Origin of the sequence: Streptomyces sp. NPDC059371 (genome assembly GCF_042751995.1) — a bacterium.
In the GTDB taxonomy this organism is placed as follows: domain Bacteria; phylum Actinomycetota; class Actinomycetes; order Streptomycetales; family Streptomycetaceae; genus Streptomyces.
Genome location: NZ_JBHYXD010000062.1, coordinates 1 through 53,045 on the forward strand (window position 1 = coordinate 1; position 53,045 = coordinate 53,045).

The 53,045-nt window shown below is 69.8% G+C and carries 44 protein-coding genes and 5 pseudogenes; 25 read left to right on the forward strand and 24 right to left on the reverse strand.

The window, feature by feature from the left end; genetic code table 11:
• Nucleotides 1-258: thioredoxin family protein (locus ACFXGX_RS28400; protein WP_384796315.1), on the forward strand; the 258-nt coding region annotated here is incomplete at its 5' end.
• A gap of 36 nt (nt 259-294) precedes the next feature.
• Complete coding sequence (locus ACFXGX_RS28405) at nt 295-750, forward strand: contact-dependent growth inhibition system immunity protein (RefSeq protein ID WP_384796317.1); 456 nt, start codon at nt 295-297, stop codon at nt 748-750.
• Between the two features lie 309 nt (nt 751-1,059).
• On the opposite strand, the gene ACFXGX_RS28410 is transcribed toward ACFXGX_RS28405, so the two are convergent.
• Nucleotides 1,060-1,671, reverse strand: coding sequence for a hypothetical protein (locus ACFXGX_RS28410; protein ID WP_384796319.1), 612 nt, complete (start codon nt 1,669-1,671; stop codon nt 1,060-1,062).
• Nucleotides 1,672-1,902: 231 nt separating this feature from the next.
• Between ACFXGX_RS28410 and ACFXGX_RS28415 the strand changes: the two genes are divergently transcribed.
• The gene (locus ACFXGX_RS28415) at nt 1,903-3,156 is read left to right on the forward strand and encodes a lactonase family protein (RefSeq protein WP_384796321.1); all 1,254 of its coding nucleotides are present in this window, start codon (nt 1,903-1,905) and stop codon (nt 3,154-3,156) included.
• A 203-nt stretch (nt 3,157-3,359) separates the two neighbouring features.
• On the opposite strand, the gene ACFXGX_RS28420 is transcribed toward ACFXGX_RS28415, so the two are convergent.
• Nucleotides 3,360-3,629, reverse strand: a complete 270-nt coding sequence (locus ACFXGX_RS28420) for a hypothetical protein (protein ID WP_384796323.1) — start codon at nt 3,627-3,629, stop codon at nt 3,360-3,362.
• Nucleotides 3,630-4,439: 810 nt separating this feature from the next.
• On the opposite strand from ACFXGX_RS28420, the pseudogene ACFXGX_RS28425 reads away from it, so the two are divergent.
• A pseudogene (locus tag ACFXGX_RS28425) lies at nt 4,440-4,775 on the forward strand (DUF742 domain-containing protein); the annotation flags it as partial.
• Between the two features lie 113 nt (nt 4,776-4,888).
• On the opposite strand, the gene ACFXGX_RS28430 reads toward ACFXGX_RS28425, so the two are convergent.
• Together ACFXGX_RS28430 and ACFXGX_RS28435 are read right to left on the reverse strand one after the other, a co-directional pair.
• A complete protein-coding gene (locus ACFXGX_RS28430; protein WP_384796325.1) occupies nt 4,889-5,575 on the reverse strand; it encodes a YqjF family protein in 687 nt (228 codons plus the stop codon).
• Between the two features lie 111 nt (nt 5,576-5,686).
• Nucleotides 5,687-6,388 (reverse strand): SDR family NAD(P)-dependent oxidoreductase, encoded by a 702-nt coding sequence (locus ACFXGX_RS28435; RefSeq protein ID WP_384796327.1) that lies wholly within the window; start codon nt 6,386-6,388, stop codon nt 5,687-5,689.
• 228 nt (nt 6,389-6,616) lie between these two features.
• Between ACFXGX_RS28435 and ACFXGX_RS28440 the strand changes: the two genes are divergently transcribed.
• A complete protein-coding gene (locus ACFXGX_RS28440) occupies nt 6,617-6,850 on the forward strand; it encodes a hypothetical protein (protein ID WP_384796329.1) in 234 nt (77 codons plus the stop codon).
• A 21-nt stretch (nt 6,851-6,871) separates the two neighbouring features.
• Entirely contained in the window at nt 6,872-7,780 is a 909-nt protein-coding gene (locus tag ACFXGX_RS28445) for a hypothetical protein (protein ID WP_384796331.1), read from the forward strand.
• An 87-nt stretch (nt 7,781-7,867) separates the two neighbouring features.
• Here ACFXGX_RS28445 and ACFXGX_RS28450 read toward each other — a convergent pair whose 3' ends face one another.
• Nucleotides 7,868-8,353 (reverse strand): DUF427 domain-containing protein, encoded by a 486-nt coding sequence (locus tag ACFXGX_RS28450; RefSeq protein WP_384796333.1) that lies wholly within the window; start codon nt 8,351-8,353, stop codon nt 7,868-7,870.
• A 572-nt stretch (nt 8,354-8,925) separates the two neighbouring features.
• On the opposite strand from ACFXGX_RS28450, the gene ACFXGX_RS28455 reads away from it, so the two are divergent.
• The 3 genes from ACFXGX_RS28455 to ACFXGX_RS28465 all read left to right on the forward strand — a co-directional run bounded on the left by ACFXGX_RS28455 (nt 8,926) and on the right by ACFXGX_RS28465 (nt 11,783).
• A complete protein-coding gene (locus ACFXGX_RS28455) occupies nt 8,926-9,249 on the forward strand; it encodes a UBP-type zinc finger domain-containing protein (RefSeq protein WP_384796387.1) in 324 nt (107 codons plus the stop codon).
• Nucleotides 9,250-9,423: 174 nt separating this feature from the next.
• The gene (locus tag ACFXGX_RS28460; RefSeq protein WP_384796389.1) at nt 9,424-10,416 is read left to right on the forward strand and encodes a phosphotransferase family protein; all 993 of its coding nucleotides are present in this window, start codon (nt 9,424-9,426) and stop codon (nt 10,414-10,416) included.
• Nucleotides 10,413-11,783, forward strand: coding sequence for an MATE family efflux transporter (locus tag ACFXGX_RS28465; RefSeq protein ID WP_384796335.1), 1,371 nt, complete (start codon nt 10,413-10,415; stop codon nt 11,781-11,783). The genes ACFXGX_RS28460 and ACFXGX_RS28465 overlap by 4 nt, the downstream gene beginning before the upstream one ends.
• A gap of 54 nt (nt 11,784-11,837) precedes the next feature.
• On the opposite strand, the gene ACFXGX_RS28470 is transcribed toward ACFXGX_RS28465, so the two are convergent.
• A complete protein-coding gene (locus tag ACFXGX_RS28470) occupies nt 11,838-12,083 on the reverse strand; it encodes a hypothetical protein (RefSeq protein WP_384796337.1) in 246 nt (81 codons plus the stop codon).
• A gap of 404 nt (nt 12,084-12,487) precedes the next feature.
• Here ACFXGX_RS28470 and ACFXGX_RS28475 point away from each other — a divergent pair, with 404 nt between their 5' ends.
• A complete protein-coding gene (locus ACFXGX_RS28475; protein WP_384796339.1) occupies nt 12,488-13,114 on the forward strand; it encodes an O-methyltransferase in 627 nt (208 codons plus the stop codon).
• A gap of 45 nt (nt 13,115-13,159) precedes the next feature.
• Here the strand turns inward: ACFXGX_RS28475 and ACFXGX_RS28480 are convergent, their stop codons facing one another.
• Complete coding sequence (locus tag ACFXGX_RS28480) at nt 13,160-13,894, reverse strand: DUF4142 domain-containing protein (protein WP_384796391.1); 735 nt, start codon at nt 13,892-13,894, stop codon at nt 13,160-13,162.
• A 583-nt stretch (nt 13,895-14,477) separates the two neighbouring features.
• Here ACFXGX_RS28480 and ACFXGX_RS28485 point away from each other — a divergent pair.
• Complete coding sequence (locus tag ACFXGX_RS28485; RefSeq protein ID WP_384796341.1) at nt 14,478-15,761, forward strand: serine hydrolase domain-containing protein; 1,284 nt, start codon at nt 14,478-14,480, stop codon at nt 15,759-15,761.
• A gap of 169 nt (nt 15,762-15,930) precedes the next feature.
• Here ACFXGX_RS28485 and ACFXGX_RS28490 read toward each other — a convergent pair whose 3' ends face one another.
• Together ACFXGX_RS28490 and ACFXGX_RS28495 are read right to left on the reverse strand one after the other, a co-directional pair.
• Nucleotides 15,931-16,347, reverse strand: a complete 417-nt coding sequence (locus tag ACFXGX_RS28490) for a hypothetical protein (RefSeq protein WP_384796342.1) — start codon at nt 16,345-16,347, stop codon at nt 15,931-15,933.
• Between the two features lie 243 nt (nt 16,348-16,590).
• Nucleotides 16,591-17,028: a hypothetical protein gene (locus tag ACFXGX_RS28495; protein ID WP_384796344.1), complete on the reverse strand. Its 438-nt coding sequence runs from the start codon at nt 17,026-17,028 to the stop codon at nt 16,591-16,593.
• A gap of 256 nt (nt 17,029-17,284) precedes the next feature.
• Here ACFXGX_RS28495 and ACFXGX_RS28500 point away from each other — a divergent pair, with 256 nt between their 5' ends.
• On the forward strand, nt 17,285-17,590 hold the full coding sequence (locus ACFXGX_RS28500; RefSeq protein WP_384796346.1) for a hypothetical protein: 306 nt from the start codon (nt 17,285-17,287) through the stop codon (nt 17,588-17,590).
• Here ACFXGX_RS28500 and ACFXGX_RS28505 read toward each other — a convergent pair.
• Nucleotides 17,591-18,402 (reverse strand): IS5 family transposase gene (locus ACFXGX_RS28505; RefSeq protein WP_384796348.1). Its coding sequence is split into 2 segments (ribosomal slippage): nt 17,591-18,052 and nt 18,055-18,402, totalling 810 coding nucleotides; the frame shifts between segments, so codons are not numbered across the junction.
• Nucleotides 18,403-18,660: 258 nt separating this feature from the next.
• Between ACFXGX_RS28505 and ACFXGX_RS28510 the strand changes: the two genes are divergently transcribed.
• Nucleotides 18,661-19,500, forward strand: coding sequence for an IS5 family transposase (locus ACFXGX_RS28510; RefSeq protein ID WP_384796350.1), 840 nt, complete (start codon nt 18,661-18,663; stop codon nt 19,498-19,500).
• A gap of 176 nt (nt 19,501-19,676) precedes the next feature.
• Complete coding sequence (locus ACFXGX_RS28515) at nt 19,677-19,865, forward strand: hypothetical protein (protein WP_384796351.1); 189 nt, start codon at nt 19,677-19,679, stop codon at nt 19,863-19,865.
• A gap of 160 nt (nt 19,866-20,025) precedes the next feature.
• Here the strand turns inward: ACFXGX_RS28515 and ACFXGX_RS28520 are convergent, their stop codons facing one another.
• The gene (locus tag ACFXGX_RS28520) at nt 20,026-20,433 is read right to left on the reverse strand and encodes a hypothetical protein (protein WP_384796353.1); all 408 of its coding nucleotides are present in this window, start codon (nt 20,431-20,433) and stop codon (nt 20,026-20,028) included.
• A 207-nt stretch (nt 20,434-20,640) separates the two neighbouring features.
• On the opposite strand from ACFXGX_RS28520, the gene ACFXGX_RS28525 reads away from it, so the two are divergent.
• From ACFXGX_RS28525 to ACFXGX_RS28535, 3 genes and pseudogenes are all read left to right on the forward strand, one after another.
• Nucleotides 20,641-21,054, forward strand: a complete 414-nt coding sequence (locus ACFXGX_RS28525) for a transposase (protein ID WP_384796355.1) — start codon at nt 20,641-20,643, stop codon at nt 21,052-21,054.
• A gap of 44 nt (nt 21,055-21,098) precedes the next feature.
• The gene (locus ACFXGX_RS28530) at nt 21,099-21,347 is read left to right on the forward strand and encodes a hypothetical protein (protein ID WP_384796357.1); all 249 of its coding nucleotides are present in this window, start codon (nt 21,099-21,101) and stop codon (nt 21,345-21,347) included.
• A 485-nt stretch (nt 21,348-21,832) separates the two neighbouring features.
• Nucleotides 21,833-22,693, forward strand: a pseudogene (locus tag ACFXGX_RS28535) (IS5 family transposase).
• Between the two features lie 15 nt (nt 22,694-22,708).
• Here ACFXGX_RS28535 and ACFXGX_RS28540 read toward each other — a convergent pair.
• Both ACFXGX_RS28540 and ACFXGX_RS28545 read right to left on the reverse strand, forming a co-directional pair.
• Nucleotides 22,709-23,254, reverse strand: a complete 546-nt coding sequence (locus tag ACFXGX_RS28540) for an MOSC domain-containing protein (RefSeq protein ID WP_384796393.1) — start codon at nt 23,252-23,254, stop codon at nt 22,709-22,711.
• A gap of 219 nt (nt 23,255-23,473) precedes the next feature.
• Nucleotides 23,474-24,244, reverse strand: a complete 771-nt coding sequence (locus ACFXGX_RS28545; protein WP_384796359.1) for a transposase family protein — start codon at nt 24,242-24,244, stop codon at nt 23,474-23,476.
• A gap of 91 nt (nt 24,245-24,335) precedes the next feature.
• Between ACFXGX_RS28545 and ACFXGX_RS28550 the strand changes: the two are divergent.
• Nucleotides 24,336-24,638, forward strand: a pseudogene (locus ACFXGX_RS28550) (DUF3322 domain-containing protein); the annotation flags it as partial.
• Between the two features lie 228 nt (nt 24,639-24,866).
• On the opposite strand, the gene ACFXGX_RS28555 reads toward ACFXGX_RS28550, so the two are convergent.
• From ACFXGX_RS28555 to ACFXGX_RS28580, 6 genes are all read right to left on the reverse strand, one after another.
• The gene (locus ACFXGX_RS28555) at nt 24,867-25,253 is read right to left on the reverse strand and encodes a DUF5132 domain-containing protein (protein WP_384796361.1); all 387 of its coding nucleotides are present in this window, start codon (nt 25,251-25,253) and stop codon (nt 24,867-24,869) included.
• Between the two features lie 48 nt (nt 25,254-25,301).
• The gene (locus ACFXGX_RS28560) at nt 25,302-26,444 is read right to left on the reverse strand and encodes an alpha/beta fold hydrolase (protein ID WP_384796363.1); all 1,143 of its coding nucleotides are present in this window, start codon (nt 26,442-26,444) and stop codon (nt 25,302-25,304) included.
• 260 nt (nt 26,445-26,704) lie between these two features.
• Nucleotides 26,705-27,454, reverse strand: a complete 750-nt coding sequence (locus tag ACFXGX_RS28565; RefSeq protein WP_384796365.1) for a thioesterase II family protein — start codon at nt 27,452-27,454, stop codon at nt 26,705-26,707.
• Complete coding sequence (locus ACFXGX_RS28570; RefSeq protein ID WP_384796367.1) at nt 27,451-27,642, reverse strand: hypothetical protein; 192 nt, start codon at nt 27,640-27,642, stop codon at nt 27,451-27,453. Before ACFXGX_RS28570 ends, ACFXGX_RS28565 begins: the two co-directional genes overlap by 4 nt.
• Before the next feature lie 278 nt (nt 27,643-27,920).
• Nucleotides 27,921-28,298: a DUF5132 domain-containing protein gene (locus tag ACFXGX_RS28575; RefSeq protein WP_384796369.1), complete on the reverse strand. Its 378-nt coding sequence runs from the start codon at nt 28,296-28,298 to the stop codon at nt 27,921-27,923.
• 129 nt (nt 28,299-28,427) lie between these two features.
• Nucleotides 28,428-30,188 (reverse strand): DUF885 domain-containing protein, encoded by a 1,761-nt coding sequence (locus ACFXGX_RS28580; RefSeq protein ID WP_384796371.1) that lies wholly within the window; start codon nt 30,186-30,188, stop codon nt 28,428-28,430.
• 158 nt (nt 30,189-30,346) lie between these two features.
• On the opposite strand from ACFXGX_RS28580, the gene ACFXGX_RS28585 reads away from it, so the two are divergent.
• From ACFXGX_RS28585 to ACFXGX_RS28615, 7 genes and pseudogenes are all read left to right on the forward strand, one after another.
• Nucleotides 30,347-31,942 (forward strand): ABC transporter substrate-binding protein, encoded by a 1,596-nt coding sequence (locus ACFXGX_RS28585; RefSeq protein ID WP_384796373.1) that lies wholly within the window; start codon nt 30,347-30,349, stop codon nt 31,940-31,942.
• 48 nt (nt 31,943-31,990) lie between these two features.
• Entirely contained in the window at nt 31,991-32,977 is a 987-nt protein-coding gene (locus ACFXGX_RS28590; RefSeq protein ID WP_384796375.1) for an ABC transporter permease, read from the forward strand.
• 85 nt (nt 32,978-33,062) lie between these two features.
• Complete coding sequence (locus ACFXGX_RS28595) at nt 33,063-34,922, forward strand: dipeptide/oligopeptide/nickel ABC transporter permease/ATP-binding protein (protein ID WP_384796377.1); 1,860 nt, start codon at nt 33,063-33,065, stop codon at nt 34,920-34,922.
• Entirely contained in the window at nt 34,919-35,980 is a 1,062-nt protein-coding gene (locus ACFXGX_RS28600) for an oligopeptide/dipeptide ABC transporter ATP-binding protein (RefSeq protein ID WP_384796379.1), read from the forward strand. The genes ACFXGX_RS28595 and ACFXGX_RS28600 overlap by 4 nt, the downstream gene beginning before the upstream one ends.
• A complete protein-coding gene (locus tag ACFXGX_RS28605; RefSeq protein ID WP_384796381.1) occupies nt 35,977-36,465 on the forward strand; it encodes an FAD-dependent oxidoreductase in 489 nt (162 codons plus the stop codon). Before ACFXGX_RS28600 ends, ACFXGX_RS28605 begins: the two co-directional genes overlap by 4 nt.
• Nucleotides 36,440-36,649 (forward strand): annotated as a pseudogene (locus ACFXGX_RS28610) (FAD-dependent oxidoreductase); the annotation flags it as partial. The gene ACFXGX_RS28605 and the pseudogene ACFXGX_RS28610, both read left to right, overlap by 26 nt.
• Before the next feature lie 244 nt (nt 36,650-36,893).
• The gene (locus tag ACFXGX_RS28615) at nt 36,894-37,136 is read left to right on the forward strand and encodes a hypothetical protein (protein WP_384796394.1); all 243 of its coding nucleotides are present in this window, start codon (nt 36,894-36,896) and stop codon (nt 37,134-37,136) included.
• A gap of 88 nt (nt 37,137-37,224) precedes the next feature.
• Here the strand turns inward: ACFXGX_RS28615 and ACFXGX_RS28620 are convergent, their stop codons facing one another.
• The 5 genes and pseudogenes from ACFXGX_RS28620 to ACFXGX_RS28640 form a co-directional block, all read right to left on the reverse strand.
• Nucleotides 37,225-37,413, reverse strand: coding sequence for a hypothetical protein (locus ACFXGX_RS28620; RefSeq protein ID WP_261708680.1), 189 nt, complete (start codon nt 37,411-37,413; stop codon nt 37,225-37,227).
• Between the two features lie 32 nt (nt 37,414-37,445).
• Nucleotides 37,446-38,189 (reverse strand): SRPBCC family protein, encoded by a 744-nt coding sequence (locus ACFXGX_RS28625; protein WP_384796383.1) that lies wholly within the window; start codon nt 38,187-38,189, stop codon nt 37,446-37,448.
• A gap of 30 nt (nt 38,190-38,219) precedes the next feature.
• Nucleotides 38,220-39,467, reverse strand: a complete 1,248-nt coding sequence (locus tag ACFXGX_RS28630) for a cytochrome P450 (protein WP_384796385.1) — start codon at nt 39,465-39,467, stop codon at nt 38,220-38,222.
• Between the two features lie 11 nt (nt 39,468-39,478).
• Complete coding sequence (locus tag ACFXGX_RS28635; RefSeq protein ID WP_351765786.1) at nt 39,479-39,694, reverse strand: MbtH family protein; 216 nt, start codon at nt 39,692-39,694, stop codon at nt 39,479-39,481.
• 3 nt (nt 39,695-39,697) lie between these two features.
• Nucleotides 39,698-52,942, reverse strand: a pseudogene (locus ACFXGX_RS28640) (amino acid adenylation domain-containing protein); the annotation flags it as partial.
• Nucleotides 52,943-53,045 lie beyond the last annotated feature (103 nt).

The following is a 53,045-nucleotide window of genomic DNA, read 5'->3' on the forward strand; positions in this document are numbered from 1 at the left end:
TACTTCACCGGGACATGGCCCAAGGCAATCGAGCCCTGCCGAGTTATGGACCTCGTCGTAGGCGGCATCGCCGACGAGTACACGGGCCGCCTGACGGCCGTCCGCATCGACATCACGCGCTGCCCGGCCGCGACCAAGCGATACGAGATCACCGGAGCCCCGTCCTACGTCCTGCTGAAGGAGGGAGAAGCGGTCGCACACGGCACGGGACCCATCACGATCGCCGAGGCACGAAAGATCCTGGTCAACCACCTCTGAGTCCGCGTCCGAGATCCGCCACGGGACGATCTTTCGGTGACTCGACCCTTGATCCGTGACCGCTCCCTAGAGGAGCTGGAGCACGACTATTGGCCGGCCCCGTCGGGCGACGCGACTCGCCTCATAAGGACCGCGCACGCGCTTCGGCACAAGCCGATCGGCGAGCTGACGGTTGAGGACCTAAGGCTGCTGATCGGGCAGAACGAGGGCCTGCCCTTCCTGCTGCCGCTGGCGTTGGAGGTCCTGCGGCGGGATCCGATGGCGGAAGGCCACATGTACGAGGGTGATCTGCCGGCCACGGTCCTGACCAGGAGTCCAGAGACCTGGAGCAAGTCACCTGAGCTCGGACACGAGCTTCGCCAGATCGTCTCGGATCTGAGCGATCTCCCTCCTGACCTCAAACACGAGGTGGAGCGCTTCCTGACTCTGCAGCGCACCCGGCGACACCGCCCACCTGAAGCCGGACGGTCGCCTCCCTCACCTTGCGGCTGAGCCCTGCCGATACGTGCGATGCGCCGGCCTTCGCTGTTGCACCCCAGTGGGATTCCGTCATCGATGTCGTGGATGTCGTGCGGTCTTCGTGCGCTGCACAGACACGCCCCGGACGGCCGTGCCGTAAGGACAGAGCAAGCCACGGACATCGACCCCTCCAAACCGTGGTCGTTCCGGAGCCTTGACTGCATTGGTCCGGTCCAATAGCGTCCCCCGCACAGAACTCCACATGGTTCAACACCCAGTTCAACACCCACCAGCCGTCACCCGCACTCTGACGCGCCCTGGGTCCAGGTGGCGCGTTGTACGTCAGGCCGTGCGTGACGGCGACACCCGCTTCACCGCGGTCCCCCAGGTGAGCAGTGTGAAGCCGAGTGCGAAGCCGGCCATCGTCCAGACACCGCGTGGCCAGAATATGTGGCTGTCGACGAAGGACCAGCCGGCGCCGAGGAGTATCACCGTGCCGGGCAGGACCCGGACGCCGTGCTCAGGGAACAGCGCGACCGCCGTGGCGGCGATGGCGCCGATGAGGGCGTACACGCCGACGTGTCCGAGGAGCTCACCGGTGTCGTACAGCGGGCCCTTGACCGGTCCGAGGTTCGCTGTCGGGCCGGCGTGCCCCACCGCGGTCCCCGCCGCTATGCCGGCGACCGCGTCGAGACCGGTGTAGAAGACCGCGTAGCCGAAGGCACCCGCCCAAGCCACCACCGTGGCGAAGCCCGTGAGGCCCGGGCGGGGCCGGTGCCACAGGGATATCAGCAGGCCGACTGTGAGCAGGGGGAAGACAGGCAGGAGCGCGATGTGTAACCGGGTCCACTCCGAAGCCGTCGAGCGGAACAGCCCATGTGGATGTGCGAGACCGGCAACGGCCAGCACCAGTGGGGCGGCGGTGGCGAGGGCGATGTTTCGTATGGTCAACACGCCCGTGAGCGTATGCGTGTTGACGCCGCTGGAGACGGGTGCGTAAGGGTTCCGTAAGACATCGGCCATGGCGTGCGTCGCCACGTCACTCCGAGCCGGGAACGGTCTTACGAGAGTCTGACGCGGCCACAGTTCCCATGCCGTCACACCACTCCCACCGTCCACTCTGGTGCGGCCCCCACAACCGTGGGCCGCACCGCAAAGGTCACTTCCAACGGACGGGACGCGCACATGCACAGCACCCCCGAGCACCACCGTCGTACGAGCCGGCCCACCGCCGTCCGGGGCGGTCACCGGGCGAGGTCACGACCGCGGCGCATCATGATCGGTGGCGGGGTCCTGGCCGCCGCAGCGGCGGCCACGGTGGCCGTGACCGTCGCATCGGCCAGCCAGTACTCCGGGAGCACACCCGGCGCTGACCACGCTGTCTTCGTTCAGGGCAACGAGCTGGGCGGCAACACCATCCATGTGTTCGCCCGCGGCGACGACGGCACACTGAGCGCCTCAGGGACCTACGCCACCGGCGGCAGGGGCGGTGACCAGGTCGACGCCCCGACCGACTCGCTCGCATCCCAGGGCTCACTCGTCTACGACGAGACTTCGGGAACGCTGCTGGCGGTCAACGCGGGCAGCGGTACGGTGACCTCCTTCCGAGTCGAGGGGAGCCGGCTCAAGGATCGGCATGTCGTGAGTTCCGGCGGCAAGTTTCCTGCCTCCATCGCGGTACACGGACGGGTCGCGTACGTCATGAACGCGGGCGGACGGGGCAGTGTCCAGGGCTTCGAGATATCTGGTGAGGGGTTGCGGCCGCTGGCCGGGTCCCACCGATCCCTGGGCCTGGAGAACAAGGACATCCCCGTGTTCTCCAGTTCTCCGGGCGAGGTCGCGTTCACTCCGGACGGGCGCGACCTGGTCGTCACCACCAAGTCCGCCAACACTGTCGAAGTCCTGCCCATGCGGCGGAACGGCCTGCCGGCCGTCGCCGCACCCGTCGTCAACAAGTCGGCCGGCGCTGTCCCGTTCGCGATCACCTTCGACGCGACCGGCAAGCGGATGCTCGTCGCCGAAGCCGCGAAGTCCACGGTCACCACCTACAAGGTGCGACACGACGGCACTCTGAAGGTCCTCCAGAGGCCCCTGCCCAACGGCCAGGAGACCCTGTGCTGGCTCGAACGCGCGGGCAACCACTCCTACGGCGGCAACACCGGCAACTCCACCGTCACCGGATACCGCATGGACAGGCACGGCAAGCTCTCCCTGACCAACGACGTGGGCATCGCCACGCCACCCTCGGCCAAGTCGCAGGGCGTGATCGACCTCGCCGTCACCAAGGACGAACCGTTCGTCTACGTCCAGAACGCCGTCTCCGGGACGATCGACGGCTTCCGCGTCAAGGCCGACGGCTCACTCGCCAAGATCACGACAGCCAGTACGGGCCTGTCCCCCTTCGGCGCGTCCGGCATGGAGGGCATCGTCGCCATCTGACAGACGCTCCCGTTGGGCGTTCCGCCTGGTCATGGCTGCCCTGATCCTGCTGTCGGCCATGCACGTCCACACGAGGAGACAGGCGTCGCTCACGCACGGTCGAGGGAGCGCTGAACACGGCCGGGGCCACCATCACCGAGCCGACGTCCCACCGGCGAGCGGGAGGGACTGCGGAGGCGAGGACGGCGGCAGCGGTGACTGGATCAGCCGCCCGCGTCCCAGCCGGAGCCGAAGCGACGGTCCAGTGCTCGCGGCATCCGGTGGACCACCCCGTCCCCCAGTCGCTCGAATTCTCCGCGCAGGAGCGGAGAGGCGAGCCGGTAGCGGAGTTCGGTGCGCCGTCCGCGGAACGTCGAGACGTTGACCCATTCGGCACCTTTGGTGATGGGAGCGGCGGCTCTGGCCGGGCGGCAGCTCACCGTGCCCGGGTCCCATCCCCGCGCGTGCGAGAAGTCCGCCAGGTAGGCCACCACGTCGGGCAGGGGGTGATGCAGGTTGAGCGTGCGTTCTCCTTCGGCAAGGGAACGTGCCCTTCGCGCTGACCGCGGCGGCCGCCTTCAGGAGTGCGGGAGGTCCACTCCTCCTTTCCGTCGGAAACGCTGAGCGGATGCACCGGATCCGTATCTCGGGATTCGGACTTCACGATGCGACCCCGCCGCACGCGCGTCGGTCAGCGCCTCCGGCCGCCCAAAACCAGTGGATCAACTTGTGTTTCTCCTGCCCGTCGGCTCGTCGCCGACTTGTCGTCACCCCGTCTGGGCGGCTGAACAGGAGTACGCGGGAAGCCGGTCGGACTCGGCGGGCCGCGTGAGGATTTCACAGACGATGCACGGGACGATCTCGGGTCATGGCGGGAAAGTCGGCGAAGATGCGTCGCTCTGTGGTTTCTCCGTCTACAGTCCGTTCTGTGGCGATCGACGTAATCGATTACGCATGGGCGGAAGCCATGTGCGCTGCCGCAAGCACCCCACGGTTGGGTACGCGCGCGACCTCATCCATGGGCGAACCCGCCGTACCGTCTCGTCCGCTGAAGGGGAGTTTGCTCCCATCCCGTGGGGCGAATCCCGGGAGGAGCTGTAGCGAGATCGCCAGACCGAGGCCGCACGTGCGTGCGGCGTGCGGTGACGCAGGGGTCCAGGGTTTGTTCCTCGGACGCCACTTCAGTGAGAGCAGAACTCGTGACGTCGTCGCCTGACGGAGACAAGTACGGCATGAACCGCCATCCAGCGGGACTGAACGGTTTACGGAGCCACGCCCTGAGGGACGGTAGCGCGAGGCCGTCCGCCCTGGTGCGGCCGTACGCGATGACGGGGGGTCGCACGCGGCCGAGCCACCAGCTCGCCATCGAAGCGCTGGTTGGCACGACCGCCGACCTGCGGCATGCGCCGGGACTTTCCCCCGAGGCCTATCGCATTTGCCTTCTCTGTCAAGAGATCAAATCTGTTGCTGAGATCTCAGCGCTTCTCACCATTCCCCTGGGGGTCACTCGCATCTTGGTCGCGGACTTGGCGGAGTCAGGGCTTGTAGCTGTTCAGCAGTCCCACGGAGACGAAGCGGAGGGGGGAAGGCCGCAAGTGACCCTGCTCGAGAGAGTGCTGAGCGGGCTGCGAAGAATGTAGGGCGACGAAATGGTGCGTCTTCGCAGTGGACGATGGGGAACCGTGCGCCTGCTCGCGGCGGTACAGGAGCGGGCACCGCTGCGGCACGCGTAACGGTCGCGGGTGCAGACGTATCAGGTGCCGGGCAGCGATACCGGTGTTCCGAACCGCACGGGCACACCGGGCGCGTACAAAACGCTGACCGGAGCCTCCTCCGGCCGATGCAGACCCGCGGCTGCGATGAGCGAGTCGTCCCAGCCGAGGAGGGAGCAGCGGCGGAAGGACCACTCGGGGTGGGTGTTGGGAAGGTAGTAGGAGTGTCCGAACGCATGCCCGTGCAGTCCCCAGCGGTTCGTGAGGAACTCTTCGACGGGGTCCGGAGTCACGGGGGCGCTGTCCACGGCGAGCCATACGCGAGCTCCCACGTTCGAGGTGCCGCGGCGGCTGGTCCGGTACAGCAGGCGGTTGTCGAACCACCGGCTCTGAATGCGGGACCACCGGTACGGGAGCCGGAAGGACGCGTCGGCGAGCAGGACGGGCACCAGCCGGTCGCACTCCAGCGAGCGGAACACCACTCCGCGGCGCCCCAGTGCGTCCCGGCTGTAGAGGCGTACGTTGACCTCGTCGAAGGATCCGAAATAGGGGATCGTCGGCGTGCCGCCCACGGCGAGATCGCGCATGCGGAAGAAGACCAGGCCGACGTACGTACGGCCGTTGTGAAGGTCGGGGACGGTGCCGGGCGGCAGAAGCCCGGCCACCTGGAACGGGTCCGCGGGCCAGTGCAGGAACACCAGGTCGCGCCAGTTCTGCCGGAACAGCATCCGCCGCAACTCTCGTGGGGCGCGAGGGGTGACGGGCTCCACGGGGTGCAGGGTCCGGTGGTGGGGGTGGGGCGGTCCGGGATCGGGCAACGTTCCTCCTCGGCCGACCGCCTACCGCTCGATGCCGAGCGGGGCGTCACGGCCCGGCTTCACCAGACGGGCACCGGTGGAGAGCGCGGCGACGATCGCGTCCACCGCCTCGGCGACGGACAGCCCCGTCGGCAGCACGGGAGGTGATCCGAGGACGGCTCGGCCGGCGAATCCCGTCTCCACATGGGGCAGACGGATCTCCAGCACCGTGACCCCGGATTCCCGCTGCTCGCGCCGGACCGCTCGGAGCCAGGTGGCGAGTGCCGCCTTCGACGCGGAGTAGTCGGCCATTCCCGCCGGGGGCGAGTCGGCAACGGCGCCCGTGATCGCCGCGATCACGCCGCCCGGTTCGATGACGGGAAGGGCGGCTCGCAGGAACGCCATCGGGGCCAGCGCATTGACGGTGAACAGGTGCTCGGCCACGGCGTCGCCTACCGACTCGGCTGGTCCGAAGGCGGCGCTGCCGACACAGACGACGACCCCGTCCAGCCCGCCGAGTTCGCTGGCGGCCCAGGTCACCGTGCGCGCGCACTGATCGAGGTCGTAGGCGTCGAAAGCGCGGGCGGGGGCGTCTCCGCAAGCCCGGGACACGCGGGCGAGGCCCGGTCGGTCGCGGCCCGCGACGGCCACAGCGACTCCCTGCTCGTGCAGCCGCAGAGCCAGGGCGGCGCCGAGGGTTCCCGTCGCGCCGGGAACCAGGATCCCCCTGTGACGGATGGGCATGCCGTACCTCCCGTGCCCCGGGCGGCCCCGAGGCCATTGGGTGACTCGTCTCTCCTTTCGGCGGGCGATCGATCCCCGGATGCGGCGGCGGGCAGGCCAGAGGCAACTCACGTCCGTCCTTCGATGAGAACGCGCGGTTCGCCTGAGCATCCGCGGAGCCCATAGAGCTGGAAATAGGTGCATGAGGTATCCCAAAGGGTGCGCTGACTTGTGGCAAGAGGAGAAGCAATGATCATCAAGAAGCTGCACGATGCGGGCGTCGAGAGTGAACACGCCTACGCCGCGGCCTTTGCCTCCATCGGCCTTTCGCTCATCTCCTGGTTGGCGTCCAACAAGCAGGAGAACCTGGAGCGGGCCGACCGCTGGGGCATCTTCGTGGGGGAATGGGCACCTACTTTCTTCGCCCTCGGGCTGGCGTTGGCCAACTATGAGGAGAACGATTCTGCGGAGGCCGAGCGCTGATCGGCCATGAAGACGAGCTCGATGACGGAACTGCTCGACAGCGATATCCAGGATGTTCCGGCCAGGCGGCGCATCAATCCCGATATGCCGCCTACGTGGGACGAGCTGGGGCTGCCGTCGATGTCGGCGATGCTGGTCGCATCGCTGAGCCAACGCGGAAGGCGCTTCTACGAAGCGTTGTGCCAGTGGCCTCGATGGCATGCGCTGAACGAGCGCGCGCTCGCGGTGACGCATCATCCCCTGCTCATGGCCGAGTCGACCCGTCAGCTCGCTGCGGCCCTGGAGCTGTTGTATCTCCAGGACGTGGAAGCCGACCGGCTCCAGCCCGTCTCGGTGAGCCTTGGAGTGGACCCGAGAACACAACCGATCGAGCATGGCGTCGCGTCGCACGTGCTGGTACACGTAACGGTCAGCGATCTCGTCGTACGAGTGGGTACTGTCACCGCGTACCGCCTGACTGCCGAGTTCTTCGACGCCGGCACCTACTTCGGCACCTGCGGCATGACGCTGGCTCACTCTTCACGCCCCGGACCGGAGGCGACCCCAGCACCGCATCCGGGCCTGCTGCGCCCCGCCCCGGCCGCCGTCGGCGCGTCGACCGAACCAGATGTTCTGATCGCGCGTGGAGCACAGGGGCGACTCGTGATCGCCCCCTGCGACCCAGGGCACCCTGTCCTCCTCCCGGGCCGCCCCGCCCAGTTGCCGGCACTGGCGGTCATGGAAGCGGGAAGGCAGGCGACGCTGCTCTACCGGGGAGCACTGCCGTCCGCCGTGGCCGGCATCGCCGTGCGAATCGAGGCGCTGGTGCCGAGCCGAGGGGCGGCCGTGGAGGTGGCGGCCGAAGGCTGCATCTCGCGCTTCGTCGTGAAGACCGGTGAACGGACTGTCGCCACGGGCACGGTCACTTGTTGTGACCCGGCCAATGTGTAGTTCACCGCCCTGAATTGCCACATGCGGTTGATTCGACCGTGGCTGCTTTCACTGTCCGGAGTAGCAAGGAGCCGACCGGCGCGGCGCTCACCATCCACGTGTGCCGGGTGCTCCTTTGAAGGGGCCTTGGACGTCTGTGGTGATCCAGCCGCCGTAGAAGTCTCCGTCCTGGGCCTGAACTTCTTCATCGCCGACGACGCAGCGGTCGACGCTGCCGGGATAGAAAGCGAAGTAGTCCTTGAGAACCGTGTAGGCGGGATTGGGACTGGGGTAGCTCCAGGCGGCACGGCTACGCACCTCGTGGCCGATGATCACATCCCAGTAGCGTGCGCTGCCTTTCCATTCGCACCAGGAGTGTCCGTCGGCCGGGAACAGCAGATCGGACGAGACATCTCCCGGCGGGATGTAGAACGTCGGTGGGTGGCTGGTCTCCAGTACCCGCAAGGCGTGTCGAGTCTCGGCGATCACGCGGCCACCGCATTCCACCCGGACGGGGCGGTTGTCCTGTACTACGGCGGGAGGCCGTGGGTAGTCCCAGACGGACTCGATCTCGCGACCGGTGAAGTGGCTCATGTCGTCTCCTCGCCCCGAGTGCACGCCCGCCGTTCGAGCGCGCGTTACCTTTTCCCCGCCTCCTGCACCTTCGGATGAGATGTACATGGGACGGCTGGATCGGCGTCGCTGAGAGCACGGCTGCGTAGGCAGCCTCAGAGCCAGCCAAGGATCCTCGCGGAGCTGGCCCGTCGGCGGACGCCGGTCTTCGTCCACCCCGAAAACTGCCCGCACATCGGCGTGCTCGCAATGGGCCGGGTGGATCCATCGTCGAATTCCCCCTGGACACGACGTGCAACGAGTTGCTGCGTTCTGACTTCCACGTCTTCGGGACCGGTCGGTCCGTCGCTGACGCCCCCGGTCGGTCGCGGCCCTCCTGGACCGGCCGGCCCTTCCGCAGGCCCGGCAAGCCCGGCGCTCGCTGGCACGGTACGTGTGAGTACGGGCGCGGTGCGCGAGGTCATGAAGCGCCCGAAGCCCTCGCTGCGAAGCCGGCCCGAGCGGTGCATCCATGTGTACCTGCCTGCGTGAAGTACGGGTGACATTCCTGCAGGGACCGCCGGCAGGTGAGAGGCGACACCATGACGGAGTGGATGGTTCGGCCGGACGGTGGCCGTCCGCAGGGCCGGGGCTGTCCCCATGCCACCGACGTGGGCCCGGCGCCGGCACCCCAGAGCCGTGTGTGCCTGGAGTGCTCCGCCCTGGGCCACGAGAAGACGCGTCTGAGGATCTGCCTGTCCTGTGGCCACGTCGGATGCAGCGACAGCGCGCCAGGTGCCCACGCCACCGCTCACCATGAATCGAGCGGTCACCCCCTCGCACAGTCCGCGGAGCCGGGCGAGGAAGCATGGGCCTGGTGCTACGTCGATGAAGTGTTCCTGTCTCCGCGCGAGGCCGCTCGCCCCAGTGAGCGGTGAAGGCCGGCTTCCCCGACGTCAGTTGGCGTGATCTTGCTGCAGTCCGCATGCATGTATGGCCACTACATGGTGTCTACTACTTCCGGAGCGGTCCCGTCCCGGGCCGTACGCCGGTACAGCACGGGCCCCACACCCGTCGGCGGCGCCAGGACACCACCGTCGAAGGGGCTGGGTGTGGAGAGCATCACCAAGAACCGGCAGTCGTCCGGCACGCTGCGCGCCATGACCGAGCGCGCCTACGGTGCCGACCGGGTCCCCACCTGTGACGGCTGGGCGAGCGAGTTGGGGCACGGCTGGTTCAACGTCGCCTACCGGATACGCCTGCGGGACGGCGCAGAGGTCGTCCTGAAGATCGCCCCGTCGCCGCACGTGGAGGTCATGACCTACGAACGCGGCGCCATGGCGACCGAGCTGGCCACGATCCAGCTCCTGCGCGAGCACACCTCGGTTCCGGTGCCGGCCGTCGACTTCGCCGACCGGAGCCGTGAACTGTGCGACGCCGACTGGTTCTTCATGCCGTACGTCGACGCCGACAACCTCGGCATCATCGTCAAGTCGCTCCCGACCGCCGAGCGCGACGCCTACATGGAGCAGGTCGGCGCGGCCAACCGGGAGATCAACTCCCTGCGCGGCACGGCGTTCGGGCCGCTGGCAGGACCCGGCGACCGGAGCTGGCGGCGGGTGTTCACCGGCATGCTGGAGGATGTCCTGCGCGACGGTGAGCGCCGGAGCGTCGACATCGGCTGGTCCTACGACACGGTCCGCGCAGTCGTGGCCGAACACGCCGGCAGCCTCGACGAGGTCACCGCACCGCGCCTGATCGAGTGGGACCTCTGGGACAGCAACGTCATGGTCCGCGACGGAAAACTCGTCTGCGTCATCGACCATGAACGCGCCTTCTACGGGGACCCGTTGATCGAGGCGGGCTTCACCGGCATCCAGCTGGCCGCCTTCGGCGACCCGACGGCCTTCATACGCGGCTACGGCCACGGCGAACTGACCGGGACCCAGCAGGTGCGCCGCCGCCTGTACGGCCTCTACCTGATGCTGATCATGGTCATGGTCATCGAGACCGTGTACCGCGGCCACGCCGACACGAAGCAGTACGACTGGGCCCGCCCTCACCTCGCCGAGGCGATGGCATCGCTGGGCCGCACCCGACGGTGACCACCACCCCCCTCGCCCGCGTCCCCGACGCCACCACTCGCCTCGGCACCGACCCGGTGGGCCCGCTGTTGCTGCGGTCCTGCGCCCAGACCACCGCCGCCGTCGGCGTGTACGGCGTCTACGCCCTGACCAACGCCTGGTTCGTCGGTCACGGGGTGGGCGACGCCTCGATGGCCGCGGTCAACCTGGCCGCGCCGCTGCTGTTGCTGCTCGGCGCGGTGTCCACCACCGTCGGCGCGGGCGGCGCCTCCCTGATCTCCCGTGCTCTGGGCATGGGTGACCAGGAGGCCGCTGCCCGCGCGGCCGGGAACTCCTTCACCCTGTTCTGGCTGTGCGCCTCCGTCACCACGGCGCTCGGTCTGATCTTCCTCGGCCCGCTGCTCACCCTCCTGGGCGTCCACGGGGAACTGCGCGAGACGGCCCGCCCCTACGCCGTGATCCTGCTGTGCGGGGCGCTGCTCTCCACGGGGTTCTCCAGCCTGGTCTGCGCCGAGGGCCGCACCGGCTACGCGACCCTGCTGTGGCTCGTGGCCGTCGCCGTGCAGATCACCCTCGACCCGCTGCTAATCTTCGGGCTCGGCATGGGCGTACGCGGTGCGGCTCTCGGTACCGTCGGCGGCCAGGCCGTCTCCGCGGCGATGAGTCTGTGGTTCTTCTTCCGCCGATCCGGCCGCCCCTACCGCGTCCGCGCCCGGGACCTCCTGCCCCACGGTCCGACGTTGCGCGCCCTGCTCGGCGTCGGCCTGCCGTCGTTTCTGGCCGGAACGGGCGTCACCCTGCTGGCCGTTGTCGTCAACAGCACGCTCGCCGCAACCGTGCGGCCACCGCCCTGGCCGCGTACGCCGTCTGCGCCCGCCTTCAGACCTTCGCGACGATGCCGCGCACCGGCCTCAGCCAGGGTCTGTAGCCCATCGTCGGCTACAACACCGGCCGTGCCCTGCCTCAGCGCGCCCGGCGCGCCCGCGACCTCGCGCTCCTCGCCTCCCCTCTACGGACTGCTCAGCGCCGCCGCCCTCGTCCTGTCGGCCCGTCCCCTGGCCGCCCTGTTCTTGCACGACGCCGGCGCCGTCACCACCGCCGCACAAGCGCTGCGCGTCATCGCCCTCGGCCTGGCCGTCGCCGGCATCACCCCACTCGTAGCCGCCTACGCCCAAGCCCTGGGCCGCCCCGCCCGCCTACCTGGCAACCGTCGGCACCCTCCTCGTGATCAAGATCCCCCTCGTCGTCGCCCTGGGCCGGCTCGGCCCGTACGGCATCTGGACTGCCCTCACCCTTGGCGAACTGACCACCGCGGCCGTCGCCCTGCTCCTGCTCCGACACCTCGGCAGCACGAGACCGCCGACGGCCGGGAAGTCATGAACGCCTGAGCGGGCAGTTCTTGTTGTACGCACAGGGCAGAGCCGGAGGCTGGCAGGGCGGCCTCAGTGGTCGCTGAGCAGGCTGCCGGCACCGGTGACACGGTTGTCCAGGGCCGTGCTCGCGCAGCGCGTGCCACAAGATGGCGGAGCTGATGGCGACGACGGTTTTCCCGGCTCGGATTCGAGGGCATCGGCCCGGGCGACGAAAGAGAGGTTCGTGCCCACCTGCGCGATCGCGTCGACGGACGGCTCATCCAGTGAGGTGACCTCTTCACGGATGCGCTCCGGCCCGACGCGGGCGATGTCCATGGCGGTCGCGCAGGCGCAGCCCCGAGATCGCCGTCACGTCGAATCCGGCCTCCTTGAAGTAGCGGCCCACCTCTCGGTCCGCCACGGGCGACGCGTTCCACGGCCACTGCCGAGGCGATCGCCGGCACCCGCGTGCTGGAGTCGGAGGGCGGAGCGGCCCTACCGGTGCTCAGGGTGAAGGCCTCGACGTGGATGGGGCGGGTACGACGTCCGACGCCAGCTCGGTGATCCGTGCCGTTCGGAGGACGTGAGTTGATCGGTGAGCGCCGAAATGCGTGGCTCTTGACGGCAGCCGAGGTGCACCGGGCCGCGGGCGGCATCCATCGTCCGTGGCCTGCCGACACCGGCGCGCGCGACGGGAATTGTCGTTGCGTGCGATGACGTGATCCCCGCATCATCTGCGCATGGACGACACGCCGAGCCGTATCCCGACCGCCCTGCCGGCATTGCGCTCCATGGCACGCGACGCGGGCTTCACCATGTCCAGCGAAGACCGCACAGGAAGCCTTCTGGCAGCACTCGCCGCAGCCCGGCCCGGGTGTCGGATCCTGGAACTCGGCACCGGAGTCGGAGAAGGCACCGCCTGGCTCCTCAGCGGCATGGACCCTGATTCCTGCCTGACCACCGTCGAACTCGACCCCGCCCTCCAAGTCTTTGCCCAGGAGCAACTGGGTGCCGATCCGCGGGTCACCTTCGTATCCGGAGACGGTGGCGCCTGGCTGGAAGACTTCGACGGCGCCCCCTTCGACCTCGTCTTCGCCGACACCTGGCCAGGCAAGTTCACCCACCTCGACCAGGCCCTGGACCTCGTGGCTCCCGGCGGGATCTACCTGATCGACGACCTCGTCCCCCAGCCCGGCTGGCCGCAGGGCCACGAAGCATCCGTCAAACGTCTGCTGGCCGAACTGGACGGACGCGAGGACTTCCGATGCGTCCGCATGGCCTGGGCGAGCGGACTGCTGATGGCTGTGCGCACAGCCCGACGGCCACGAGTCGACCGTGATCACCAGCTCGACACGGTGTTCCCGTGAACATGGACGTCCGCGACGAACACTTCAGAGTCCGGTCCGGGAGCCCTACCCGCCGCTGTTCTGCGTTCCGTTCAGCGCAGCGCCCAGGTCCAGTGCGGTGGACGTCGGGTTTGGCGGCGGGTTGAGGATGACCTGAGGCTGCCCAGGTGCTGGGGGCGGCGGAGTCATGTCCGACTTGGGCAGCTTGGGAGGGGTGGTCTGGTTGAAGACCGTCGTGTCGAAGTCGACGAGACCGGTCTTCTCCATCACGGTGATGTGGTCGAGCACCGTATTGTTCGCCTGATCGGCCAAGGCACGGATCAAGCTGTTCTTCGTGGTCGAGCGAACCTTGGCGATCGCGTTGAAGATGGAACCGTGGGTCATTCGCAGGATATTGGCGAAGTCGGTGTCGAACTGCCGCCCCGACTCGGCCTGTAGCTGGGTGACGAAACCTTGCTGCTGCGGGCTCGCCACGTTGGGCAGCGTGATGTTCAGCATCGGCGCGATCTTGCGGCAGCTGACGTCCAGAGCGGCATGTCCGTCCACGAGGTGCTGACTCGCGACTTTGACGGCCTTGCTCTCTCCCTTTTGCAGGCCGATCAGGCCGAGCGGATGCTCCCACAGCCCGGCCGCACGCACCTTGACCACGAAGTCCCGCTCGCCCTCAGTCAGCGGCCCCCATTGTGTATTGGCAATGATCCGGTCGTTCGAGGTCGACACCGTGCTGATGCCGAGCATCGCCGGGTAGACGAGGGCGCCGAGTGTCAGGGCCAGAGCTCCGCCCACAAAGAGTGTTCCCATCATGCTTCCCGGACGCTGCACCGTTTCTCCTGCCCGTCGGCTTGTCGCCGACCTGTTTTCGTCACCTGGTCGGGGCGGCTGGAGAGGAGTACGCACCAGAAGCCGCTCGGACTCAGCAGGTCCCGTGTCAATCTCACAGGCAACACACAGGAAGATGCCGGACGGCGACGGGGTCATAAAGGAACCCGACCGGCAAAGCGCGGCCCTGGTCCGGCTGCTGCTCCCGTCACGACCGGTTCAGAGCGTGGCGGGCCAGACCCGTACGAGGTAGCGCTCCACACCGTGGCCCGGTGCCCTCGCCCTCCGACAGGGCTGCCGCCGCGGCCCGTCCCACACCTCGACGCCGACCGATGCTCATCCTTCCGCCCCACCCTCGACTGTCCTCTGAAGGATTTCCAGGGCTGCGCAGGGCCCGCCGGCGCTTGCGTCGCCCGATAGCCTGGCGACAACTCGCCCGGCATGGTTCCGTGTTCTCCTCCGTACCCCGATCGTGCCCGACGGCCTTCCGGGACTCTCGAAGGAGCATGCAATGCGTGTGAACGCGCGTGTTCGACGGCGCCCGCACCTGACGTGGTTGCGCACGGTGGCAACGGTTGCGGTGTCCGCGGCCCTCGTCGTGCCCCTCGCGGCGACCCCGTCAAGTGCGAACACGATCCACGAGCGTACGGCCGCCGGCTCGCGGACGTTCTCGGTGGTCGGACACGACGGCACCGCGAAGACACGCGATCATCTACGGATGCTGGCGCGGAAGTTGGTGGACGAAGGGGTGCCTGGGGTCATCGTGCGGGTGGACGACGGCCACGGCAGGCCCATCGAGATCTCCGAGCAGGCCACCTGGACGAAGAAGGACCATCGGCTCAGGGCGGACGACGAGGTACGCGAAGCGTCCAACACCAAAACGGTGATGGCCACCCTCGTCCTGCAACTGGTCGCCGAACACAAACTCGCCCTCACCGACCCGGTCGAGAAGTGGCTGCCCGGCCAGGTGCGCAACGGCAGAGCGATCACCCTGCGCATGCTGCTCAACCACACCAGCGGGTTGTTCGACTACACCGAGGACCCCGCGCTCGCACCGGCCCTCACCGGCTGGGACCCCCACGTATGGACGTCGACGGAAATCCTGAGCCTGGTGAGCGGACACCCGGCACTGTTCGAGCCCGGCGCCGAGTGGTCGTACAGCAACACCAACTACATCGCGATCGGCGCCGTCCTGGAGAAGGCCACCGGCAAGAGCCTCGCGGCGCTGGTGCGGGACCGGATCGCCCAGCCTCTGGGGCTCCGGCACACCTTCTACGCCACAGGCTCCGCCTGGCGCGACCGGCACGCGCACGGCTACGAACCTGATGCCGAACACATGCCGCCGGACGTACCCGACGAGTTCAGGAAATACGCCGGACCGCAGCACGACGACCACGTGGATGTCACCGGCGACTACGTCACGGCCGACGGAGCGGATGCCGCGATCGTGTCCACTGCCGGTGACTGGTCCCGCTTCTACGGCGCGCTGATGTCAGGCCGCCTGCTGCCGGCCGCCCAACTGGCCGAGATGCGCAGCACTGTGCCGGAGGGCGGACCGGAGGACCCGGACGAGCTCGGCTACGGGTTGGGCATCGAGACGGCGAAGACCGACTGTGGCACGGTCTGGGACCACGTCGGCATCGTGCCGGGCTACGCGACCTACAACGTCACCGACACCACCGGCCGGCGCACGGCCGCCTTCTTCTTCGCCACGTCCACTCTCATCAGCAAGCAGGCGCATCAGACCGGCGCGGCCCTGATGGACGCGGTCAACTGCGCCATATTCGATCAAGGAGCCGGTGAGCTGCGCGTTCTGTATGGAAATCACCGACGTCGGCCTCTCCGGTGATGGCGTCACATTGGAGATCACACGGGCGGGAGAACAGAGCACACAGTTCGTCTGGGCCCACCTGAGCTGCCTGGACGAGCGACTTCACAAGCAAATCACCCGAGGCCCATGGCTCGACGACTAGAGCTCGTCCGGACGATCACTATCGTGCTGCGTCAATGCGGAAAGATCAGGGCGCGAAGTACCAGCAGTACAGACCAAGCTGCTTCTCCACACGGCTGCTGGCCAGGGCTGACACGCGTTGGAGGAGGTCCACCGCGTCTTCCAGCGAGATCTCATCGTCCAGTTCGGTAGCGGCCCCGGTCCACACAAGGGCTGTGGCTCGGAGCCGGTTTCTTTCGGCAGCGGCCAAGGCCATGCACAGTGGCTCCGGGACGGCAAAGATGGTGAACCCATCGTTGGCCATGGGCACCACGTCCCGAACTGTGCTCTCGGCACCCGTCAGCTGAGCTTCCCACGTCAGAACTGCGTCATCCGGGTAAATGCCGTCGCACGGCACGGCCGGGAAGTCGTGACTTCTGTGGGGACCCACCCGCAGAGCAGACTCATCGTCTCGTGCAAGGAAGAACTCGCCGATGCGTGCCATTCGCCAATCTTGGCATCCCCAGTGCCAGGGAGCTGGGACGACTTCTGACATCAGCGGCTGACACCAACAAGCGCGAACAACGACGGCCAGCACCAGATCTCAGCAGACCCTCGACCGAACCGCCGGGCTGGTCGAGCGGCGTCGACAGCTTCCTGTGATCGACCTGATAAGGATGAAGCCAGAGTGCAAAATCGGTGGCGTCGGCCTCGGTAGACGGACGGAACCGCGCAGGCTCCGCCGACCTCAGTGCTGCATCTGGTCGTACACATCTCGACCTGCTTCCTGAGGGAGCAGGTACAGCCTCAAGTGCTGGCGGAGAAAGCTCTCCAACCGTGGGAGCTCGATCGCGTCGGCTGGAAGGTCACCGGGACGCGGACGGTAGAGCTCGACCAACCGGGCCATCAGCTCTTCGTCAAGCAACGGCGCTTGAAAGCGATCTATCGTCCCGATGTAAAAAAGCCAGCTGAACAGCCGGTTGGCGGGACAGCGCCCTTCACCCGCATGCAGGTTCTCTGGCTCGTGCTCGGCACTCCAGGAACCGACATACAGGTAGGAGGCGCAACGCAAGCCCTCGTCCAAAGCTGGGGTCGGATCGTCCTTGCAATTCCAATAGATCCGAGCCTCGTCCCCGGGTATGGGGCTCGGGGCGGCTGCCAACCACAGTTGGTAGATCTCCTCCATGACCGCAGTCTGGCATGTCGAGTCGACGGTCAACAGGCATCGAGAGGATCACCAGTGCACGGCTCTGTGCCACTCTCTTGCCTGAACGGGCAGGGAGCCACGGGGAATTGGGGTACCAAGGGCACGGCCGCCGGACTCCGCCCAAGACAGGGAACCCCGAGGTCAGACATGTGACTGCCAACCTCGCTCCTAAGACGTTGTTTCTCTTGGCCCCGGCTGGCCGCGATCGGGGTCGCGCGTGAGGTGACCTGGATGCATGCGGGGTGGCAGCATCGCGTCGTCATCACTGGCATCCGAGGAGGTTGAAGTCGTGCTTCAGGGCGACGAAGTGGTGCGGGCACTTCTGGCGGCGGTGGCGACCCTGGAGGATCTCGTCAAGGTCGGACGTGACTCGCAGATGGCCTTGAGCGCCCTGGAAGAGATCGCCTTTGAACTCGGCAAGATGGATTCAACGGAGAGCCGGCGGTTCGTTGAGGCGCTGGAGCGTGTCGCCGCTGCGGAGCCGGACCGTGCCGCCTGGATCCAGGGCGTTCCGAGTGCGCTGGGCATTGAGCGAATCTGATCAGGCAGCCGTCAGGCGCCGGAAGCAGATGAAGGCGGCGGCTATGCCGACGAAGCCGAGGAAGTGCTCGGACTTTCGCTCATAGCGGCGGTGCAGCCGTCGACACCCCGCCAGCCAGGACACCGTGCGCTCGACCACCCACCGGTGGCGGCCGAGGCGACCGGAGGGTTCGATCCCGCGGCGGGCGATTCGGTGCTGGATCCCCCGGCCTCGAAGCCATCGGCGCAGGTAGTCGTAGTCGTATCCCTTGTCCGCATGCAGCTTGCCTGGTCGCCGCCGGCGTGGTCCACGTCGGGAACGGATCGGCGGGATGCCCCGAACGAGCGGCTGCAGGGCCAGGCTGTCGTGGGTGTTGGCGGCCGAGATGCCGAGCGAGATCGGTAGGCCGTTGCGATCACAGATCAGGTGGATCTTCGAACCTTTCTTGCCCCGGTCGGTCGGATTCGGTCCGGTCAGAGGCCCCCTTTGGTGGCGCGAATGCTCACCGAGTCGATCGCGCACCGGGACCAGTCGAACTTTCCCTGGCAGCTGAGCTCGTCCAGGATCACTCGGTGCAGCCGGGCCCAGACCCGGTCGCGGCTCCACTGGGCGAAGCGGCGGTACACGGTCTGCCAGCGCGGCCCGAACGCTGGCGGCAACTGCCGCCAGGTGCAGCCCGAGGTGGCCACGAAGACGATCGCAGCCAGCGTCTCCCGGTCGCCAGCACGACGCCGACCACCTCCCTGCGGACGCCGGACGACCGTCTCTGGAACCACCCACCTGAACAACTCCCACAGCTCGTCAGGCACCAGACGCTCGGCAAGACCCTCCACACCGAGCCCAACGCGGCAGCCAGCCAAAAGAAACGGCGTCTAAAAGAGTGTTTTGTCCCGGTGAGGTTGTTTGGTGGCGCTTCACCGGGGCGAGTTGAGAAGGCTGTTGGGGCGAAGGTGTTCCCTGTGGTGGATGGGGCAGCTGCCGCTCTTCGGCCGCACGTTTCCATCGGTTTGCTCCTGTCTGATCCCAGAGCGCCCCCGCTTGGCTCCGTTTGCGCCCTGCAGGGACGGGCTGCCCGCCGGTACTACCGAAACATGACGCGACAACGCCCGTACCCCAGCGACCTCTCCGATGCCCGCTGGGAACTGATCGGCCCCACGCTCACCGCCTGGCGGGCCGAGCGCAGAGGCAAGGGCCTGGACATCGGCCGCCCACCCGAGCACGACCTGCGCCGCATCATGGACGCCATCCTCTACGTCGACCGCACCGGCATTGCTTGGCGTTACCTGCCGCACGACTTCCCGCCATGGGAAACGGTCTACGGCTACTTCGCCGCATGGCAAAAAGAGGGCATCTTCGACCAACTCAACGGCCTTCTGCGTCGCCTGGTGCGAGAGGCCGAAGGTCGCGACGGTGAGCCCACCGCCTGCGTGCTGGACGCGCAGAGTGTGAAGACCTCCGCGAACGTGCCCGCGGCCGGCCAGGGCATCGATGACGGCAAGAAAATCGCAGGCCGCAAGCGCCACATCGGGGTCGACACCCTCGGCCTGCTCCTGGCCGTCTGGGTCACCGCGGCGAGTGGCTCCGACAACGTCGGCGGCATACACCTGATGTCCCACATCGCCACCACCCACGCCCGCGTGACCAAAGCATGGGCCGACACCGGCTACCGCACCAAAGCCATCGACCACGGCGCACGCCTGGGCATCGACGTCGAAGTCGTCCACCGCGAGCCGGGCGTCAAAGGCTTCAAGGTGATTCCACGGCGCTGGGTCGTCGAGCGGACCTTCGGCTGGCTCATGCATCACCGCCGCCTGGCCCGCGACTACGAATCCCACCCCCACCGCTCCGAAGCCATAATCCACGTCGCAATGATCGACCTCATAAGCCGCAGACTCACCCGCGAATCCACCCCCAACTGGCGCGACACCTGAACCTCGAACCAAACAACCTCGCCGGGACAAAACGCTCTTTAAAGCGGTGCTCCATATCTGGCGGGTGAGATCATCCGTGTATGGCAGACGCACGGCTACCCCCGGGATGGTCCCTTCAGCAGATCCGCGACGTATCCGGGGACAAAGAGGCTGTCGCCCTGGGGCCAAACCGGGCGGTGAAATGGGTAGGGCGCCCCGGAGCCCCCGACGAGGTGCTGCACCCGGAGATCGTTCTCGGATTCCACGACCTGTGCCTTGTGAAGCCTGTCCATGACGACTGGTACATGGGCAGCCTGTACGACGACGGCAGTGTCATCTGTTGGGCAGCCTGTAACAATCTGTACGACGCACTGCGCGGTCTGTAGAGGCATGCGGGCCTGTCCCTGCACTCACGAGACTTCCTGAGGCGGCGGTACAACAGCGAAGTACGGCAACCACGGAAACCGATCCCATCCCGTAGCACCTCCCTGTGCCCGAAGTACGGTCTGTATGACCATCACTGACCGATCTCTCTAGAGCTACGGATCAGATGCTGTCCCTGGCCCGTAGCTCTGTCTTTCGCCGGCGTGCGTAGTCGTCAAGGTCTTGCTTAATGGCCATGACGTCCTCGATGAGGATGCGGATGGGCCCGCAGTGCAGGGCGTCGCAGGAGCGGGGGAAGGTGCCGTCGATTAGGGAGACGCCGCTGAGCACCACACCCGCTACCTCATCGACCGCAGTGCACAGGACTGGGTGGAACGAGCAGTCCTCGTAGATATCACCTACTTGGATATTGTTCGGATTACCGGGGTTCGTCGTGCCATTCATAGGACCAGACTTCCACGAGCGCCTGTCCAACTGCGTGACGACGCCGACGCACACCGGCACGAGCACGGACGCGTATGGACCTTCAACGCAGGTGAACGCCACACCAACCCAAGGCAGCGCCTCCACCCAATTCACTTTGGGACGAAGCAGTCCCCATGTCACTGCCATGCCACATCGTGCGGTCAGCCACGGTCAACGACGGCTCTTAGCAGCCGAGAGGCACCTTTTACCAGGGCCGTTACTGCCGGATCGGGTGCCGAGGCGGAGTGGGCGGTGGCGGGATCACCAGCACGTGATTGACGCGAACGCGTTCAAGTACCGCACAGGGACGACGTGGATGGACCTGCCCGAGCACTTCGGGTCCTGGAGGGCGCCCACAACCGGCTTCGGACGTGGGCGGCCGACGGCACTTGGGAGAAGGTTTTCACCTCCCTCCGCGCCCAGGCCGACATCGAAGGCGACCTCGACTGGGTTGTCGCTGTCGACTCCATGATCGTCCGCGCTCATCAGCACGCTGCGGGCGCGTCAAAAGGGGCCCCGGCTGGCGAGCCGGCCGACCATGCCCTCGGACGATCCCCCGGTGGGCCGACCACGAAGATCCACCTCGCCGCGGAAGGCCACTGCAGTCCCCTCGCGTTCGCGATCGCGCCTGGCCAGGCCGGTGACGCACCCGCATTCGAGCAGGTCATGGCTCAGAGGTCGTTATGTGAGGTCTCGTGCAGCGCGAGTCGCGGCAGTCGTGTGTGAGGCAGGATTCGGTCATGGATTTTCGGATCGAGTGGCCTGCACCCATGGACGAGTACGACTGGGCAATACAGGAGACCAAGGGCTGGCTGGATGTCACCGTCGCGTGGGACGGTGACAGGCAGGTCGTCGAGGTGTACGACCCGGTTCGACTTGCACAGTCAGTAACCAGCGAGACTGCCCGGCTCGGGCACTTCAAGGCTAGGCGCCTGCTGGTGGTCCCGAGTGTCACGCGCGAGAACATCGAATCCGCCGTCTCTGCGATCGCGGACGAAGGCTTCTTCGATCACGGATAGCCCGACGCAGTACGGTGGCCGGGAACAGCCCAGCCAGCACCACACGGGACCGCTCGGAGGTGCAGCGACGGCGATGCGTCGATGCGACCGTCGGTACCTCATGCCGGCTGCCGTCGACGGACCTTCGCGTTGCACGCCGGGCTTCGTGGTGAGGGCGCGAACAACCCGGCCTCAGGCTCGGTGAGGATGCCGCGGGCGACGAGCTTCTTGAGCTTCGAGCGCATCCCCTCTGTGTGTCGGGGATCGATGCCGCTGCCCAGTGCCTGGCAGCCCTCCCTCGCGCGCAACCGACCGGCGCCGCTGGTGAACACGGCGACTATCTGCGGGTAGGCAGGCGTGACTGGGGTGCGGGCAAGAGAGCCGGCCTCGGGGTCGTCTTCCCCGGCTGGGGCCTCCCCTCGCCGATGCCGCTTGACCAGCCCGGCGACCTTGCCCGGCCGGGTCCTGGAGCGTGTCTCTTTGATCGGTTGGTCTGTTGATCGGGTGTGTCCGTCCGATTAGTGATCACTGATGCGACGTGGGACCGGATCGAGCCGCTGATGCCAGCCGATCCGGTCCGTGGTCGGCGGTGGGCCGCTCACCGCCGAACCCCTGGAAGCCATCGCGTGGAAGTACCGCACCTGCTCGCCCTGGCGGGACCTGCCCGATGAACTCGGCTCGTTCCAGACCGCCCACAAACGGCTGATCAGGTGGGCTGTGGACGGCACCTGGGAACGCATCCTCGCCGCGGTCCTGGCAGCGGCCGAGGGTGCTGACGACATCGGCTGGACCGTGTCGGTGGACTCCACCGTCTGCCGGGCTCACCAGCACGCCGCTGGCGCCAGGAAAAAGGGGCTCCAGGCCGGACCGAACCCGGCGACCATGCGCTTGGACGCTCCCGCGGCGGCCTGAGCACGAAGGTCCACCTCGCCAGCGACACCCTTGCACGCCCCCTCGCCCTCTGCGTCACCGCGGGCCAGGCTGGCGACGCCCCGGCCTTCGAGACCGTCATGGCCGGCATCCGTGTTCCGCGAAGCGGGCCGGGAAGACCGAGGACCCGACCCGATGCCGTCCTGGCGGACCGCGCGTACTCATCCCGCGCGATCCGAAGACACCTCCGCCGACGTGGAATCCGCGCTGTCATCCCCCAGCCGTCCGACCAGCTCGGCCACCGTCTGCGGCGAGGCCGCGCCGGCGGTCGCCCACCGGCTTTCGACGCCGAGGCGTACCGGCAACGCAACGCGGTCGAGCGATGCATCAACCGGCTGAAGCAGTGGCGCGGCCTGGCCATGCGAACGGACAAGCTCGCCATCGGCTACCAGGGCGCACTCCACCTCGCCGCCATCCGCATCTGGGCACGCCGATGACCACGGAACAAGAACCTAGACCCGTTCCAGCGGGCGGTGAGGGGGTGGCGGGGGCTCGACCTGGATGGAATCGTCGGGGCGGACGGTCCCTCCACGGCGGACCACAGCCATGACGCCACACTTGAACGTGAACTCGCCGGACAAGGGGTCCATGGCGAAGACCTCACCGAGCAGCCCCTTGCGGAAGTCGTTGATCTTCGAGCATGGGTTGCGCAGTCCGGTCACCTCAAGTACCGCCTGCTCCCCCAGATGGAGCAGGGCGCCGGTAGGCAGGCCCAACAGGTCCATCCCGCGCGTGGTGATGTTCTCGCCGAGCTGGCCCGCAGAGACCCTATAGCCCTCGAGCGCGAGTTCGTCGAAGAGTTCCTCGTGCATCAGGTGGACCTGGCGCAGGTTGGGCAGGTTCGGCTCGTAGGTCATGCGGAACTGGTGGCGGATCGTCTCACCTGCGTGAACGTCTCCTTCCACTCCGAGCCCCGTGAGCAGCCTGATGGAATCGCGATTGGGCTTGCTGAACGAGTACCCCTCGTTACGGCTCACTGCGGTCACCTGACCAGGCATCACGCCCTCCACCTGTCGTCGTTCTGCGGCCGGTCGATCATAGAGGCGGTGCAAGCAGCCTTGTGAGGGAAGCGTGCAGTGAGCGGCATCGGGCGGATGGGTCATGTCCGGCTCCTGATCGGCACCGTCCCGTCAACGAACACCAAAGAGACAGCTCCTAAAGCGTGTTGCAGAAGGTCGTGTCTGGGCAGGTCAGAGGCTGGCTTGTGGCGGGTCTGGTCATGCGGTGAGGGCGAGGTTGTGCATGTGGGCGACGGCCTGGACGGCGTGGTGCAGGCCGGTGTTGCGCTGTCGGCAGTCGCGGAGAATCTTGTAGTGCTTCATACGGGCGAAGGCGTGCTCGACACGGGCCCGGACTTTGCGGTGTTCGGCGTTGTCCTCTTCCTCGCCGGGCAGCAGGGGTCGCCCCGGCCGTTTGCGGTGCGGGACGACGAGGCCGGTGTTGATGTAGGCGCCGTCGGCGAGGATGGTCACGCCTGCGCTGATGTCGGGCAGGCCGGATTCCCGCCATGCTTTCGCGTCCGCGGCATTGCCGGGGACCGGCCGGGCCGCAGCGATGACCAGCTTGGTGTCGGCGTCGATGATGACCTGCACGTTCGCTGAGAACCGGTAGTTGCGTGAAGAGGCGCCGACCTTCCGGTCACGGACCGGGATGAGCGTGCCGTCCACGATCCACAACCGTTCGACCGCGTCGGCCGGCTGTGAGGCCGGCTCGATGGCCAACAGAGGCCGCAGCCGCTGGACAATCCTGCACACGGTCGCCGGCGAGATGCCGAAGAGCGGAGCGAGCTGCCGCATCGTGAGGTTCGTGCGGTAGTACACGGCCACCACCAGCACCCGGTCAGCCAGCGGCAGACACCACGGCCGGCCACCACCAGGACCGTCACCGCCCCGCTCCCGCACGACCTTCAACAACCGCTCGAACTGCCGCATCCGCAGCCCCGTGAACGTCTCCACCCACAACGGATCAGCCCTCAACACCCCACGCATACAGGAGAAATGCCCGCCTCGCAGGCTTCTGCAACACGCTTTAGGTGCCGGCCTCGGCTTCGTCGACAACCCCACCGGACGCCTCGCCGGCGTGAACAACATCCCCGACCGCGTCTGGATCGACGACCGCGACGGCCTCTGGTGCCTGCTCGGCGTCACCCCCACGGTCGCCCGCTGCCAAACCCTGCTGACCTCCACTCAGAAATCACTGCCCGCGCTCATCGACTGGATGATCGTCCGCCCCATGCAGGTCCTCCGGTGGGAAGCCGACTGGCTGCGCCTACAGGCCACGATCCGCTGGATCACCGACTACCGTGGCCCAGCCGTCTACCTGCGCCAGGTCGACGTACCCGGCGCGGACACCAAGTTCATCGAACGCCACGGCGCCATCCTGACTAACCTGCTTGAGCAGTGCCTTCCCAGCGACCGCCTCCACCTCCCCAACCTCCTACCAGGAAGAGGACCGCCACCGGGCGAGATCACTCCACAGGTGTTGGAGAGGCGGACGGCGGGGGATAACTCGGGTGCAACAAGGGAGACAGCAGAGCCAGCGACTCGCACAACGAGGATGGGAGCGAGGCCGAGGTCGACGGACTTCAGTCAGCCGTGGCACCGTGCGCCATCACCTCACCGTCGGCTGCACACCACCTGTGCGAGCCGAACTCGCCATCTTCTCGGCGGCCGCCAGGGCGGTGAGGCCCTGGATCTCCTCCCCGGCCTCGATGACTGCACGCTTGACCTCAAGGGTCAGGCCGACCGACGTCTTGATGACGCCTCGCACCAGCGGTTTCGCCACTCTTTTGGCCAGGGGGGCCGCAATCACGCCGACGAGGAAGGGAGGAACAGCAGGGAGCATGTGTGAACCCTCTTCTTGTGTGCACAGCACGACTGCAGACGCCGCACGACCCGATACCGTCTGGCCGACAAGGCTGGGCAGGAATGTCTCCCCCACCAAAAACACGATAGTCGGACCTCGGCCGATGCGCCCGTAGACGCCGGCGCTGTTCATTCGGTCGGGTGGAAGCTCGCGGGAGCGGCCCGTGGCTGCGCAACGGGATCAGAACGGCTTCGGCGCCCCCGGTCCGCACTGGTCCAGCAGCGAGTCCACCACCTGCACAACGAAATCCGGTACGCGATCCGGGAAGTCGTGGCCGGTTCCCTCTGGGGTGTAAACCCTCCGCCCCCTGCTGGAGGCCGCGAGGAACCGTTCTCTCACGGTGAGGAAGAAGTGCCGTACACGGGCGCTCTCCTGCGGATCGTCGACGGCGTCGAAGATCTCGCCACCGCCCGTCAGATCGCGTGGCGCCACGAGGAGGAGGGGCAGCGAGCCGAGCTCGCCGTCGTGCACTGCCGTCTGCCAGCCGTCTCGGGTGATGCCGTCCGGCGACAGCTCTCGCAGGATCGATGCCGCGGCGCAGCTCGCCTTGGTCCTGAGCTCGATCATGGTGAGAATCTGCGTCGGATCATCGGAGGTGTGTGTCTCCTTCTTGCCCGCGAGAGGGTGGAGGCCGAAGAGGTGACGCAGTGCGAGGACGGTCTGGTCCCTCGGGGCACGTCGCAGGGCCGGAAGCGCCGGGCCGAAGGCGACGGCATCGGGCGGGGTGGGATCGAGCAGCACCAGACCGGCCACCAGATCGGGGCGGCGCCTGGCGGCGTTGGCCATGAGCAGCCCCCCGAACGAATGCCCCACGAAGACGTAGGGCCCCTTTTCACCGGCCCGTTCCAGCACCGTGAGCAGTTCGACAGCTTCTGCCGCCGTCGTGCGCGGGAACGGACCCGGGTCGCTCCAGCCGGAACCCGGACGGTCCACCAGGACCGAACGCATCTGTTCCCGCGCCAGCGCGTGCAGCCGGTACATGGCGTACCCGCCGGCATGGCCGCCCGGCATCCAGACCACAGTGGGCCTCGGCCCGGCGTCCCCTTCGGCCAGGACATGCATGCGGTAGCCGCCCACGTCGACCATTCGTCCGGGTGGCGGATACCTCCCGCGTATCCGGCCCACATGCACCAGATGGCGGAACGACCCGAGACCGAGCGCGAGGGCCACGGCCCACAGCACACCGCCGAGAATCCGCCGGCCGGTGCCCCTGGATACACACCGCGCACCGGCGGCCGCCGGCAGCAGAGCGATGCCCAGCCCGGCCCAGTCCCGGCTGAGCAGCCGGAGTATCGCGTCGGCGGCACGTCTTCCCGGTCGCATGGTCCCTTCTCCGTCCCAGCCTTCGCGGCCGCTGCCGGGGACACCTCACGTCTCAGCGACCGGTACGACCATCGTCCCCTGGGAACCCCGCGGGCGCCACGCGCGGTGCCGGGACCCCGCCCTCCGTCACAGATGGGCAGCCGCCGACACCGTACGGACGCTGCCAGGAACCGACCGCGCACGGTCCGGGAGCTGTGGGTGCGTGCCGTGGACTTCCAGGCCCTCGATACGGGTATTCGCCGTCAGGCCGGACCGGCGCCTCACGCGCGCGCAAGGCGTGCTGCCACGTCCGCGACCACTTCGGCCTCCCGGGCTGCGAGGTAGAAGTGATCCCCGGGGAACGGGCACAGCTCGAAGGAGCCCGGGGCGGTGAGGCCGGACCAGGCGAGGACCCCGTCGAGCGCACAACTCGGGTCGTTCTGGCCGACGTACGCGGTGATCGGTGCCTTGACCGGAGCCGGATTCGGGGGGTGGTAGCCCTCGATCAGCCGGTAGTCCGAACGGAGGGCGGGCAGCAGCAGGTCACGCAGCTCCGGGATGTCGTAGGCCTCCGAGTGCAGGTCTCCGAGGTGCCGGACATGGGCGATCAGGGTTTCGTCGTCGGCATTGTGCAGCGCGGCGTGTCCGGCCCGCTGGGGGGCTTCGTGTGCGGAGACCAGCAGGTGCGCGGGGACGATGCCGCGGGTCTCCAGCCTCAGGGCCACCTCGTAGGCGACGCAGGCGCCCATGCTGTGCCCGAAGAGCGCCAGCGGCCGGTCGAGACAGGGCCGCAGTGCGTCCTCGATCGTGTCGGCCAGGGTGGCCATGTCCTCGATGCAGGCTTCCGCGAGCCGGTCCTGGCGGCCGGGGTACCGCACAGCGAGCACCTCGACGTCCTCCGGCAGCAGCGCGGACCAACCGTGGAACAACTGTGCCGTGCCGCCGGCGTGCGGGAAACACACCAGTCGGAGCCTGGGGTCCGCCGCGCGCCGGTGAACACGGAACCACTTCTTCGCGTCGGTCGCCGTCATCGCCGACGGATCCCGCGCAGGTACAGGGAGCCGAGCTTGGTGAGAAAGGCGGGAAGCTGCTCCACCGCCTTCGTGGATACGTATGCGGGCCGCTTGGTGTGGCGCCGGCGATCGGCCACGACGAGTTCGCAGGCACCGCCTTCCTGGATGAATTCCGGGGAATACAGGGGGGTTTCGGTCGCAGACATCCGACCTGCCTCCATCAGGGTGTCGTGATGGCCGATACGGCGCAGTCCGCCATGTCGCCGGTGGCGCGGCGGTCACATGCGAGAGGCCAGGCCGACGAACGGCCGCTGTATCCGCCGAAGACTCCATGGAAAAAGTCAACTTCGTCACGGAGGGACTTGAGCGGAAAGGAACGGGCTTACTCTGACCGGGACTTGGCAGCCTCGACCGGTTACGCAGACGAAAACGTGGCCGTGACATTGGGACGAGAGAGAATCACACGGAGAGTCGGCGGGCAGACTCAGTGCGCCTTGGCGGCGACCGAACCGTCGCTACGGGCCTTGCCGACGGGCTTGGCCTGGCGGCCGGTCCGCCCCTCGTGGGCCTTTTCCGCTACGGGCGCTGGTTTGGCGGCCGCTCCGGCCCGGCCCGCGGTGCCGTCCTCCGGGGCGCAAACGCCGTGTCCGGCTCCCGGTGTCGTCTGGGCTGCGAGCACCTCGGCAGTCGCCTCGGCAGCGAGATCGTGGATTCCTTCGCCGGCTTCATGGACGGCCCTCTTGACCTCGATTCCCAGGCCCACCGACGCTTTGACGACCCCTCGCACCAAGGGCTTTCCCAGCCTCTTCACCAGGGATGCCGCGATCAGACCGATCAGGAAAGGAGGTACTACAGGAGGCATGGCACAACATCCTTCTCTTCTGTCGAGGAGATGATGATTTGATGGACGCACTCCGCTTCAGCGGACCCGCAGACTCCATCACAGAGAGTATCCGAGGCCGGGTAAGCGGCTACCAATTTCCTGTGGCCTTCACTCATTCGAGTAGAGCGGCTTCCCCTGGAATTCTGTTCGGCCGTATGCCTCGTGCAGTTCTCTCGCCACCCGTCGGCGCAGGGCGGGAAACGGCAGTGTGCCGCCGGTCAGCACTGTCTCGTGGAAGGCGCGCACGTCGAACGCGGCGCCGGCGTCACGTTCGTATGCCGCCCGCAATGCCGTGAACTCCGCATGACCCGCCCGGTACGTCAGCGCCTGCCCCGGCAGATCGGTCGCGTAGCGCAGCAACTCGGTCGTGATCTGCGCTTCGGACTCGGCTGCCGCGTGGGCGCGCATGAAGGTGCGCGCCTCCTCCAGTGTCATCGTCCCGAGGTTGAGGCCGGTGTCGACGACGAGGCGCTGCGCGGTGAAGCGTTCATGAGCCAGGCGTCCGTACGCGTCCCACGGGTCGTCGTACAGTCCCATCTCCCAGGCGAGCCCTGCCGCGTACTCCGCCCAGCCCTCCTCGAACCCGCTGAAGGCCGTCAGTTCGCGGCGCAGGTCGGGCAGCGCGGTGTTCTCGGCCTGGCGGGCGAGGTGGAAGTGATGTCCGGGCGACAGCTCGTGGTAGATGAGCGCGGCCGCGCCGAGCAGTGACCGATGTGCCAGGTCCGAGGCGTTGTAGCGGTAGCGTCCCACCGGTTGCGTGGCGGTCGGCGGTTCGTAGTAGCCGAACGTCATCGACCCCTCCAGCGCCGGGTCGAGGCGGGCCACGCCGTAGGGGGCGCGGGGCAGGACCGCGAACCACTGCGGCAGCAGCGGTGTGAGGCGGTCGAGGTGTCCGCGGTAGCGGGCTTCGACCTCCTTCGGGGTGGCGGCGTACAGGCGCGGCTCGGTGGCGAGCCGTTCGTTGAACTCCTCCTCCGTCCCGGCGAAGCCGAGCGTGCCGCGCATCTCCCGCATCCGATCGCCGAGTTCGCGGCAGTGCTCCCGGCCGAGTTCGTGGAGGCGTTCGGGCGGTGTGTCGCCGGAGGTGTACGTCCTGACGAAGGCCCGGTACGCCGCCTCGCCTTCCGGGTAGCGGGCCCAGCCGACGGCCTGCGGCGCCCGCCGGAGGTAGTCCGGGTCGCCCACGAGGGCGACGAGGCGGTCGAACGCCGGCTCCAGTTCGGTGGCCACGAGCCGCTCCACCGTGTCGCGCAGGTGACCCCGGCTCGCCGCGTCGAGCCGGGTGAGCCGCCCGGCGTCCGCCCGGACGTACCGTGCCACCGACTCCCGCAGACGGGTGAGTGTGGTGCGGACACCGTTCAGGGCCGGAGCATGGACGCGAAAGCCCCGCTCCGCCTGCCCGGCGGCCTTGTGGCCGATCGTCGCGACGCAGCGGGCCAGGTCCCGTACGAGGGTCACGTACCGGTCCGCGTCGGCTCGGTGCTCGAAGCGGAACGGGCGGAAAACGGTGTCACCGTATTGCTGGAGGCGGAAGAGCTGGTACGGCGTGGCGGTGGGGGTGAGCCAGTGGAAACGTCCCGCCGCCTCCTCCTGTTCGGCCAGCGCACGAAGGAAGCCCGCCGTGTCGGCGGCGGGACCGGACGGTTCCGCCGGTCGCAGCGCGCCCAGCCGGCTCAGCACCCCGGCCGCGAACCCGGCGCGCTCGTCTGCCTCCGCGGCGGACACCCCCGACAGCGACTCGACCGGCAGCCCGCGGCGCGTGCGCAGCGACGGCTCGCGTGCGAGCAGGAAGTCCCAGTACGAGGTCGCGAGTCGGTCGATCTCTCGCTCCGTCGAGTCGTCCGGGGAGCGCCCTGGATTGATGACCATGTCACCAGTGTGCGCCTTGAGGTGACGCAGCGTCAGCAACAGGACCGTGAACCGCGCGCCGGGCGGCCTCACTCGGACGGGGGAAATAGTCCCGCATGTTCGCGTCCGGCCCGGGAAGCCCGGCCGGCGCCGTCGATCGCGATGGCACGATGAGCGGCATGCACCGCCGAACCGTGTCGTCTCCCGGGGCCCGGTCGGTCGTGGCGGCGGCCGGTGCCGTCGTGTCAGCCGTGCTGGCCGGATGCGGCGGCGACGTGTCGTCGACGCGCACTCCTGTGGTCGTGGGCGGCACCGTCACGATCGCCGCCGTCTCCGAGACCCCGAGCTTCGACCCGTACTCGCAGTTCGGCCTTTCACTGGCTCCTTATGCCTACGACTCATTGGTCGATGTGGCGCGGGACGGGCGTGTGGTGTCCGGTCTGGCCGAGAGATGGCAGGCGGGGGCCACTGCGGCGAGTTTCACCCTGCGCAAGGGGGTGACCTGCTCCGACGGCACGGCCCTGACGGCGTCCGGGGTGGCCCGGTCGCTTCGGTATGCCGGCGATCCCCGCAACCGGCTCATCGGTGCCCGGACCGCCCTGCCGGGTGTGCCGTTCACGGTGTCGGCCGACGACGCGGAGCGGACGGTGTCGGTGCGGACGGCATCGCCGTACAGCTTCATCGTGCGGACGGTCGGTCTGCTGCCCGTCGTCTGCCCCGCCGGACTGACGGATCCCGGCGCGCTGGAGAAGAGGTCGGAGGGCACCGGACCGTATGTGCTGAGCGGCTACACCTCAGGGGGTCCCTACCTCTTCACACGGCGCAAGGGTTACGCGTGGGGGCCGCGTGGAGCGGGAAACGCGGCTCCGGGGCAGCCGGAGCGGATCGTGGTGACGGTGGTTCCGCAGGAGTCCACCGTGGCGAATCTGCTGCTCACCGGCGGAGTGAACATCGCCATGGTGACCGGCCCGGACCGGGCGCGGCTGACCGGCCACGGTCTGGCGACCGTCCAGGTGCCGACCGTGGTGGGGCTGACCTTCTTCAACGAACGCTCCGGCCGGCCCTTGAGCGATCCTGCGCTGCGCCAGGCGCTGGTGGGGGCCCTGGACCGCAAGGGCCTGGCCAATGTGGCGATCGGTGGAGACGGTACGCCCGCGCGCCATCTCACCGCACCGGGCTCCCTCTGCCACTCCGACGTGGCCACGGGGAACCTGCCTTCCCACAGCGCCGTGCGGGCCCTGCACGCCGCGGGCTGGACGAAGAACGTGCGGGGCAGGCTGGTCAGACAGGGGCTGCCGCTGCGTCTGCGGCTGCTCAGCAGCGCCGACTTCGGCTCCACCCTTCCGTCGGTCGCCGAACTGATGGCCGTGACGTGGCAGGCCCTGGGCGTGGACGTCGACCTGGTCGGCGAGAGCCGCAACGCGGTGGTCCAGGCCATGTACGGAAGCGGCGACTTCGACGTCGTGGTCGGCAGCTCGCCGGGGCCGCCGCTGCCCGCGCAGCTCGTCCCGTACTTCTCCGGCCCGCCGTCATCAGGAGGACTGAACTTCGCGCGTGTCACCAACCCCGCGTACGACCGTCTCGTCGCCCGAGCCCTGCGTTCGCCGGGCTCGGCCAGCTGCGCGGACTGGAACAGGGCCGCCGCGGCGCTTCTCCGCTCGGCCGACGCGCTGCCCGTCGCCGACGGCACCAGCACGGTGTACGGCTACCGGACAACCTTCTCCGTCGCACCTGGCGGCCGGATCGTACCGACCAGCATCCGCCTGCACAGATAGCCCTGGCAGACGCACCGCGCGGCCGCCCGCCAGTCGAGGAGGTTTCCCATGAAGACCGTGTCCGCGCGGCTCGGTGCCCCGGCCCGGCACCACCCGTGGGTGGTGTTCTGCTGCCGGCGCGCGACACGGCTGGTCGTCTCGCTCTTCATCGTCGTCACCGCTTCCTTCGCGATGATCCGGCTGATTCCCGGGGACCCGGTCCGGGCCGCTCTGGGCGTGGACGCCCCGCCGGACCTGGTGGCAGCGAAGCGGCACGAACTCGGTCTGGACCGGAGCCTGCCGGAACAGTACTGGCAGCATCTCCCGCGTCTGACCCACGGCGACCTCGGGGTCTCGCTGGTGACCGGCGAGCCGGTGGCCGACCTGGTCGGGGCACGATTGCCGGCCACCCTGCTGCTCGCCGTCCTGGCCTTCGTCTGCGTACTCGTCGTCGCGCTCCCAGGGGGGCTGCTCGCCGCGGTGTGGACACACAGGGGGCGACGCCCACGGGTGGAACTGGCGTTCACCGCCACCACCTCGGTCCTGGCGGGCGTGCCGGACTTCGTCCTCGCGGCGGGTCTCACCGCAGGGCTGGCGGTCGCCCTGCGCATCCTTCCCGTCGCCGGCGACCTCGGTCCCCGGTCCTATGTGCTGCCCGTCCTTGCGCTGGCACTCGCTCCGACCGCGGTCCTGTTACGGATCGTACGGGTGGAGACGTTAAAGGTCCTCGACACGGACTATCTGCGCGCCGCCCGCGCGAAACGGCTGCCCGCCGTCCGGCTCCACCTGTGCCACGTGGCACCGAACGCGCTGACCGCGTCGCTGACGTTCGCGGGGAATCTGTTGCCGGCCCTGATCGCGGGGACCGTACTGGTCGAGAAGGTGTTCGCCTGGCCGGGCATCGGTTCGGCGATGGCACAGTCCGTGGCCGCGCAGGACTACGCGGTCGTCGAAGCGTCGGTTCTGGTGCTCGGCTCGTCGGTCCTCGTGGTGAACTTCCTGGTCGATCTGGCCCTCGCGCTGCTCGACCCCCGATCGGTCATCCGGAAGACGTGACCCGATGATGCCGTCCTCCTCCCTGTCCTCGCCGTGTGCTGCCCACGGCCGGTCTCGCGCTTCCCGGTCGCGCTGGGCCACCCCCATGGGCGTGATCACCCTGGTGATGCTCGGGTCGCTCGCCGTACTGGCCGTCGCCGGGGCGGTGCTGTGGGGGCAGCAGGCCGACCGGCCGGACCCGTCGGCGGTGCTACGCGCGCCCACCACAGGTCATCTGCTCGGCACGGACCGTCTAGGCCGTGACTTGCTCGCCTGGCTGCTCGCGGCGACCTGGCCCTCCCTGCTGTCGGCCGTCGCGGCCACGCTCCTCGGGGCGGTCGCCGGCATCACGCTCGGCGCGCTCACCGCCGAAGTGGGCGGGCGCGCCGCCCGCCTGCTGGGGGCGCTGATCAACCTTCTGCTGGCCTTCCCCGAGCTCCTCGTCGCGATGTTCCTCTCAGCCCTCTTCGGGGCGGGCGCGGGCGGTGCGGTGTTCGCACTCGCCGTCGCCTCCGCACCCGGCTTCGCGCGGATCACGCAGACCCTTGCCGCCCAGGTGGCCGGGACCGACTTCATGGCCGCGGCGCGGGTGCTGGGCCTGCGCCGTCACCGGCTCCTGCTGCGCCATGTCCTGCCCCACATCGCCGAACCGCTGATGCTCAACACCACGGTCGCCGCAGGCTCGGCGCTGGTGGCGCTGTCGGGACTGAGCTTCCTCGGACTGGGGGTGCAGCCCCCGTCGTACGACTGGGGGCTCCTGCTGAGCCAGGGGCTGGACCGCATCTACACCGAACCGCTGCCCGCCGTGGCGCCCGGCATCGCCATCGTCTACGCCGCCGTCGCGTTCCAGCTGCTCGGCGAGATGCTGGCCGGAGCCGCCGTACGGCAAGCCCACCGGCACCCGGGGGAAGAGCCTGTGGCGCACCCGGCACGCACCGACAGCCCGGCATCCGTTGGCCAGGTGCTGGAGGTGGAGGATCTGCGGGTCGTCCTTCCCACTGCGGACGGGGTGATCCGGCCCGTCCGCGGTGTCACCCTCACCCTGCAACGTGGTGAGATGGTCGGCCTGGTAGGCGAATCCGGGTCCGGCAAGTCGCTGACGGCGCTCGCCATCGCCGACCTGCTGCCGGACGGCGCCCGCGCGACCTGGGGTACGCACCGGTTCCTCGGTGCGGACGCCGACTCGCTGACCCGCGAGGAGCGACGCAGGCAACTGGCGACGGGAATGGCGTTGATCTTCCAGAACCCGGCGTCGGCCTTCAACCCGTCGCTGCGGATCGGAACGCAGATGACGGAGGCCGTGCGCACACACCGTGGCACCCCTCGTGCCGAGGCCGTCGAGCAGGCGCTGGCCCGGCTTCAGATGGTCGCGCTGCCCGCCGGACGCCGGCTCCTCCGGTCCCGCCCCTTCCAGCTCTCCGGCGGTCAGCGTCAGCGAGTGGCGATCGCCGCGGCTTCGATGATGCGCCCCGACCTCATCATCGCGGACGAACCGACGACAGCCCTGGACGTCACCGTGCAGCGGCAGATCCTGGACCTGCTCCGCCGGGTCCGGCACGACGACGCCACGGCGATCCTCTTCATCAGCCACGACATCGCCCTGGTATCCGATGCCTGTGACCGGGTTCTGGTCATGTACGGGGGAACGATCGTGGAGAACCTTCCTGCCCATGAACTGGCGGTCGGCGCACGGCATCCGTACACGCGGATGCTCGTCGCCTCGGTCCCGGACCTGGCCGCGGATCCCGACCACCCTCTGCACACCATCGAGGGAGGGCCGCCCGATCCGTACGGTTCGGCCCCGGGGTGCCCGTTCCATGACCGCTGTCCGCATCGGCTGGACCGGTGCGCGGTGGAGAGCCCGGTGCTGTCCCCGCTCGGCCCGGGGCACGAGGTCGCCTGCTGGCAGCCGCTGCCCTCGGCACCGTCCCGCGAGCCGCGTGAGACCGAGGAGGCGCAGAAGTGAGCACAGGGCCGGGGCTGGTGCTGCACGACGTCACCGTTCGCCATCAGGGACCGCTCGGGCCGATCACGGCAGTGGACGGCGTGTCGCTGGACGTTCCCCAGGGCACGACGGTCGGCCTGGTGGGCGAGTCCGGGTCGGGAAAGTCCACTCTGGCACGAGCGGTCGTCGGGCTGGACCCCCCGTGCGCCGGGCGGATCACCGTCGGAGGGTGGGAGTACGTCGGGCGCCGGGTGGCCGACCGGCGCCGGCTGGGGGAACGGGTCCAACTGGTGTTCCAGGACCCGGACACGGCGCTGGACCCCCGCATAACGGTCCGTCAGTCGCTTGCCGAATCGGCCGGGGCCTTCGTCCGGCTGAACCGCCGTAGCCGCGAAGAGCGCATCGGCGGACTGCTGGAACTCGTCGGTCTCGACACCGGCTGCGCCGACCGGCTGCCGCGGCAGCTCTCGGGCGGCCAGCGCCAACGCGTCGCCGTCGCCCGCGCGCTCGCCGTCGATCCGGCGGTGCTCATCGCCGACGAGGTCACCTCGGCTCTCGACGTGTCGGTCCGGGCGGCACTGCTCACCATGCTCCGGGATCTGCAGCGGCGCATGGGCTTCGCCATGCTGTTCATCAGCCATGACCTCGCCGCCGTCCGCCATGTGTCGGACGCCGTCGCCGTGATGTACCTCGGTCGGATCGTGGAGATCGCCTCCACCGAGAGCCTGCTGCGCGGCCCACGGCATCCCTACACCCGAACACTGCTGTCCGCCGTGCCGAGTCTGCACGCCGGGAGACGCCCGGCCGGGGAACCCCTTCTCACCGGTGAGGTGCCCGACCCCGCGTCGCCGCCGACCGGATGCCGCTTCCATCCCCGCTGCCCCGTCGGGCCGGACCGACATCCCGGACGGGACGTCTGCGCCGCACGGGACCCACAGCCGGACGCGGCCGGGCAGCCGCATCGCGCAGCCTGCCACTTCCCATACCGCACCGACGACCGCCCGCCCCAGACCCGTCACGTTCCCCCGGACGACAACGGTGACCGGACTCCGCGAACCCCCGAGGACCCGCCGTCATGACGGCCGGGGAAGCGGACACGCATCCGTCCGGCGCGGACGCGGTCGTCGTGGGAGCCGGTCTGATCGGTGCCGCGGTGGCACGGGAACCGGCGCACACCGGTGGGCGTGTCGTGGTCGTCGACAAGTCCGGCGGCGTCGGCCACGGATCCACCAGCGCGTCGAGCGCGATCATCCGTTTCAACTACTCGACCTGGGACGGTGTCGCCACCGCAGGGGAATCCCAGCACTGCTGGACACGCTGGGCGGAGCACCTGGGCACCGTGCGCGGCCCTGGTCTGGCGGCGTTCCGACGGAACGGAGCGATGCTCCTCGACGCGCCGGGCTCCGGAACATCGGAGGTCGTCGCGCTGTTCGAGCGTGCCGGTGTGCCGTGCGAGCGCTGGGACGCCGCGACGCCGCGCAGCCGGATCCCCGGTATCGACGCGGGACGCCACGGGCCTCCCAGGTCCCTGCTCGACGATGCCTTCTTCTCCCCCCGAAGGTGAACTCGGCGCACTGTTCACACCCGACGCGGGCTTCGTCGACAACCCACAGCTCGCGGCACAGAACCTCGCGGACGCGGCGGCCCGCCTCGGAGCGCGCTTCCTCTTCCACCGTACGGTCGTCGGTGTCCTACGTCGCGAGGACCGGGGGGCCGGCACCCTGTTCGCCGACGGCACTGCGATCACCGCACCGGTGGTGGTCAACGTCGCCGGGCCCTGGTCGGGAGCGTTCAACCGGTTGGCCGGAGTCGGGCCGAGCTCACCGTCGGAGTGCGCCCACTGCGCCAGGAAGTGCACCAGGTGGCCGCACCGGTCTGCCAGGGCGACACCAACTCGTCGGGCCCGGGCAGTGCCGAGACCACGCTCGGCCCGATGTCGGCCTCGGGACCTATCTGTGCCCCTCCGGCGGACACCTCCTCATCAGCAGTACGGTGCCCGCCTGCGACCCCAGGGAGCGGCTCGACGATCCCGACAAGTGCAACCAGTTCAAGAACGCTCCCCTGGCGGGCAGGTTCCTCGCCAACCTGGTCGACCGTGTCGAGGCCGGCCACGACCACGACCGCGATCCGCTGCGGTACACGGGGGAACACACCGGCGTCGTCGTCGGCCTGGGTGCTCTCTCCCGCAGGCGGCCCCTGGCCGAGGGTGCTGCCTCTCGAACCGTCATGGGCTGACGTCCGGCCATCAGCGCCCGTCCACCACGCCGGTGCCGTCCGGCAGTTGATGTGCGGGACGACACCGGCCTCATTGATCCGGAAGCGGCTACCAGCGGCCACGTGCCGACGCCGAGCCGAGCTTGGAACTCAGCACCGACAGGAATACCGGGAGCCTGGCCACCGCGGATTCGGGAACCGGGGTGACCTGGACCGTGTCCCGGACCACGTCCTGCACCACGAGTTTGTAGGTGCCGTCTTCCTCGACGAGTTCGGCGGCGTAGAGCAGTGTTTCCACCAGGGGTCCTTCGGTCGTGTCGTGCGGCGGGGTCAGGCGCCGTTGAGCCAGGTGTTCCATGCCTTGGTGGCAAGCTCTTCGTCCGCGTCCTCGGCGAACAGGTGGTGGCCCAGCCAGATCGGCCAGTTCCAGGAGCTGCCGTTGAAGAACCGGTACAGCGCGTCCGGACCTCGCAGGCCGGCGAAGTCGGGGCTCAGCCAGTCCACGACCACCTCCGTCGGACCGCCGTCCGTACCTGGGAGGTCGAGCGACAACCGGTCGCCGACGGCCGCGTCGTCATCAAGACCGAGGCGCCGGCGCAGGGCGGCGAAGTCGGCGGGGTCGTCGGTGCACTCGCCACGGGCGGCCTTGACGTAGACGGCGGGGCGGCCGGCGAAGTGCCTCAGGTACTCGGGGAGGGAGTGCTGGTAGAAGTCGACGTGCTTCTCGGCCGCGTCCGCCTTCGTGTCCCAGTTCCAGGTGTCGTCCACGACGCCCGTGTGTACCCAGTGGATTCCCATCCGCAGGTGGCTCGCGCCGCCGTCGGCCGGCTCGATGCGGTAGGTGAGCGTGTTGGAGAACCCGCCGTCCTGGGTCGCCCGAACCGCGAAGTGGCGCGGCGGCTCCCACGCCACGACGGTGCTGTCGCCGCGCGTGGCCTTTCCGCCGACGCGCGGCTCGACCTCCATCGGGTAGAGCCAGCCGAGGTTGCCGGCACCGGTGGCGACCGCGTCCCAGACCTGTTCGGGCGGGGCGGGCAGGTCCTGTTCCCGGCGGACCTCGAGCTCTCGGGCCATGGTCACTTCTCCTTCGTCGTCGTTCATGGGTCAGTAGGTGAGCGGAAGCGCGGTGAGCCGCCGTTGCAGCGGGTTGGGCCGCCAGTCGAGGCCCGCGCCGTCGGCCAGCCGCAGGTTCGGGAGCCGACGGACCAGCGTGCCGACGGCCACCTCCGCCTGGAGCTTGGCCAGCGGGCCGCCGAGGCAGAAGTGCGGGCCGTTGCCGAAGCTGAGGTGCCGGTTGCCGGGGCGGGTCAGGTCGAGGCGGTCGGGGTCATCGAAGCGCTCGGGGTCACGGTTGGTCGCCGCGAGGAACAGATACACCAGCTCGCCCTCGTGCAGTGTCCGCCCGCCGATCTCCACGTCCTCGGCGACGACCCGGACGATCGCCTGGGTCGGCGTGTCGTAGCGGGCGAGTTCCTCGACGGCGGTGCGGACCAGCGCCGGGTCGGCGCGCAGCCGGGCCAGTTGTCCGGGGTGGCGCAGCAGGGCGAGCATGCCGTTGCCGACCAGATGGGTGGTGGTCTCGTCGCCGGCGGTGATCAGGACGAAGCAGGTGGACAGCAGCTCGGAGTCGGTGAGCCGGTCGTCCTGCGCCTGGGTGGCGACCAGGGCGCTGATGAGGTCGTCGCCGGGGTCGGCCCGGCGACGGCGGACGAGCCGGGCGAGGTATTCCTCGTACTGCTCGATCGCCGCCTCGGATTTGTCGATGTCCTCGCTCAGCCGGCCGAAGCGCTGGAACCAGGTCTTGACCTGCGGGAGGTCCTCGGACGGGATGCCGAAGAGCTCGCAGACGACGGACAGCGGCAGCGGGGAGGCGACCGCCTCGATCAGGTCCATGGCCGGCCCGGCCGCGACCGCCTCGTCGATGAGCCGGTCGACGATCCGCTGGATTCCGTCGCGCAGGGCTTCGACGCGCCGGGCGGTGAAAGCCCGGTTGGCCAGCTTGCGCAGCCGGGCGTGGTCCGGCGGGTCGGTGTTGCTCATCACCCGGCCGAGCCGGTCGGTGAGCCGGCTGAAGGCCTTGAGGTCGCCGCCGAGCGCGCTGTAGGCGCGGGTCATCCGGTCCCGGTCGCTGGACAGCCGCAGGTCGCTCAGGGCCGCCTCGACGTCGGCGTACCTGGTCAGGTACCAGATGCCCTGGGCGCTGCGGTGGACCGGGTCCTCGCGGCGCATGCGGGCGTAGAACGGGTACGGGTCCCGTCGGGCCTCGGGCGTGAGCAGGGCCGCGGCGAGGTCGTCGGACCGGGCGAGGCCCGCGCTGTCGCGGGCCTCGTCGGTGGTTTCGGTCAGGTGCACTACGAGCCGCGCTACCGCTGGGCGTTCATGGCGTCGGCGAGGCTCTTGGGCCGCATGTCGGTCCAGGACCGCTCGACGTACTCCAGGCAGGCGGCATGGGTGTCGGGGCCGTGGGCGACGCTCCAGCCGTCGGGGACGTCCGCGAACTGCGGCCACAGTGAGTGCTGGTTCTCGTCGTTGGTGAGCACGAGGAAGGTGCCGTCCTGGTCCTCGAACGGGTTGGTCATGGGTCAGTCCTCCTGGTGGGAAAGGGTGGTGTCACCGGTGGCCTCGGCGAGGCGGGCGGCCAGGATCGGTCCGATCTGGGCCAGCGAGCCGACTTCGGTCATCCGGTTGTGCCGGGTGGTGATCTCGTGCGATTCGATCCGGCCCGCGATGTACGGGCGCCAGGTCGCGGGCCCGGCGTCGTCCCCGTCGCGGTCGACCGTCGAGTTGAACAGCAGCAGGTCGCCGTCGAACCCGACGGGGACGAAGTCGACCGCCAGCCTCGCGTTGTTGATCATGATGTGGACGATGACCTCGATCTGCTGCTCCGTCAGGCCTTGCAGCGCGCTGCCCCGCCGGTTCAGGACCTCGGCGACCTCGGCGTAGGTCAGCTCCCGGTCGCCCAGCTCGTCCGGGTCGACGTCGAGCACACCGACGAGCACGTCCCGCTCGGTGGGCACGGGCATTTCCTCGAACTGCACGTCCTTCACCGGATAGGCGTCGAGGATGGCAAGCAGCGCGGTCCGCTCGCCGCGCGCCTGCAGCTCGCAGGCGGTCGCGTGGGCGATCAGCCCGCCGGCCGACCAGCCGAGCAGCAGGTACGGACCCTCGGGCTGGATCTTTCGGATCTGGTCGGCGTAGTCGGCCGCCATCTCCTCGAAGGACGTCGGCAGGGGTTCGGGGCGCCCGAGGCCGCGCGCCTGGATCGCGTAGACCGGGTGCTGGGGACCGATGTGGTTCAGGAGCCCGCTGTACGACCAGCTGATGCCGCCGCCGGGGTGGATGCAGAACAGCGGCGTGCCGGTCCCGGTCGAACGCAGCGGCAGCACCACGTCCAACGCGTCGGCGGGGTCGTCCATGACCAGGCGCTCGGTGAGACCGGCCACGGTCGGCGCCTCGAACAGCATGCGCAGGCCGAGCTCCAGGCCGAGGGTCTCGCGGACGCGGGAGGCCAGGCGGGCGGCCAGCAGCGAGTGCCCGCCCAGATCGAAGAAGTTGTCGTCGATGTGCACCTGTTCCCGGCCGAGGACCTCGGCGAAGAGGCCGCACAGCAGCTGCTCCCGCGGCGTCCGGGGGCCGCGTCCGGTGCCCTGCGCCCCGTACTCGGGGGCGGGCAGGGTGGCTCGGTCCAGCTTGCCGTTGGCGGTCAACGGCAGCATGTCCAGCGTGACGAACGCCGACGGCACCATGTAGTCGGGCAGTTCACGGCGCAGTCGTCCGGAGAGTTCGCCCGTCTCGGGCGTGCCGTCGGGGCCGGGCACCAGGTAGGCGACGAGCCGCTTGTCGCCGGGCCGGTCCTCGCGGGCGACGACGGCCGCCTGGGCGACGCCCGGGCAGCTCGCGAGGATCGCCTCGATCTCGCCGGGCTCGATCCGCAGGCCGCGGAGCTTGACCTGGTGGTCCGTCCGTCCGGCGAACTCCAGTGTGCCGTCGGCCTGCCACCACGCCAGGTCGCCGGTGCGGTACATCCGGCTCCCGTGCCGCCCGTACGGGTCGGCTGTGAAGCGCTCCGCCGTCAGGCCGGGTCGGCCGAGGTAGCCGCGGGCCACGCCCGTCCCCGCGAGGTACAGCTCGCCGACCATGCCCGTGGGCACCGGCCGCAGGCTGTCGTCGAGCACGTAGGCGCGCATGTTCGCCATCGGTCCGCCGATCGGCACGGTCGCGGCGTGCTCGGGGAGGCTGTGCACCGGATGGCGGGTGGCCAGGGTCGTGGCCTCGGTGGGCCCGTAGCCGTTGACCACCTCGATGCCGGGGCAGGCTTCCAGCACCCGGGCGACGGCGGCCGGGGAGACCACGTCACCGCCCGTCCACACCTCGCGCACCCCCGCGAGCAGGGCCGGTCGCTCCTCGGCGACCAGGCGGAACAGGCCGGCCGTCAGCCACAGTCCGGTCACCCCGTGTGTGCTGATCGTGTGCTGCAGCAGGTCGAGGTCGAGCCGCTCGGGCGGCGCGACCACGACCCGGCCGCCGTTGAGCAGCGGCACCCACAGCTCGTAGGTCGAGAGGTCGAAGGCGGTCGGGGAGTGCATCAGCACCCGCTCGTGTCCGCCGCCGCGGTATTCGGGGGTGAGCGCGAGGCCCACCACGTCGCGGTGGGTGACGGCCACGCCCTTCGGCCGGCCGGTCGAGCCGGAGGTGTACATCACGTACGCCAACTGCCGCTGGTCGCAGCGCACTTCGATGTCGGACGAGTCGGGCTCGCTCTCGATCGACGCGGTCAGCACGTCCCCTGTGAGTACCAGGGCGGCCCCGGCCTCCTGGAGGATCAGGTCGATCCGGGACTGCGGGAAGCGCGAGTCGAGGGGCGCATAGGCGCCGCCCGCCTTGATGATCGCCAGGAGCGCCACGACGAGGTCCGCCGAGCGGTCCAACAGCACCGCGACCGGTGTCTCCGGCCGTACGCCCTGGCGGATCAGGGCCCGTGCGAGGCGGTTGGACCGCTGGTCGAGTTCCCGGTAGGTCAGCTCGGTGGCGCCCGCCACGACGGCCACCTCGTCCGGGGTGGCGCGTACCTGGCGGGCGAACAGCTCCGGCAGCGCGGCCTCGGGCAGCTCGACCGCGGCGCCGGTGGAGTCGGACAGCAGCCGTCGGCGTTCCTCGCCCGACATGATGTCGATCCGGCTGATCGGCCGGCCGGGGTCGGCGACCGCTGCGCGCAGCAGCCGTGCCCAGCGCTCGAACAGCAGCTCCACGGTGGCCGGGTCGAACAGGTCGGTGGCGTACTCCACCGCGCCGACCAGTCCGTCGGGGCTGGGGGCACCTCCCGGGCCGCTAGGCCCAGGGGGACCGTCCTGACGGAACTGCTCGGCCAGGCTGAACGTCAGGTCGACCCGCGAGGTCCCGGTCGACGCCTCCAGGTGGCCGGTCTCCAGACCCGGCAGCCCGAACTCGCCCACCGGCGCGTTCTGCAGGGCCAGCATGATCTGGAACAGCGGGTGGTGCGACAGCGAGCGGGCCGGGTTGACCACCTCGACCAGGTACTCGAACGGCACGTCCTGGTGGTCGTACGCGGCGAGCGCCTTCTGCCGCACCCGGCCGAGCAGTTCGGCGAAGCCGGGATCGCCGCTCGTGTCGGTGCGCAGCACCAGAGTGTTGACGAAGAAGCCGACGAGGTCGTCCAGCGCCTGGTCGGTACGGCCGGCGATCGGACTGCCCACGGGGATGTCCGTACCGGCACCGAGCCGGGTGAGCAGCGCGGCAAGACCGGCCTGGAGCACCATGAACATGCTGGCGCCCCGCGCGGCGGCCAGATCTCGCAGTGCCTGGTGCAGTTCGGGGTCCAGCCGGACCACGACCCGGCTGCCCCGCTGGGAGGCCACCGGCGGCCGGGGCCGGTCGGCGGGCAGCTGCACCTGCTGCGGAATGCCCGCCAACTCGTCCTTCCAGTAGGCCAGTTGCCGGGCGAACAAGCTGTCCGGGTCGGCGGTGTCGCCGAGCAGGTCGCGTTGCCAGCAGGTGTAGTCGGCGTACTGCACCGGCAGCGGGGACCACTGCGGCTCCTCGCCCCGGCAGCGCGCCGTGTAAGCGGCCGCGAGGTCGCCGGAGAGCGGCCCCATCGACCAGCCGTCGGCGGCGATGTGGTGGACCACGACCAGCAGCACGTGCCGGTCGGGCGCGAGCACGTACAGCTCCGCCCGGACCGGCGGCTCCGCCGCCAGGTCGAAGCCTCGCCGGGCCGTCTGCGCCAGCCGCTCGGTCAGCCGGCTCTCGTCGAGCTCGACCACCGGCAGCTCCGGGTGCGCCTGTGAAGCACTCAGCACGACCTGGTACGGCACACCGTCCGTCTCGCGGAAGACCGTCCGCAGGCTCTCGTGCCGGGCGATCACGTCCGCGAGCGCGGCGTGCAGGGCCGGGCGGTCGAGTTCGCCGGTCAGGCTCAGTGCGAGCGGCATGTTGTAGGTGGCGCTCGGACCGTCCATCCGGTGCAGGAACCACAGGCGGCGTTGGGCGAAGGACAGCGGGACCTTCCCCCAGCCTTCGGCCGGGGGTGCCCCCATGGGTCGCGGCCGGGCGGTCAGCGTGGGCCGCGCCGTGCCGGAGCCGTCGAGGCGGGCCGCCAGTCCGGCCACGGTCGGCGTCTCGAACAGCGTCCGGACTTCGAGCTCCGCGCCGAGGGTCGCCCGGACGCGGGAGGCCAGACGGGTCGCCAGCAGTGAGTGTCCGCCCAGGTCGAAGAAGCTGTCCTCGACGCCGACCTGGGCCAGGCCGAGCACCTCGGCGAACAGCTCGGCGAGGAGCTGTTCCTGGGGGGGGCGCGGCGCCCGCCCGGCTCCGGCCGGGCCGAGGTCGGGCGCGGGCAGCGCGCGGCGGTCGAGCTTGCCGCTGGCCGTCAGCGGCAACGTCTCCAGCGCCACGAACGCCGACGGGATCAGGTAGTCGGGCAGTCGCCCGCGCAGCCATTCGCGGAGTTCGCCGATGAGGGCGCCGGTGCCCCGGCTACCGGTCGGACGGTTGGTCAGCGACGAAAGCGACGTGCCGGCGGTCCGGGCCGACCGGTACGGCTCGGCCGGGGAGCCGTGATGCGCCCGCGGGCCGGTGAAGACGACGTCCAGGGCGTCGGCCGCGGTGGCCGACCAGGTGACGCCCACCCAGCGATCGAACTCCAGCCCGATGGCCCGGAAGTCCTCCGGGTCGGGGAGTTCGCTCTCTTCCGGTCCGTGCGGCCGCTCCAGCAGCCCGGCGAGCGAGCCGTCACCGTTCTGCAGTGCCCGGGAAAGGGCGACCTCGCGCAGCACCCGACGGTTCGGCACTCCGGTGATCCGCAGCACGTCCGCGGTCGGCTGGGCGAGGAGTTCGCGCAGCTCGGCCAGTCCCGCGACCTGCCGCCCCCACTCCAGGTCGACCGTCCGGGCCGGGGCCACCGGGGCGACCGGGGCCTTGTGCAGCGTCACGTCGTAGCGGTAGCGGGTCAGTTCGTTGTGGTGGCGGCCGCGCTTGACCTCCACGGCCACCGCGCCGATGTCCGTGACGTGCTCCCGCAGGACGGTGAAGAACTCCGGGTCGATCAGGAGTTCCTTCTCCACCCTGACGGCCTGATCCACCGCGCGGCGCATCGCCGCGAGGTCGCCGTCGGCACCGGTGCGGTGCAGCTGGACCGCGGTGGCCAGCGGGCGCAGCAGCCGCAGGTTGCGGACGTCGCCGACGAAGAGCGTGCCGCCGGGGGTGAGCAGCCGCATCAGCTTCCCGATCACGTCCTCGAGGTAGTCGGCGGACGGGAAGTACTGCACCACCGAGTTGATCACGATGGTGTCGAACCACCCGGCCGGCAGACCGTCGGTGTCGTGCGCCGGGCGGGTCTGCAGCACCACACGCTCGGCCAGGTCGTCCTGCCGGGCGACTTGTACGGTCAGCGCGTCGACTGCCGTGGGGGAGAAGTCCGTCGCCCAGTAGGCCTCGCAGTGCGGTGCGACCTGCGAGAGCAGCAGTCCGGTGCCTACGCCGACCTCCAGCACACGGCGGGGGCGCAGGGCCAGGATGCGGGCCACGGTGGCGTCCCGCCACTCCCGCATCTGCTCGACGGGGATGGGGCTCGCGTCGTAACTGCTGTTCCAGCCGACGAAGTTCTGGCCGAACTCGGCTTCCTCAGGGGTGATGGGCAGGGCGTCGTAGATGTCCTGCCACTCGCCCACGTGGTCCGCTTCCAGGCCACTGTCCCGGGCCTCCTCCTGGCGCGGGACGACGTAGCCGACGAGCCGGTCGTCCTGGGCGAGGACAGCGGCCCGGGCGACGGCGGGATGCTCGGCCAGGGCGGCCTCGACCTCGCCGGGCTCGACCCGGAAGCCACGCACCTTCACCTGGTCGTCGGCACGGCCGACGTACTCCAGCTCGCCTTCCCCAGCCTCCGGCCGGGGGGACCCCAAGCGCCAGCGCACCAGGTCTCCGGTGCGGTACATGCGCTCGCCGACCCCGAACGGGCAGGCGACGAACCGTCCGGCCGTCAGGTCCGGCCGGTTCAGGTAGCCGCGCGCCAGTCCCGCGCCCGCGACGTACAGCTCCCCCGCCACGCCCGTCGGCACCGGCCGCAGCCGCTCGTCCAGCACATACACCCGGGCACCCACGATCGGACGGCCGATCGACGGCACGCCCGCTCCCGGGGACAGCGGGTCGCTCATGGTCGCGCACACCGTGGTCTCGGTCGGACCGTACGCGTTGATCATCCGCCGGCCCGGCGCCCAACGGTCCACCAGCTCCGGCGGGCAAGCCTCACCCGCCACCACCAGCGTCGATACGTCCACCGAGCCCTCCGGCACGGCGGCCAGGACGGACGGGGGCACGGTCACGTGGGTGACCGCGAGGTCCCGGTCGGTCAGCGCGGCGACCGGGTCCGCCGTCGGGGGCAGCACCAGGGCCGCGCCGCACAGCAGCGCGGTGTAGATCTCCGACACCGAGGCGTCGAAACTGGGCGAGGCGAACTGGAGCACCCGGCTGTCGGGATCGATCGCGAAGCGCTCGATCTGTCCGGCGACCAGGCTCGCGACGCCACCGTGGCCGACCACGACGCCCTTGGGGCGGCCGGTCGAACCCGAGGTGTAGATCACGTAGGCCGGATGCCGGACATCGAGCGCGACCACGGGGTCGGTCTCCGGCCATGCGGACACCTCGGTCACCAGCGCCGGGTCGTCGACCATCAGTGCCGGCCGGGCGTCCGCCAGCATGTACGCGATCCGCGTCTGCGGGTACGCCGGATCCACGGGCAGGTAGGCGGCCCCGGCCTTCAGCACGCCCAGGACGGCCACCACGGACTCCACCGAGCGCGGCAATGCCACGGCCACGGTCTGCTCCGGCCCGACGCCCCGGGCAATCAGGGCGTGCGCGAACCGATTGGCCCGGGCGTTGAGTTGACGGTACGTCAATTCGGCTTTGCCACACACCAGCGCGACCGCGTCCGGGGTCACCACGACCTGTGCCGCGAACGCCTGCGGCACCGGAACGGCGTCCACCTCGCGGACGGTCGCGTTGCCCTGCTCCAGCAGACGGTGCCGCTCGTCGGCGTCGAGGAGCTCGATCCGTCCGATCGACCGGTCCGGGTCGGCGGTGACCGCCTCCAACAATCGCGTCCAGCGCCTGGCGAGCGCTTCGACCGTCGAGCGGTCGAACAGGTCGGTGGCGTACTCCACCGCGCCGACGATCCCCGCCGGGCTGCCGTCCGGAGCGAACTGTTCGACGAGGCTCACACCTAGGTCGAACTTGGCGGTTCCGGTGGCCACCGCGTAGGTGGCCACGTCCAGGCCGGGCAGGGAGAACCGGCCCATCGGAGCGTTCTGCACGGCCAGGACGGTCTGGAACAGCGGATGATGGGACAGCGATCGGGACGGGTTGAGTGCCTCCACCAGGTGCTCGAAGGGCACGTCCTGGTGCGCGTACGCCGACAGCGCCGTCTCCCGCACCCGGCCCAGCAGCTCGGCGAAACTCGGGTCACCGCTCGTGTCGGTGCGCAGCACCAGCGTGTTCACGAAGAACCCGACCAGATCGTCCAGCGCCTCGTCGGTACGCCCCGCGATCGGAGACCCGATCGGGATGTCCGTGCCCGCGCCCAGCCGCGTGTACAGCGCCGCCAGCGCCGCCTGCAGCACCATGAACAGGCTCGCACCGGACTTTCGGGCCAACTCCGCCAGTGCCGCGTGCAGTTCGGGGCTCAGCTCCAGGCCTACGTGGTCCCCGCGCCAGCCGGCGACGGCCGGCCTCGGCCGGTCGGCGGGCAGCTGGAGCAGCTCCGGCAGGTCGGACAGCTGACGCTTCCAGTAGGCGAGCTGCTCGGCGAACCGGCTCTCCGGATCGGCGGCGTCGCCGAGCAGGTCACGCTGCCACAGCGTGTAGTCCGCGTACTGCACCGGCAGGACCGGCCGCTGCGGCGCGCGGCCCTCGCACCGGGCGACGTACGCCTCGGCCAGGTCGCGTGCCAGCGGGCCGGTGGACCAGCCGTCACCGGCGATGTGGTGCATCACCAGCAGCAGCACGTGCTCGTCCGGCGCGAGTACGAACAGCCCCGCCCGCAGTGGCGCTTCGGCCTCCAGGTCGAAGGGCTGTCGCGCGAACTCGGCGAGCCGCTCGAAGAGTTCGGCCTCCGACACCTCGGTCCGCCGTGCCCGGGGCCGGGCCTCGGCCGGGTCCAGGACGAGCTGGCAGGGTACGCCGTCGACCTCCGGGAAGACCGTCCGCAGGCTTTCGTGCCGGGCCACCACGTCGGCCAGCGCCTCGTCCAGCGCCGCCCGGTCGAGCGTCCCGGTCAGTCGGAGCGCCAGCGGGATGTGATAGGTCGCGGCGGTGCCGTCCATGCGGTGCAGGAACCAGAGCCGACGCTGGGCGAAGGACAGCGGCACCGTCTCCGGCCGCTCGTGCGTGGTCAGTGCCGGGCGTACGCGGCCGGCCCCGGCCAGCACCTCGGCCAGGCCGGCCACGGTGGGCGCCTGGAACAGCGCGCGCAGCCCCAGCTCCACTCCGAGCACCGAACGCACCCGCGCGGCCAGCCGGGTGGCGAGCAGGGAGTGCCCGCCCAGGTCGAAGAAGCCGTCGTCGAGCCCGACCCGCGGCACGCCGAGAACCTCGGCGAACAACTCGCACAGGATCTGCTCCTGCGGGGTGCGCGGCGCCCGCCCGACCTCGGCCGAGCCGCGATCGGGAGCGGGCAGCGCCGCCCGGTCCAGTTTCCCGCTCGGCGTCAGCGGCAGCACGTCCAGCACCACGAAGACAGCCGGTACCAGGTAGTCGGGCAGCCGGTCCCGCAGGTACGCCGCCAGCTCCGCGGGACGTACGACCGTGCCGGGACGGGCCGCGACGTAGCCGATGAGCCGGTCGTCCCGGGCGAGCACGGCGGCCTGGGCGACACCCTGGTGCTCGGCCAGCGCCGCCTCGACCTCGCCGGGCTCGACCCGGAACCCGCGCACCTTCACCTGGTCGTCGGCACGGCCGACGTACTCCAGCTCGCCTCCCCCAGCCTCCGGCCCGGGGGACCCCCAGCCCAGCCGGCGCACCACGTCCCCGGTGCGGTACATTCGCGCACCCGCCGGGCCGAACGGGCAGGCAACGAACCGTCCGGCTGTCAGCCCGGGCCGGTTCAGGTACCCGCGCGCCAGACCAGGGCCGGCGACGTACAACTCCCCCGCCACCCCCGGCGGCACGATGCGCAGCCGCTCGTCGAGGACGTATGCCCGGAAGCCCGCGACCGATCGGCCGATCGGCGGTACACCGCGCCCCGGGGACAGCGGGTCGCTCATGGTCGCGCACACCGTGGTCTCGGTCGGACCGTACGCGTTGATCATCCGCCGGCCCGGCGCCCACCGGGCCACCAGCTCCGGCGTGCAGGCCTCACCGGCCACCACCAAGGTGGTGGCCGTGAGGTCGGCGCTCTCCAGCGCGGCCAGCGCCGAGGGCGGAAGCGTCACGTGGGTGACGTCGAGCCGGCGGTCCGCCAGGGCCTCCAGCGGGGCCTCGGACGAGGCCAGGACCAGGGTGGCGCCGGTGAGCACGGCACCGCACAGATCCCAGAAGGACGCGTCGAAGCTGGGCGAGGCGAACTGGAGAACCCGGCTGCCCGGCGCCACGCCGAGCCTCTCGACCTGCGCCGCGACCAGGCCCGACACGCCGGTGTGACTCACCATGACGCCCTTCGGCCGGCCGGTCGAGCCCGATGTGTAGATCACGTAGGCCGGGTGCCGGGCGTCCACCACGACACCCGGATCGGTCTCCGGCCGACCGGAGGTCTCGATCACCAGTGCCGGGTCGTCGACCACCACGGCCGGCCGCGCGTCGTCCAGCATGAACGCGATCCGCGCCTGCGGGTACGCCGGATCCACCGGCAGGTACGCGGCCCCGGCCTTCATCACACCCAGGACCGCCACCACAGACTCCACCGAGCGCGGCAACGCCACCGCCACGACCTGCTCCGGACTGACACCCCGGGCGATCAGCGCGTGCGCGAACCGGTTCGCCCTGGCGTCGAGTTGACGGTATGTCAGCTCCACATCACCGCAGACGAGCGCGACCGCGTCCGGCGTCGCCGCCACCTGCTCCGTGAACAGCTCCGGCAGGCTCACCCCGGCCGCCCCGCCCTGGACCGCCGGCAGCAGCTCGCAGCGCTCCTCTGCGGACAGCAGGTCGATCCCGCCGATCGGCCGGTCGGGCGCGGCGGCGACCGCGGCCAGCAGCCTGGTCCAGCGGGCGACCAGGGCCTCGACCGTCGAGCGGTCGAACAGGTCGGTGCTGTACTCGACCGCACCGCCGATCCCGGCCGGCGCGCCGTCGGGCCCGTGTTCCTCCGCGAACCCGAAGGTCAGGTCGAGCCGGGCGGTCCCGGTGAGCACGGTCACCCCGGAGACCTGGAGACCCGGCAGTTCGAAGTCACCGCCCGGCGCGTTCTGCACGACCAGCCCGGTCTGGAACAGCGGATGATGGGACAGCGATCGGGACGGGTTGAGTGCCTCCACCAGGTGCTCGAAGGGCACGTCCTGGTGCGCGTACGCCGACAGCGCCGTCTCCCGCACCCGGCCCAGCAGCTCGGCGAACGTCGGGTCACCGCTCGTGTCGGTGCGCAGCACCAGCGTGTTGATGAAGAACCCGACCAGATCGTCCAGCGCCTCGTCGGTACGCCCCGCGATCGGAGACCCGATCGGGATGTCCGTGCCCGCGCCCAGCCGCGTGTACAGCGCCGCCAGCGCCGCCTGCAGCACCATGAACAGAGTGGCACCCGAGCGTCGCGCCAACTCCAGCAGTGCCGTGTGCAGTTCGGCATCGATCCGGAGTTCCAGCAGGTCACCGCCGTACGACATGGTGGCCTGGCGCGGTCGGTCGGCAGGCAACTGCAGCTGCTCGGGCAGCCCGGCCAGCGCCTCGGTCCAGTACGTGACCTGGCGGGCGAACACGCTGTCCGTGTCGTGCTCGTCGCCGAGGATCTCGTGCTGCCACAGGGTGTAGTCGCCGTAGGTGACCGGCAGCGGCGGCCATGCCGGAGCCCCACCACCCTGCCGGGTGGTGTAGGCGGTGGCCAGGTCACGGGCGAGCGGGCCCATGGACCAGCCGTCCCCGACGATGTGGTGCATGACCAGCAGCAGCACGTGCTCGTCCGGGGCGAGTGCGAACAGCTCCGCCCGCAGCGGTACTTCCGAGGTCAGGTCGAATGCCCGTACCGCCGCCTCGCGCAGCAGGGCGGGCAGCTCCGCCTCGCCGACCGCGCGTACGGTCAGCGGGACCGCGACGTCGGTGGTGTCCAGCACCCGCTGGTACGGGACTCCGGCGGTGTGCGGGAAGACCGTGCGCAGGGTCTCGTGCCGGGCCACCACGTCCGCGAGCGCGGCGCTCAGCGCGGCCCGGTCGAGGTCGCCGGACAGCCGGAAGGCGAGCGGCATGTGGTAGGTCGCGCTCGGCGCCCCGAACTGCTGGAGGAACCAGAGCCGGCGCTGGGCGAACGACAGCGGCATCGGATCGCGGCGGGGCCGGGGTACCAGGGCCTGCCGCGCGGTGCCGGCGTCGTGCAGCCCGGCCGCGAGCCCGGCGGGTGTCGGGGCCCGGAACAGGCTGCGCAGTTCCAGCTCGACCCCGAGGGTCGCCCGGACCCGCGAGACCAGCCGGGTGGCGAGCAGGGAGTGCCCGCCCAGGTCGAAGAAGCCGTCGTCGACCCCGACCCGCGGCACGCCCAGCGCCTCGGCGAACAGCTCGCACAGGATCTGTTCCTGCGGCGTGCGCGGCGCCCGGCCCGTCGCCGTGGCCACCGGCTCGGGCGCGGGCAGCGCCGCCCGGTCCAGCTTCCCGTTCGGCGTCAGCGGCAGCGCGTCGAGCAGTACGAACGCGGACGGGACCATGTAGTCCGGCACCCGGTCGCGCAGGTACGCCGCCAGCGCCGCCGCGGTCGTCCCGGCCCCGGCCGGCGGGACGACGTACGCGACGATCCGGTCCTCCCGGGCGAGCACCGCGACCTGGGCGACACCCGGGTGCGCGGCCAGCTCGGCCTCGATCTCGCCCGGCTCGACCCGGAACCCGCGGATCTTCACCTGGTGGTCCACCCGGCCCGCGAACTCCAGCTCTACCCCAGCCTCCGGCCGGGGGGACCCCCAGGCGCGCCAGCGAACCAGGTCACCGGTGCGGTACATCAGCGCGCCGGCCGGACCGTACGGGTTGGCGACGAACCGCGTGGCAGTGAGCCCGGGCCGGTTCAGGTAGCCGCGGGCGAGTCCCGCCCCGGCGAGGTACAGCTCACCGAGCACACCGGGGGCAACCGGTCGCAGCGCCGAATCCAGCACGTACACCTGGCAGTTGGCGATCGGCCGGCCGATCGGTACCGGCAGCGGGCAGTCGGCGGGGTCGGCCGGCAGCGGGTAGGCGGTGATCACATGGGTCTCGGCGGGGCCGTAGTGGTTGTGCAGCTCCCGGCCCGGCCGGCGCGCCTGGAGGCGGCGTACGGCACCGCCGAGGCGCATCGCCTCACCGGCCTGGGCGACCATCCGCAGGCCGGGCAGTTCCAGCCCGGCCTCCTCGGCGGCCTCGGCCAGCGCCTCAACCACCAGGTTGGGCGCGAACAGCTCCTCGACCCCATGCCGGTCCAGCCAGCGCGCGAACAGCTCGGCGCTGCGGCGCTGCTCCTCGGTCGGCACCATGAGGGTCTTGCCGTACAGCAGCGCGGAAAGCGTCTCCTGCACCGAGACGTCGAAGCTGATCGCGGTGAACTGCGCGGTGCGTGTGCCGGGTTCGCCACCGATGGACCTGTGGTGCCACGCCAGCAAGTTCAGCAGCCCGGCTGCGGGCATCACGACGGCCTTGGGCCGGCCGGTGGAGCCCGAGGTGTAGATGACGTACGCCGGGTGGCGCACATCCACGGCGACGGCCGGATCGTGCTCCGGCAGGTCCCCGTCCGGTGTGACGGCCGCGAGGTCGTCGAGCACCACGGCCGGCTGCGCGTCCTGGAGCATGTACGCGATACGGGCCACCGGATAGTCCGGGTCGACCGGCAGATAGGCCGAGCCCGTCTTGAGCACCGCGAGGACGGCGACCACCAGCTCGGTCGACCTCGGCAGCCGCAGGGCGACGACCTGCTCCGGCCCCACCCCGCGCGCGATCAGCGCGTGCGCCAGGCGGTTGGCCCTGCGGTTCAGTTCGCGGTAGGTCAGCACGGTGTCCTCGAACACCACCGCCGGAGCCTCCGGGGTCGCCCGGACCTGCGCCTCGAACAGAGCGGGCAGGCCGGCGTCGGGAGCCGGGCAGGCGGTGTCGTTGCGTACGACCAGCAGCTCGTGCCGCTCCTCGGCGGTGAGGACGTCGATCCGGCTCAACGGCCGGTCCGGCGGGGGGGACGCGGGCGGCGCCCCCCCCGGCCTCCGGGGGCCCCGCCGCGCGCCCGAGGGGGGGGGGGGTGGGGGGGTGGGGGCGGGGGGCGAGCGGGCGCTC

Coding starts and splice junctions, on each gene's coding strand:
- ACFXGX_RS28415 (WP_384796321.1), top strand. CDS start 1,903: ATGCACAGCACCCCCGAGCACCACCGTCGTACGAGCCGGCCCACCGCC.
- ACFXGX_RS28430 (WP_384796325.1), bottom strand. CDS start 5,575: ATGCTGTTCCGGCAGAACTGGCGCGACCTGGTGTTCCTGCACTGGCCC.
- ACFXGX_RS28435 (WP_384796327.1), bottom strand. CDS start 6,388: ATGCCCATCCGTCACAGGGGGATCCTGGTTCCCGGCGCGACGGGAACC.
- ACFXGX_RS28440 (WP_384796329.1), top strand. CDS start 6,617: ATGATCATCAAGAAGCTGCACGATGCGGGCGTCGAGAGTGAACACGCC.
- ACFXGX_RS28445 (WP_384796331.1), top strand. CDS start 6,872: ATGACGGAACTGCTCGACAGCGATATCCAGGATGTTCCGGCCAGGCGG.
- ACFXGX_RS28450 (WP_384796333.1), bottom strand. CDS start 8,353: ATGAGCCACTTCACCGGTCGCGAGATCGAGTCCGTCTGGGACTACCCA.
- ACFXGX_RS28455 (WP_384796387.1), top strand. CDS start 8,926: ATGGTTCGGCCGGACGGTGGCCGTCCGCAGGGCCGGGGCTGTCCCCAT.
- ACFXGX_RS28470 (WP_384796337.1), bottom strand. CDS start 12,083: ATGGACATCGCCCGCGTCGGGCCGGAGCGCATCCGTGAAGAGGTCACC.
- ACFXGX_RS28475 (WP_384796339.1), top strand. CDS start 12,488: ATGGACGACACGCCGAGCCGTATCCCGACCGCCCTGCCGGCATTGCGC.
- ACFXGX_RS28480 (WP_384796391.1), bottom strand. CDS start 13,894: ATGGGAACACTCTTTGTGGGCGGAGCTCTGGCCCTGACACTCGGCGCC.
- ACFXGX_RS28490 (WP_384796342.1), bottom strand. CDS start 16,347: ATGGCACGCATCGGCGAGTTCTTCCTTGCACGAGACGATGAGTCTGCT.
- ACFXGX_RS28495 (WP_384796344.1), bottom strand. CDS start 17,028: ATGGAGGAGATCTACCAACTGTGGTTGGCAGCCGCCCCGAGCCCCATA.
- ACFXGX_RS28500 (WP_384796346.1), top strand. CDS start 17,285: ATGCGGGGTGGCAGCATCGCGTCGTCATCACTGGCATCCGAGGAGGTT.
- ACFXGX_RS28510 (WP_384796350.1), top strand. CDS start 18,661: ATGACGCGACAACGCCCGTACCCCAGCGACCTCTCCGATGCCCGCTGG.
- ACFXGX_RS28530 (WP_384796357.1), top strand. CDS start 21,099: ATGGACGAGTACGACTGGGCAATACAGGAGACCAAGGGCTGGCTGGAT.
- ACFXGX_RS28540 (WP_384796393.1), bottom strand. CDS start 23,254: ATGCCTGGTCAGGTGACCGCAGTGAGCCGTAACGAGGGGTACTCGTTC.
- ACFXGX_RS28545 (WP_384796359.1), bottom strand. CDS start 24,244: ATGCGTGGGGTGTTGAGGGCTGATCCGTTGTGGGTGGAGACGTTCACG.
- ACFXGX_RS28555 (WP_384796361.1), bottom strand. CDS start 25,253: ATGAACAGCGCCGGCGTCTACGGGCGCATCGGCCGAGGTCCGACTATC.
- ACFXGX_RS28560 (WP_384796363.1), bottom strand. CDS start 26,444: ATGCGACCGGGAAGACGTGCCGCCGACGCGATACTCCGGCTGCTCAGC.
- ACFXGX_RS28565 (WP_384796365.1), bottom strand. CDS start 27,454: ATGACGGCGACCGACGCGAAGAAGTGGTTCCGTGTTCACCGGCGCGCG.
- ACFXGX_RS28570 (WP_384796367.1), bottom strand. CDS start 27,642: ATGTCTGCGACCGAAACCCCCCTGTATTCCCCGGAATTCATCCAGGAA.
- ACFXGX_RS28575 (WP_384796369.1), bottom strand. CDS start 28,298: ATGCCTCCTGTAGTACCTCCTTTCCTGATCGGTCTGATCGCGGCATCC.
- ACFXGX_RS28580 (WP_384796371.1), bottom strand. CDS start 30,188: ATGGTCATCAATCCAGGGCGCTCCCCGGACGACTCGACGGAGCGAGAG.
- ACFXGX_RS28585 (WP_384796373.1), top strand. CDS start 30,347: ATGCACCGCCGAACCGTGTCGTCTCCCGGGGCCCGGTCGGTCGTGGCG.
- ACFXGX_RS28590 (WP_384796375.1), top strand. CDS start 31,991: ATGAAGACCGTGTCCGCGCGGCTCGGTGCCCCGGCCCGGCACCACCCG.
- ACFXGX_RS28595 (WP_384796377.1), top strand. CDS start 33,063: ATGGGCGTGATCACCCTGGTGATGCTCGGGTCGCTCGCCGTACTGGCC.
- ACFXGX_RS28605 (WP_384796381.1), top strand. CDS start 35,977: ATGACGGCCGGGGAAGCGGACACGCATCCGTCCGGCGCGGACGCGGTC.
- ACFXGX_RS28625 (WP_384796383.1), bottom strand. CDS start 38,189: ATGGCCCGAGAGCTCGAGGTCCGCCGGGAACAGGACCTGCCCGCCCCG.
- ACFXGX_RS28635 (WP_351765786.1), bottom strand. CDS start 39,694: ATGACCAACCCGTTCGAGGACCAGGACGGCACCTTCCTCGTGCTCACC.